The 54,387-nt window shown below is 71.3% G+C and carries 63 protein-coding genes (2 of these 63 running past the window's edge); 22 read left to right on the top strand and 41 right to left on the bottom strand.

From position 1 onward, the window contains the following. Both A6F73_RS38230 and A6F73_RS38235 read right to left on the bottom strand, forming a co-directional pair. Window positions 1-834, bottom strand: partial view of a hypothetical protein gene (locus tag A6F73_RS38230; RefSeq protein WP_159398763.1) — the 5' portion only. The gene continues 426 nt to the left of window position 1, outside the view; only the first 834 of its 1,260 coding nucleotides appear in the window; its start codon is at window positions 832-834; its stop codon lies off the left edge, out of view. Between the two features lie 259 nt (window positions 835-1,093). Next, window positions 1,094-1,963: a hypothetical protein gene (locus tag A6F73_RS38235; RefSeq protein WP_063353069.1), complete on the bottom strand. Its 870-nt coding sequence runs from the start codon at window positions 1,961-1,963 to the stop codon at window positions 1,094-1,096. Between the two features lie 420 nt (window positions 1,964-2,383). Here A6F73_RS38235 and A6F73_RS38240 point away from each other — a divergent pair, with 420 nt between their 5' ends. From A6F73_RS38240 to A6F73_RS43825, 4 genes are all read left to right on the top strand, one after another. After that, window positions 2,384-3,940, top strand: coding sequence for a hypothetical protein (locus A6F73_RS38240; RefSeq protein ID WP_063353070.1), 1,557 nt, complete (start codon window positions 2,384-2,386; stop codon window positions 3,938-3,940). Between the two features lie 248 nt (window positions 3,941-4,188). Then, window positions 4,189-4,986, top strand: coding sequence for a hypothetical protein (locus A6F73_RS43820; RefSeq protein ID WP_063353071.1), 798 nt, complete (start codon window positions 4,189-4,191; stop codon window positions 4,984-4,986). Window positions 4,987-6,330: 1,344 nt separating this feature from the next. Next, complete coding sequence (locus A6F73_RS38250; RefSeq protein WP_063353072.1) at window positions 6,331-6,816, top strand: DNA-binding protein; 486 nt, start codon at window positions 6,331-6,333, stop codon at window positions 6,814-6,816. 101 nt (window positions 6,817-6,917) lie between these two features. Further along, on the top strand, window positions 6,918-7,457 hold the full coding sequence (locus A6F73_RS43825) for a hypothetical protein (RefSeq protein ID WP_244293884.1): 540 nt from the start codon (window positions 6,918-6,920) through the stop codon (window positions 7,455-7,457). An 8-nt stretch (window positions 7,458-7,465) separates the two neighbouring features. On the opposite strand, the gene A6F73_RS38260 is transcribed toward A6F73_RS43825, so the two are convergent. Continuing rightward, a complete protein-coding gene (locus A6F73_RS38260; RefSeq protein ID WP_063353073.1) occupies window positions 7,466-7,924 on the bottom strand; it encodes a hypothetical protein in 459 nt (152 codons plus the stop codon). 391 nt (window positions 7,925-8,315) lie between these two features. Here A6F73_RS38260 and A6F73_RS38265 point away from each other — a divergent pair, with 391 nt between their 5' ends. The 4 genes from A6F73_RS38265 to A6F73_RS38280 all read left to right on the top strand — a co-directional run bounded on the left by A6F73_RS38265 (window position 8,316) and on the right by A6F73_RS38280 (window position 12,439). Beyond that, entirely contained in the window at window positions 8,316-9,161 is an 846-nt protein-coding gene (locus A6F73_RS38265) for a PIN domain-containing protein (RefSeq protein WP_063353074.1), read from the top strand. A gap of 39 nt (window positions 9,162-9,200) precedes the next feature. Then, window positions 9,201-9,971, top strand: a complete 771-nt coding sequence (locus A6F73_RS38270) for a hypothetical protein (protein ID WP_063353075.1) — start codon at window positions 9,201-9,203, stop codon at window positions 9,969-9,971. Window positions 9,972-10,208: 237 nt separating this feature from the next. Further along, complete coding sequence (locus A6F73_RS38275; RefSeq protein ID WP_063353076.1) at window positions 10,209-10,946, top strand: hypothetical protein; 738 nt, start codon at window positions 10,209-10,211, stop codon at window positions 10,944-10,946. A gap of 323 nt (window positions 10,947-11,269) precedes the next feature. Next, window positions 11,270-12,439 carry a UDP-N-acetylglucosamine--N-acetylmuramyl-(pentapeptide) pyrophosphoryl-undecaprenol N-acetylglucosamine transferase gene (locus A6F73_RS38280; RefSeq protein ID WP_063353077.1) on the top strand — a complete coding sequence of 390 codons (1,170 nt, stop codon included), beginning with the start codon at window positions 11,270-11,272 and terminating at the stop codon, window positions 12,437-12,439. A gap of 17 nt (window positions 12,440-12,456) precedes the next feature. Here the strand turns inward: A6F73_RS38280 and A6F73_RS38285 are convergent, their stop codons facing one another. Genes A6F73_RS38285 through A6F73_RS38300 form a run of 3 tightly spaced genes read right to left on the bottom strand, consistent with a single transcriptional unit; the run spans window position 12,457 to window position 15,831 of the window. Then, on the bottom strand, window positions 12,457-13,590 hold the full coding sequence (locus A6F73_RS38285; protein WP_063353078.1) for a DegT/DnrJ/EryC1/StrS aminotransferase family protein: 1,134 nt from the start codon (window positions 13,588-13,590) through the stop codon (window positions 12,457-12,459). Continuing rightward, window positions 13,587-14,816, bottom strand: a complete 1,230-nt coding sequence (locus A6F73_RS40160; protein WP_244293885.1) for an ATP-grasp domain-containing protein — start codon at window positions 14,814-14,816, stop codon at window positions 13,587-13,589. The genes A6F73_RS38285 and A6F73_RS40160 overlap by 4 nt, the downstream gene beginning before the upstream one ends. After that, on the bottom strand, window positions 14,806-15,831 hold the full coding sequence (locus tag A6F73_RS38300) for a dTDP-glucose 4,6-dehydratase (RefSeq protein ID WP_063353079.1): 1,026 nt from the start codon (window positions 15,829-15,831) through the stop codon (window positions 14,806-14,808). Before A6F73_RS38300 ends, A6F73_RS40160 begins: the two co-directional genes overlap by 11 nt. Before the next feature lie 193 nt (window positions 15,832-16,024). Here A6F73_RS38300 and A6F73_RS38305 point away from each other — a divergent pair, with 193 nt between their 5' ends. Further along, entirely contained in the window at window positions 16,025-17,407 is a 1,383-nt protein-coding gene (locus A6F73_RS38305; protein ID WP_063353080.1) for a hypothetical protein, read from the top strand. A 76-nt stretch (window positions 17,408-17,483) separates the two neighbouring features. On the opposite strand, the gene A6F73_RS38310 is transcribed toward A6F73_RS38305, so the two are convergent. From A6F73_RS38310 to A6F73_RS38355, 11 genes are all read right to left on the bottom strand, one after another. Beyond that, window positions 17,484-17,951: a LuxR C-terminal-related transcriptional regulator gene (locus A6F73_RS38310; RefSeq protein WP_063353081.1), complete on the bottom strand. Its 468-nt coding sequence runs from the start codon at window positions 17,949-17,951 to the stop codon at window positions 17,484-17,486. 62 nt (window positions 17,952-18,013) lie between these two features. Further along, window positions 18,014-18,646, bottom strand: coding sequence for a response regulator transcription factor (locus A6F73_RS38315; RefSeq protein ID WP_063353082.1), 633 nt, complete (start codon window positions 18,644-18,646; stop codon window positions 18,014-18,016). After that, on the bottom strand, window positions 18,643-19,140 hold the full coding sequence (locus A6F73_RS38320) for a hypothetical protein (protein ID WP_063353083.1): 498 nt from the start codon (window positions 19,138-19,140) through the stop codon (window positions 18,643-18,645). Before A6F73_RS38320 ends, A6F73_RS38315 begins: the two co-directional genes overlap by 4 nt. Beyond that, entirely contained in the window at window positions 19,137-20,093 is a 957-nt protein-coding gene (locus tag A6F73_RS38325) for a phosphotransferase (RefSeq protein ID WP_159398764.1), read from the bottom strand. Before A6F73_RS38325 ends, A6F73_RS38320 begins: the two co-directional genes overlap by 4 nt. A gap of 851 nt (window positions 20,094-20,944) precedes the next feature. Next, a complete protein-coding gene (locus tag A6F73_RS38330; RefSeq protein ID WP_159398765.1) occupies window positions 20,945-21,496 on the bottom strand; it encodes a hypothetical protein in 552 nt (183 codons plus the stop codon). 107 nt (window positions 21,497-21,603) lie between these two features. Beyond that, window positions 21,604-22,488, bottom strand: a complete 885-nt coding sequence (locus A6F73_RS38335) for a hypothetical protein (protein ID WP_063353086.1) — start codon at window positions 22,486-22,488, stop codon at window positions 21,604-21,606. After that, window positions 22,446-23,426, bottom strand: coding sequence for an aminoglycoside phosphotransferase family protein (locus A6F73_RS38340; protein WP_063353087.1), 981 nt, complete (start codon window positions 23,424-23,426; stop codon window positions 22,446-22,448). Before A6F73_RS38340 ends, A6F73_RS38335 begins: the two co-directional genes overlap by 43 nt. Continuing rightward, window positions 23,423-23,788, bottom strand: a complete 366-nt coding sequence (locus tag A6F73_RS42055) for a hypothetical protein (RefSeq protein WP_159398766.1) — start codon at window positions 23,786-23,788, stop codon at window positions 23,423-23,425. The genes A6F73_RS38340 and A6F73_RS42055 overlap by 4 nt, the downstream gene beginning before the upstream one ends. Continuing rightward, window positions 23,785-24,198 (bottom strand): hypothetical protein, encoded by a 414-nt coding sequence (locus tag A6F73_RS38350; RefSeq protein ID WP_063353089.1) that lies wholly within the window; start codon window positions 24,196-24,198, stop codon window positions 23,785-23,787. The genes A6F73_RS42055 and A6F73_RS38350 overlap by 4 nt, the downstream gene beginning before the upstream one ends. A gap of 56 nt (window positions 24,199-24,254) precedes the next feature. After that, window positions 24,255-24,392, bottom strand: coding sequence for a hypothetical protein (locus A6F73_RS42060; RefSeq protein ID WP_159398767.1), 138 nt, complete (start codon window positions 24,390-24,392; stop codon window positions 24,255-24,257). A gap of 188 nt (window positions 24,393-24,580) precedes the next feature. Next, complete coding sequence (locus tag A6F73_RS38355) at window positions 24,581-25,171, bottom strand: ATP-binding protein (RefSeq protein ID WP_063353090.1); 591 nt, start codon at window positions 25,169-25,171, stop codon at window positions 24,581-24,583. Between the two features lie 185 nt (window positions 25,172-25,356). Between A6F73_RS38355 and A6F73_RS38360 the strand changes: the two genes are divergently transcribed. Together A6F73_RS38360 and A6F73_RS38365 are read left to right on the top strand one after the other, a co-directional pair. After that, window positions 25,357-26,631: a hypothetical protein gene (locus tag A6F73_RS38360; protein WP_063353091.1), complete on the top strand. Its 1,275-nt coding sequence runs from the start codon at window positions 25,357-25,359 to the stop codon at window positions 26,629-26,631. Continuing rightward, a complete protein-coding gene (locus A6F73_RS38365) occupies window positions 26,628-27,146 on the top strand; it encodes a GNAT family N-acetyltransferase (protein ID WP_244293886.1) in 519 nt (172 codons plus the stop codon). The genes A6F73_RS38360 and A6F73_RS38365 overlap by 4 nt, the downstream gene beginning before the upstream one ends. A 129-nt stretch (window positions 27,147-27,275) precedes the next feature. Here the strand turns inward: A6F73_RS38365 and A6F73_RS38370 are convergent, their stop codons facing one another. After that, window positions 27,276-29,069, bottom strand: a complete 1,794-nt coding sequence (locus A6F73_RS38370; RefSeq protein WP_063353093.1) for a hypothetical protein — start codon at window positions 29,067-29,069, stop codon at window positions 27,276-27,278. Between the two features lie 218 nt (window positions 29,070-29,287). Between A6F73_RS38370 and A6F73_RS38375 the strand changes: the two genes are divergently transcribed. After that, on the top strand, window positions 29,288-29,569 hold the full coding sequence (locus tag A6F73_RS38375) for a DUF3307 domain-containing protein (RefSeq protein ID WP_079136674.1): 282 nt from the start codon (window positions 29,288-29,290) through the stop codon (window positions 29,567-29,569). 241 nt (window positions 29,570-29,810) lie between these two features. Here the strand turns inward: A6F73_RS38375 and A6F73_RS38380 are convergent, their stop codons facing one another. The 14 genes from A6F73_RS38380 to A6F73_RS38445 all read right to left on the bottom strand — a co-directional run bounded on the left by A6F73_RS38380 (window position 29,811) and on the right by A6F73_RS38445 (window position 38,294). Next, on the bottom strand, window positions 29,811-30,881 hold the full coding sequence (locus tag A6F73_RS38380; RefSeq protein ID WP_063353094.1) for a hypothetical protein: 1,071 nt from the start codon (window positions 30,879-30,881) through the stop codon (window positions 29,811-29,813). A gap of 96 nt (window positions 30,882-30,977) precedes the next feature. Continuing rightward, window positions 30,978-31,610 carry a DUF1524 domain-containing protein gene (locus A6F73_RS38385; RefSeq protein WP_063353095.1) on the bottom strand — a complete coding sequence of 211 codons (633 nt, stop codon included), beginning with the start codon at window positions 31,608-31,610 and terminating at the stop codon, window positions 30,978-30,980. A gap of 184 nt (window positions 31,611-31,794) precedes the next feature. Further along, complete coding sequence (locus A6F73_RS38390) at window positions 31,795-32,214, bottom strand: HNH endonuclease (protein WP_159398768.1); 420 nt, start codon at window positions 32,212-32,214, stop codon at window positions 31,795-31,797. 47 nt (window positions 32,215-32,261) lie between these two features. After that, window positions 32,262-32,600, bottom strand: coding sequence for a hypothetical protein (locus A6F73_RS41170; RefSeq protein WP_159398769.1), 339 nt, complete (start codon window positions 32,598-32,600; stop codon window positions 32,262-32,264). Between the two features lie 175 nt (window positions 32,601-32,775). Further along, the gene (locus tag A6F73_RS38400) at window positions 32,776-33,273 is read right to left on the bottom strand and encodes a hypothetical protein (RefSeq protein ID WP_063353098.1); all 498 of its coding nucleotides are present in this window, start codon (window positions 33,271-33,273) and stop codon (window positions 32,776-32,778) included. Window positions 33,274-33,288: 15 nt separating this feature from the next. Further along, complete coding sequence (locus tag A6F73_RS38405; RefSeq protein WP_063353099.1) at window positions 33,289-34,512, bottom strand: hypothetical protein; 1,224 nt, start codon at window positions 34,510-34,512, stop codon at window positions 33,289-33,291. Next, window positions 34,509-34,757: a hypothetical protein gene (locus tag A6F73_RS38410; protein ID WP_063353100.1), complete on the bottom strand. Its 249-nt coding sequence runs from the start codon at window positions 34,755-34,757 to the stop codon at window positions 34,509-34,511. The genes A6F73_RS38405 and A6F73_RS38410 overlap by 4 nt, the downstream gene beginning before the upstream one ends. 176 nt (window positions 34,758-34,933) lie before the next feature. Beyond that, window positions 34,934-35,443: a hypothetical protein gene (locus A6F73_RS38415; protein WP_063353101.1), complete on the bottom strand. Its 510-nt coding sequence runs from the start codon at window positions 35,441-35,443 to the stop codon at window positions 34,934-34,936. A 68-nt stretch (window positions 35,444-35,511) separates the two neighbouring features. Further along, window positions 35,512-35,835 (bottom strand): hypothetical protein, encoded by a 324-nt coding sequence (locus A6F73_RS38420; protein ID WP_063353102.1) that lies wholly within the window; start codon window positions 35,833-35,835, stop codon window positions 35,512-35,514. 131 nt (window positions 35,836-35,966) lie between these two features. Beyond that, entirely contained in the window at window positions 35,967-36,797 is an 831-nt protein-coding gene (locus A6F73_RS38425) for a hypothetical protein (RefSeq protein ID WP_063353103.1), read from the bottom strand. 27 nt (window positions 36,798-36,824) lie between these two features. Continuing rightward, window positions 36,825-37,034, bottom strand: coding sequence for a hypothetical protein (locus A6F73_RS38430; RefSeq protein WP_063353104.1), 210 nt, complete (start codon window positions 37,032-37,034; stop codon window positions 36,825-36,827). 16 nt (window positions 37,035-37,050) lie between these two features. Next, window positions 37,051-37,323, bottom strand: coding sequence for a hypothetical protein (locus tag A6F73_RS38435; protein WP_063353105.1), 273 nt, complete (start codon window positions 37,321-37,323; stop codon window positions 37,051-37,053). Between the two features lie 188 nt (window positions 37,324-37,511). Then, a complete protein-coding gene (locus A6F73_RS38440; RefSeq protein WP_063353106.1) occupies window positions 37,512-37,811 on the bottom strand; it encodes a hypothetical protein in 300 nt (99 codons plus the stop codon). A 69-nt stretch (window positions 37,812-37,880) separates the two neighbouring features. Further along, a complete protein-coding gene (locus A6F73_RS38445) occupies window positions 37,881-38,294 on the bottom strand; it encodes a hypothetical protein (protein ID WP_063353107.1) in 414 nt (137 codons plus the stop codon). 209 nt (window positions 38,295-38,503) lie between these two features. Between A6F73_RS38445 and A6F73_RS38450 the strand changes: the two genes are divergently transcribed. The 9 genes from A6F73_RS38450 (at window position 38,504) to A6F73_RS38490 (ending at window position 46,567) form a co-directional block, all read left to right on the top strand. Further along, complete coding sequence (locus tag A6F73_RS38450; RefSeq protein WP_063353108.1) at window positions 38,504-39,031, top strand: hypothetical protein; 528 nt, start codon at window positions 38,504-38,506, stop codon at window positions 39,029-39,031. Window positions 39,032-39,120: 89 nt separating this feature from the next. After that, on the top strand, window positions 39,121-39,744 hold the full coding sequence (locus tag A6F73_RS38455; RefSeq protein WP_063353109.1) for a hypothetical protein: 624 nt from the start codon (window positions 39,121-39,123) through the stop codon (window positions 39,742-39,744). Between the two features lie 39 nt (window positions 39,745-39,783). After that, window positions 39,784-40,779, top strand: coding sequence for a hypothetical protein (locus A6F73_RS41175; RefSeq protein WP_159398770.1), 996 nt, complete (start codon window positions 39,784-39,786; stop codon window positions 40,777-40,779). Window positions 40,780-40,901: 122 nt separating this feature from the next. Continuing rightward, entirely contained in the window at window positions 40,902-42,350 is a 1,449-nt protein-coding gene (locus tag A6F73_RS38465) for a hypothetical protein (protein WP_063353111.1), read from the top strand. 74 nt (window positions 42,351-42,424) lie between these two features. Continuing rightward, window positions 42,425-43,036, top strand: coding sequence for a hypothetical protein (locus A6F73_RS38470; RefSeq protein WP_063353112.1), 612 nt, complete (start codon window positions 42,425-42,427; stop codon window positions 43,034-43,036). A 102-nt stretch (window positions 43,037-43,138) separates the two neighbouring features. Continuing rightward, window positions 43,139-44,116, top strand: a complete 978-nt coding sequence (locus A6F73_RS38475; RefSeq protein WP_244293887.1) for a phosphoadenosine phosphosulfate reductase family protein — start codon at window positions 43,139-43,141, stop codon at window positions 44,114-44,116. A gap of 77 nt (window positions 44,117-44,193) precedes the next feature. Then, window positions 44,194-44,793: a hypothetical protein gene (locus tag A6F73_RS38480; RefSeq protein WP_063353114.1), complete on the top strand. Its 600-nt coding sequence runs from the start codon at window positions 44,194-44,196 to the stop codon at window positions 44,791-44,793. Between the two features lie 137 nt (window positions 44,794-44,930). After that, the gene (locus A6F73_RS38485) at window positions 44,931-46,154 is read left to right on the top strand and encodes a recombinase family protein (protein WP_063353115.1); all 1,224 of its coding nucleotides are present in this window, start codon (window positions 44,931-44,933) and stop codon (window positions 46,152-46,154) included. Then, entirely contained in the window at window positions 46,151-46,567 is a 417-nt protein-coding gene (locus A6F73_RS38490; protein WP_063353116.1) for a hypothetical protein, read from the top strand. Before A6F73_RS38485 ends, A6F73_RS38490 begins: the two co-directional genes overlap by 4 nt. A gap of 136 nt (window positions 46,568-46,703) precedes the next feature. Here the strand turns inward: A6F73_RS38490 and A6F73_RS38495 are convergent, their stop codons facing one another. From A6F73_RS38495 to A6F73_RS38515, 5 genes are all read right to left on the bottom strand, one after another. Further along, complete coding sequence (locus A6F73_RS38495; protein ID WP_063353117.1) at window positions 46,704-47,309, bottom strand: hypothetical protein; 606 nt, start codon at window positions 47,307-47,309, stop codon at window positions 46,704-46,706. Next, window positions 47,306-48,382, bottom strand: coding sequence for a DUF6545 domain-containing protein (locus A6F73_RS38500; protein ID WP_063353118.1), 1,077 nt, complete (start codon window positions 48,380-48,382; stop codon window positions 47,306-47,308). The genes A6F73_RS38495 and A6F73_RS38500 overlap by 4 nt, the downstream gene beginning before the upstream one ends. Next, window positions 48,379-48,906, bottom strand: a complete 528-nt coding sequence (locus tag A6F73_RS38505) for a hypothetical protein (protein WP_159398771.1) — start codon at window positions 48,904-48,906, stop codon at window positions 48,379-48,381. The genes A6F73_RS38500 and A6F73_RS38505 overlap by 4 nt, the downstream gene beginning before the upstream one ends. A gap of 104 nt (window positions 48,907-49,010) precedes the next feature. Next, window positions 49,011-49,529, bottom strand: a complete 519-nt coding sequence (locus A6F73_RS38510; protein WP_063353120.1) for a hypothetical protein — start codon at window positions 49,527-49,529, stop codon at window positions 49,011-49,013. A 268-nt stretch (window positions 49,530-49,797) separates the two neighbouring features. Continuing rightward, window positions 49,798-50,043, bottom strand: coding sequence for a hypothetical protein (locus A6F73_RS38515; RefSeq protein WP_159398772.1), 246 nt, complete (start codon window positions 50,041-50,043; stop codon window positions 49,798-49,800). 168 nt (window positions 50,044-50,211) lie between these two features. Between A6F73_RS38515 and A6F73_RS38520 the strand changes: the two genes are divergently transcribed. After that, complete coding sequence (locus A6F73_RS38520) at window positions 50,212-50,928, top strand: RNA polymerase sigma factor (protein WP_244293890.1); 717 nt, start codon at window positions 50,212-50,214, stop codon at window positions 50,926-50,928. On the opposite strand, the gene A6F73_RS42065 is transcribed toward A6F73_RS38520, so the two are convergent. From A6F73_RS42065 to A6F73_RS38540, 4 genes are all read right to left on the bottom strand, one after another. Next, window positions 50,918-51,346, bottom strand: coding sequence for a hypothetical protein (locus tag A6F73_RS42065; protein WP_159398773.1), 429 nt, complete (start codon window positions 51,344-51,346; stop codon window positions 50,918-50,920). The two genes, A6F73_RS38520 and A6F73_RS42065, sit on opposite strands and share 11 nt — an antisense overlap. After that, window positions 51,343-51,525, bottom strand: coding sequence for a hypothetical protein (locus A6F73_RS38530; RefSeq protein WP_063353124.1), 183 nt, complete (start codon window positions 51,523-51,525; stop codon window positions 51,343-51,345). The genes A6F73_RS42065 and A6F73_RS38530 overlap by 4 nt, the downstream gene beginning before the upstream one ends. Before the next feature lie 1,329 nt (window positions 51,526-52,854). After that, window positions 52,855-53,313 (bottom strand): single-stranded DNA-binding protein, encoded by a 459-nt coding sequence (locus A6F73_RS38535; RefSeq protein WP_063353125.1) that lies wholly within the window; start codon window positions 53,311-53,313, stop codon window positions 52,855-52,857. Between the two features lie 17 nt (window positions 53,314-53,330). Continuing rightward, a protein-coding gene (locus A6F73_RS38540) for a peptidoglycan-binding protein (RefSeq protein ID WP_063353126.1) crosses the window boundary here: on the bottom strand, window positions 53,331-54,387 show its 3' portion. It continues 509 nt past the right edge of the window; 1,057 of the gene's 1,566 nt are visible here — the last part of the coding sequence; the start codon falls outside the window, past its right edge — the gene reads right to left on this strand; it ends in the stop codon at window positions 53,331-53,333.

Here is a 54,387-nt window from a genome sequence, read left to right on the forward strand (position 1 = left end):
GAACTGCCCGGAGGGCGTGCCGTGGTCCAGGGTGATGACGGTGGTGTCCAGACCGCTGTCGGAGTCCGAGGCCTTCCCGATCGTGGTCCCGCTGCCGGTCTTGTAGGTGCCGGAGGTCCCGCAGTGCGCGGCGGTCAGCAGAACCGCGACCTTGCCGCGCCAGCCTCCGAACCCGGAACTGCAGAACCCGTTCTTCGGGGTGGTGAGTTCGGCGGCGGCGTTCCAGGGGCTGGCGTCGTTGTGCCGGGTCACGGTGGCCTGCGGGGTGGCGGCGGCCGCGGCGGTCACGGGCAGCTCGGCGAGTTCGGCGGCCCGGGCCGCGACCCGGTCCCGCTCGGCCGTACCGGCCGACGTCCGTACGGCGGCCGCCCCCGCCGCGGGGGCGTAGGTGACGGACAGTCCGGTGCCGTCAGGCGCCGGAGCCACCGAGGTCCACTCCGTGCCCGGCTCACCCACGGCGGCCGCCGCGACGAGCCGGTCCCGCGCCGCCCGCAACCGGGCCAGCGTGTACGGCGCCGACCGGACCCGCGCGCTGATCCCGGCCGGAGGGTGCGCGACCAGGCGGGCGACGCGCTCGGGGACGGCGCCGTGCCAGTACACGGTCAGCCGCCCCCGCTCGGGGTCCACGACCAGGCCCGCGTAGCCGGGAATGCTCGCCCGCTGGTTTTCGGAGACCGGCGTGATCTGGTCGGCGAGCCGGTCGAGGATCTCCTGACGCTGCAGCAGCTCCCGGCCCACCAGAGGCGAGGGTTCGTCGGGGACGGCGCCGGCCGGCAGGGCGGCCGTGGTCAGCAGGGCAAGCGTCGCGGCGGCAAGGGCCGTCCTCCTGGGCACCGCTGTCTCCCCCTCGTCCCGGGCCATCCCGTTCTCGCGCGCGGCCGCGTGAGCAGCACCGGCCCAGTACGTCACACGGCCCGGCGCTCCCGCCAGCCGGTCGTCCGGATGTCACCCGGATGAGCGAGCATGCTCCGCAACCGGGGGGCGAGCGGGACGCGGACCGTCACGGCGCAAGGTCGTCAGCCGCAGGCTGACGCTGCGGTCGGGAGCGGGTGCGGGCTGAGTGCGCCGCGGGCATCCCCGGGCCGCCGGAGCGTCAGCCTGCGGCTGACGCTGCCCTGGTCGGGTCGGTGAGCACCTGGTACTTCTTCGCGGCGGACTGCTTGGTGATCCCGCCCAGCGCCCGGCCGACGTCGCTCCAGGAACCACCGGCGGCGCGGGTCCTGTCGATCAGCAGGGCGGTGGCCGCGTCCAGGGCGGCCTGCCGTTCGGCGACGAGCCGGAGCGCGGCGAGCGCCGTCTCCTTGTCGATCTCCTCGTCGGCCAGGGCCGCGTCGAAGGCCTGCGCCGCCGGCATGGCCGCGGCGCGCTCCCGCCACGCCGCACCCTGCTCGCCGAGGGCGTAGCGGGCGGTCAGCAACTCCACCGGGGACAGCTCCAGGGCGGCCGGCCCGGGGGCGTCAGCCTCCGGCTGACGCCCGTCCTGGGTGGGGGCAGGCGGGGTGAGGAGCCAGCCGATCCCCCGCCGCTCCTTCAGCAGCGCCAGCGCGTAGGAGGCGTCCCGGTCCCGGCCCCACCGGGTTTCCTGCGCCGACTCCTCCAGTACCCGTTCCACCATCGCGCTCTCCCGCGCGGTCGCGGTGCGCATCGGGTGTGCGACGTCTTCGAGCGAGCGGTGCGCGGCGTAGCGCAGGTCGTGCCACTGGTGGACTTCGCCGGTGATGTAGCAGCGGATCGCGCCGAGGACGATCGCCTCTTCGGAGAGGTCGCGGCACAGGGCGATGATCTCCTGGTGCTGGGGCAACTGGCGCGCGACGGCGGCGCGCACGGTGGCCTCGGTCGGCCCGTCGTGCCAGCGGATCTCCCACCGGCGGCGGTGGTCGTAGTAGTCCGTGTCCATGGCACAGTCGTAGGTCTTGGCCATCTGGTGGACGAAGGAGCGGATCGCGGTGCTGCGGCTGGCCACCGGCTCACGTCCTCGTCGGTGGTTGGGCCGCGGCCCGTTCGGTGCTGGTCCCCACGCTCGGCCCCTTTCCCGATCCTGCGGGCGTGCGCCCGCCGACCGTCATCCTACGGCTGACGCAGACCACGGCCGGACCGAAGCCGGGCGCCGGTCGGGGTTGTCGACGGAGTTGCGCACCGCGGCGAACTGCCGCTCGGACTCCGGGTCGAACCCGCCTGTAGGCCTCGACCGTTGGGGTAGCCTGGCCGTGGCTGGACACGCACTGCCGAGTCGCTGCCCGATCCCCGCCCACGCCAGGGACGCCGGGCGCCGACGACGAAGGGGTCATCAGGGGCCTTGGTTCCTGGACGCCCGTGTCTCCTGTGGTGTGCCCTGGTACCAGGCGGGGAGCGCGTGGGCAGGCCCGCCAGGATCGAGAGCACCATGTCCCCGAAGAAGAACCGCAGCTACGGCGCCCGCCGCGCCCGCGAGAAGCAGGCCGCCGGCGCCGTCCAGCGCTACACCGACCTCCTCCCGAACTCCACCGCCCCCACCCCGGCGGCCTGGGAGCCGGCGCCGGGCCGGTACGCGGGCCCCGAGTGGACGACCTACGGCAACCCGTTCATCCCGCCCGCCGGAGCCGTCGGCCCGGCCGACGACCCCTACGGCCGCCGGCACGAGGCCGTCACGGTGCCGTTCCTGCTGACCGCCGTCGTCCTTGCGGAACCCGAGGGCTGGCGCAACGGCCCGCGCGAGGCCGCCCAGGCGGTACAGGCCGCCTGCCGGCACCTGGTCCGCGACGGCCGCTGGTACCGCGCCACCGCGGACGTCTACGGGCCGTTGCCGGCGCACATCACGATGCCCCTGAGCCATGACGAGCCGGCCCCGCCCGGCCACGTCACCCTCACCTGGCTCGTCGCCCTCGGGGTGCGCCGCCCCTGGGACGACCCCGAGCTGATGATCACCGACGCCCACCGCTCGATCCGCGCCCAGCTCACCCGGCGCGCCCTCATCCCGCAGACCGGATGCTGGGTGCAGTGGGTCCCGACCCGGCCCGGCATGGCCCAGGGGCTGATGGAGCGCCTCCCCGTCCACGCGCGGGTGCGTAACGACGTCCACCCCTCCCTGCTCCCCGACCCGAACGGCTCCTTCACCACCTACGACGGAGGGTTCCCGCAGCGGCTGATCGACGCCCACGGCCAGGGCTGGCACCACCTCGGCGACGGCCGCTACGCGGTGGACCCCGACGCTGTGGAGGGCGGCTTCGAGGACCAGGAGTACGACGTCCTGGCCGGTGCCCGCGGCCCGCTCGACCCGGTGGTGGAACCCGATGTCGGGAGCGTCGAGCAGATCGTCGACGCGTTGGAGAGGGCCGGGCGCCGGGCGGTGGCCTCCCTGCTGGTGGCGCTGCACCGCCTCGACACCGAGCACCAGGACGAGGCGCGCAACCTGGGCGGGGCCACGCCGACCACCCTGTACGCCGCACCGCAGGACCTGCGGCAGACCCGCGAAATGCGATCCCTCATCCGAGGCCTGGGCCCCGACCTCGCGGACGACCCCACCCGGTGGGACCCCGCCAGCGTGGAAGAGCTGTACGAGGGGCTGTCCTGCTGGACCGAGTTGGCGGGCAGCTACACCCCCGTCGCCCACCACCTCGCGCAGGTCGTCACCTGCGCCGCCAGCACGGCCGGCGGCTGGCAGCACCTCGCGGACGACGAACTGTGCGCCGAGACGAGCACTGTCCCGGGCCTGGCCCGGCGGGTACAGGCCTGGCTCGCACCGACGGAACCCGCCACGACGGCGTTCCCCGACGTCGTCGTCCCGGTCACCCGCGGGGGCGAGGACAAGACCACCACCACCATCGACCTACGGGCCGGCCTCGCCCTGCACGACTCCCGCAGCCACCTGATCGACTTCGACTTCCCCACGGACCTGCCGGCCCCCTCCAGCTGGCAGGAACAGGAGGAGCCTCCGGCGACCCCTCCCAGGACCGATACCTGACCACCCGGCCCCGAAGTCCTAGCCCAGACACCGGGGAACAAGTAACCCGCCGGTAGGAAGTGGTCACTACGGGGTGGGCTTGAGGGGCGGAAGTTCGGGTGTTCGGCGGCGCCCGGAGCGGGTGTTCGGTAAACGGTCGATTGATGAACGCGGGGTGCACGTCCGGCATTGGAGTACCGGCCCTCCAAGGTCCGACGGTTTTCGCGCTTGTCAGGCTCAGCCTGACAAGCGGGCGTAGTGTAGGAGACATGACCGATGTGAAGCCCGAGAAGCCCCGGCTGTCACCCCGCGACGAGGCGGTGGTGGCCGTCGCCGAGTCCGCCCGCGTCGTCGCCGAGCTCGCACGCGGCTTGGTGCCCGCCGTGTACGAGGAGCGCCGCAGTGATCCGGCCTGTTACCTGCGCGACGTCATGACGATCCGCGACACGTTCCTCACCACCCTCCTCGCGCGCGCGGTGATCGCCAGCCGCGAGTGCGGCGCGACCTGGGACCAGATCGGCGGGGTCGCCGGGATGACGCGCCAGTCGGCACACGAGAAATGGGCCCCGGACGAGGCAGCGTGGGCGGCAGGCGGGCGGCGGGGGCACAGCCGGGGCGAACCCGTGGACGCGTTGTGGACCGCGGCCACGCTGGACGAGTGGTACGCCCGTGGTCGCAACGGCAGCGACGGCATCGTCACCGGCCCGCGCGGGGCGCGAGCGGTCACCGACGGCCTGGACGCCACGGACCGGCCAGAGCGGGAGTGGGAGGAAGACCGTCCCGCGCGGCCGGCAACCGTGGCCGCGATGCGTACCGCGCTCGCCCACTACAACGACCACCAGTGGAGCGACCGGCCACTGCGGTACCTGCTCGCCTTCCCGCCAGTGGACCTTCTGGCCGACGCGATGGAGTGGGGGTGGTCGGACCCACGCGTACGAGAACACCTCGTTGACGCCCTCGCCCGGCACCTGACGTACGGGCGGTACGGGTGGCCCGCCGACGGGGACGACATCTCCCGCGACCTGGTGCTCGCGGAGATGATCGCGGGCGACCGCAGGTACCCCTGACCGACCGCCTACGAGGCGGCCAGGCAGTACGGGGCGCGCGTCAGATCCCGCACGCCGCCCGCCGCGAACAGACCAGAGCGGGCTACGGCGTCGGGACGTCAGCGACCGAAGCGACCGTTCGGCCGAATTGGGTTCTTCAGGAGGGGATGGGCGGCGCCCCGTGCCGTCACCACCACCAACCCCTACCCCCGAGCGCGGCCCCTCAGCTTCTTCTCCCGCTTCCTGTCCGCTTTGGAACCACGGGTCGACGGCCCGGCCCCGTGGCCGCCGGTGGCCGCCGGTGGCCGCCGGTGACCACGGCTGATCAAAAACACCCTCGATCGCAGTCCGCCCAGTGTCAGGGTCTACGACCAGGCCCACGGTCGGGTGCAACGGTGCGACGCACGCGCGAAAATCTCCGGTCATGTTGCGGAACGCGGCATAGCCGCCTACGGAGTCCAGGAAAGCGATCGGCTGACCGGCCGGCCACTCGGGGGCCATCGCACGGTGGAAGCCACCCGCAGTCTCAGGGAAGAACCAGATCGCGACTCGCCACTGCTGCGCCCGCTCGCTGTCCGTTTCGAGGACGGCGTTCATCAGCTCCTGGCCGATTCCTCGCCGCCGCACCGCAGGCACCACCGCGATGTCACTCACCTCCACCACCCGCTCGCGCAACTGGCGGCCCATCAGCTCGGGCAACTGCGTGAAGGCGTAGTGGGCCCACTTACCGGGAGCGCCGGCGTTCGCCACCCCGACAACGGAACCGGTCGACAGCTCCTCCGCCACCTTACTGATCAGCCCGTTCGCCACCAGGTCGCCCGAGGCGTTCCTCTTCTTCAACATGGCGTGCACGGTGTCTGCATCAACGGAAATCCCGGCGGCGCTCCTGGCCATCTCCTCGGCCATGACCCGCAAGGCGTCGTCCGGCAGCCCGCTACCCGGCGGCGCGCAGGCGACCTCCAGCAGATGCCGGCTCGCCCGCAAGTCCTGCGTGGCATAGGCAGGATTGGCCATCCGCATCAGCTCCAGAGCAGCATCGATATCGGCTGCGCGCAACGGGCGGATGCGGTAGAGAGAAGCGTCCATGGACACGGAGCCTAGCCCCGGCCGGGCACACGACCTCGTAACCACAGAGGCCAACCCCTGAGGTGGGTGAGGGGCGACAACACCGTCGAACCGCTCACCACCACCCGCCCGGCCGACGCCGCCACGGCGTAGCCCCGCGCGCGGTCGGCGGCCGCCACCGGCACCGTAGAGGGACGGCCCGGGCCCGAACCCCCGAGCGGACCGGGCCGCCTGGTGTAACGCTTCTGGAACCCCCGCCGTACAAGGAGGTACAGCACCACAACGGCGAAGGACACGACCATGGCTCTCACCACCCTCTCCGCGAACAGCGTCACCGACGAGCACCTGGAGGTGCTGCGCCAGCTCCTCGACTCGAAGAACGAGGTGCTGCGCCGTCACGGCCTGGACGATGGCGCCGGTTCCGGCGCGCCGGTGCAACTGACGCACGAGCTGCCGCCGTCGCTGGCGGAGTGGCTGCTGAGTACGGCACTGGAGCGCGGGCTGTCGGTGAGCGACTTCCTGACCGAGTTGGTGGAGCGGGAGCGGGGCGCGGTTTCGGCGGCGGTGCCGGTACCGCAGCGAGTGGTGGCGGACGGGGCGGAGTGGTTCAGCATTCAGCAGCTGGCCGAGGCCACCGGAGTGCCGGCGAACACGGTCTACGGGCTGATCGGCAAGCCGGACGGCCCCTTCCCGGTGCGGCTGGGCCCCAAGGGCGGGCGGTACCTGGTGCACCGGGTGGAGGCGCAGCGCTTCGCGCAGGCTCGGGGGCGGGTGCTGGCAGCCTGAACCTGGGGTGCAGGTCTCGCGGCCTGGTCAGCGATCCGGATGTGATCACGATTTGGTCCCGCCGCCCGCGCGGGGCTCTGTGGGCTGGGATGCTCGCGGCCATGGATGAGATCACCACCACGCCGCCCGTACCCGCTGTCGAGCCGGCCCCTGCGGCTGCCGGGAAAGCGGCCGGGCCGAGCGTTCGGGTGCCGGTGTGGTTCGCTGCCGGCCTGGTGGGCTTCGTGGCCGGTGCCGGGGTGGTGGGCCTGACGTGGGGGCTGTCGTCCGGCGGTTCGACCGGCACGGCGTCGACGGCCGGCTCGCCGGGTACCGGGACGTTCGCTCTCACCGGTTCCATGACGCTCAAGAGCGGTGCCAGTTCGGGGACCACCTCATCCGGGTGCGCCGGCCTGCGCGGGTACGACGACATCGCCATGGGCACCTCGGTGACGGTGTACGACGAGAGCGGGAAGGTGTTGGCGACCGGCGCGTTGGGGAGCGGCAGCCCGAAGGGCCTGAACGGCTGCATGTTCCCGGTGGCGGTTCAGGACGTGCCGAAGGGCCCGAAGTTCTACCAGGTCGAGGTCAGCCACCGCGGGAAGACCACGCTGCAGAAGGAAGAGGCGGAGGCGGGCCTGCTCGCGGTCCAGCTCGGCTGAGTAGGGCGTCAGGTCGTGCTTCGTTCCTGGCGGTCGTAGTGGGCGGCGGTGATCATCAGCGGGCCGACGTAGCCGACCGTCATGTGCATCCCGCCCATCCAGAGGATGAGGGGCCAGGGGGCGTGGCCGGGGTTGTCCAGGGGGTAGGTCATTGCGCTGAGGGCGACGGCGTAGACGGCGACCAGGGCGACGACGAGCCCGTGGCGGATCCGCAGGCCGAGGCTGTGATGGCGCAGGCGGTGGGTGTAGTCGGCGAGCACCCAGGCCATCGAGGGGAAGGCGAGCGCGGCCGGCCAGCACATGACGGCGCCGTACTCGGGGTGCAGCGCGGCGGCGAAGTGGGGGACCGAGATGATCCACCAGCCGAGCGAGACGAGGGCGAGCGCGTTCACGGCGATTCGGTAGCCGGTGCTGGGCCTGTGGGCCGCGGCCGGTTCGGCGGGGGTGGCGTGCACAGCGGGCATCATGCCGTGTCCTGTGGTGGATGGGGTGGATCCGCGTTCGGGGGTGGTCAAGTGTCGTTGACCTGGCGGGGCGTTGGGCGTGTAACGCTTTGGGGGCCGCTGTCGTACTTCAGGGTGTGGGTGTTCGGCGGGTGTGCGGTGGGAGCCGCCCGTCGAACACCGTCCATTGAGGGCCCACGGCCTTCAAGACCACCCCGTGGCGACTTTCTATAACAGCCCAAGACCTCAGCCACCCACTCTGCCGGCGGGGCGTGGGCCCCTCGCGTACACGTGGAAACGGCGGTTCGGAAGGCTCGCCGGAGCAGTTGGTGACGGTAGGGCTGTTATAGAAAGTCGCTGTTGAGGGTGAGAGGGCAGATGCCTTGGCCCCGCCAGGACTGCCAGGATCCAGGTCATGCGCTTGAAGCCGACCTTCACCATCCAGCAGGCCGACCAGGGACTCGACTCCGCCCTCGAAATTCTTGAGAGTGCCCGCGACGTCGCCATCACCGACTCCAAAGACCCTCGCGCCGCTTACCTGTACGGCATCAACTTCGCGGTGGAGAAGCTCCTGCCCTTCGCCGTGCCCGACCTCTCCGCCGCCCTGCAGTCCACCACCTTCTGGAACATTCTCCAGGCCGCCAGGGACCAGCCAATGATGCTCCGATGGATCGTCCTGAATGAACTGAACGTCCAAATACCCGCCCTGGCCAAGGCCCGCGAAGACCTGGACGTACTCAAGGCCTACACCGCACGGCCCGGCTTGCCCCTGGTCTACGACACCAACATGCTCAACCACTTCAACCACCCCGACGCCATCGACTGGCGCAAGGCCGTACGACACGCGACCGGCAAGAAGGCGTCCGCCATCCGCCTGATCGTGCCCCAGGAAGTCATCGGCGAACTCGACCGACAGAAGTACGGTCAAGGCGACCTCGCGCGCCGTGCCAACGCCGCGATCAGATACCTCGACACCGCTCTGCTCACCGCACCACCCGGCGAGCCCGTCCAGATCCGCGAAGGCGTCACGATCGAGACCCGCCTCGCCCCGCCCGGCCCGGCCCACGTCATCGACGTCGACTGGGAGATCCTCATGTGCGCAGACGAACTCCACCACCTCAACCCCGCCGCACGCGTCCACGTCCTCACCAACGACCGGAACATGGGCCTGCGCGCCAGCCAACTCCACCTGCCGACCCTCACGCTCGACAACCACTACCGCAGGGACCACAACACCTGCACCAGCGCCTGCCCCCGGTAACCCAACCCGCACGATCCAGCCTGTGACACCCTGAAGCACATGACCGGCACCCTCGACCCGTACTCCGTTCTCGACGACTGGCTGAACACCAAGCCGCTCGGCGACAGCGCCGTCCAGAACTACGGGCGCGAGGTCACCCGCTGGATCGAACACATCGGCCCCAAGGTCTGGACCGCCCGCGGCCGCGACGTCAAGAACTGGACCGCCCGCACCGACAACGACCGCACCCGCGCCTTCCTCGTCTCCGCCCTACGCGGCTACTACCAGCACGCGCAGACGTCCGACCCCACCATCGTCAACCCCGCGCCCAAGACCCTGCGTCCCTCCGTCGAGGACCTCCCCGGCCGGCCCGCCCTTACCCGCACCGAGTCCACCCTCTACGTCAGCGCCCTGGACCGCTACGACGGCCTCATGCCCCACCGAGCCCGCGCGCTCGGCTACCTCGTCCTCGGCCGCGGCCTGCGCGCCCACCAGGTCGTCGCCCTGGACCTCACCGACATCGTGCGCGAGCAACACCGCACCACTGCCCGCGTCACTCTCAAAGGCGGCGGCACCGAGTTCCAGGAACTCCCGCCCCCGGTCGCCCTGGCTGTCGAGGACTACCTTCCCCACCGTCGCACCGCCGCCTCCTACAGCAGCGCCGAGGCCGGCCCCCTGCTCACCAGCGGCCGCGGCCGCCGACTCGACCCCGCCCCCAGCGTCCGCGACCTCCTACGCGCCGTCGCCTCCACCCACCCCCAACTCACCCACCTTGCTGACACCCTCACCGCTGACGGCCTCGCCGCCAGCCCCAACCCCTTCCTCGGGTAGGCCCCGGAGTCAGCACCGACATCCCGTACGCTGCACGTCATGACCACCGACGCCCCACGAGTTCTGTGGGGGTTAGCGGCCACGGCCGCCGAAGCCGCCGGCACGGACGCGACCAACCGCCCCGCCCGGGAACTGTGGGCGACCGCAGCCGACCACGAGCAGAGGGCCGCGACCGTAGGCACCGGGCGTGTCTAAGTTCGGGGCGCACCGAACCCGAACCGATGACAGGACCGGCCCGTGCGCTTCGCCCTCACCACCGTTGACCTTCAGCAACTCGCACGAACACCCGCCGACCAAGCCCCCGTCGCCTGTTTGCAGCTTGGCCGCTGGGGTTGGTCCCTCGGACGAATCGATCCTGACCGACCGTACAACGGCCTGATCGCCATCGGCGCCGAAGCCCTCCACGAGAGACTCGCCGCTGGCGACACCTTCACCGACCTCCTTGCCGCGAACGACCACTGGCGGTTGGCCGGCGCCACGTCCGGCCAGCACCCGCAGGTCATCACCGGTCCGCACCATATCTGGCAACAGGCCCGGGTCGTCGATGTCGCCGGTGCGCAACGCATCGTCGCAGCCGGCTTCAAGCTGCTCGTAACCCAGGACGGCCAGTACGTGCACATCGACAGCGCCGGGGAGCTGAGCAAGCTCAGCGAACTCGAAGCCGCCCAGCTCGTCTACCGGCTCCCGCAGGTGCACGAGGACGGCCTTCCTCCAGCGCTGCTCGCCGCCCGGCACGCTCGCCGGCTGGTCGCTGCTCTGGCTCTGCCGGGCACCGCCCGCACCGCACAGGCCTTGGCCGGGGCACGGGCGGCCGCGACCGTTACCGAGCTGCTGCGCCGGACCGTTGCTCGGGACGTACGCACGCAACGTGGCATCGCGGCTCAGCTGCTGGTCGATCTTCATGGTTCCCGGGCCGTTCGAACAGAGCTGGGCATCTCCAAGTCGACCTTGTCTGAGCTGCTGTCCGGGCGGTGACCGGTGTCCGGGCTGGCGAGGCGGTCTGCACAGGCCTGCGGTGTGGTGAACAGTTCGACGCGCAGTCCGGCAGCCCGGGCTCCGGCTACGAAGGTGACCTCGTTGTCGAAGTAGAAGAGGTCCTGGGGTGGATGCCCATGCGATTTGCGGCCGCCCGGTATACCAGGGGGGGTGGGCTTGGCCACGCCGGCCTCGGCGGCCCGGACCGGCAACCGCGCAAGCGCACCGGGGCGTCTCCCCCTCAGGTGTGACGGTCCAACTGTGCTCTCCAGGCAGGCGCTAGCGTGGACCGGACGACGTCCGCGAACAAGAGGGAGCGTCCCGTGACGCAGCACAGCAGCGAGCCGTTCCGGCTGATCGTGTCCGGAGGCGGCACCGGCGGTCACACGTACCCGGCTCTGACCGCGGTCCGGACCCTCCAGGCTCGGCTTGCCGCGGCGGGCCGAGCGCTGGAGGTGCTGTGGGTCGGCGTCGACGGTGGCCTGGAGAACCGCGTCGCCGCCAGCGAGGGTATTCCTTTTCGGGCGGTCGCGACGGGCAAGGTCCGGCGCTCGTCGAACCCCCTCAAGCTCGTGTCGCCCGCGAACGTGCGCGACATGAGCCGCGTCCCGCTCGGCGTAGCCCAGGCCCGCGCGATCGTCGCCGATTTCAGGCCGGACGTCGTCCTCGCCACCGGCGGGTACGTGGCGGTGCCGGTCGGTCTGGCGGCGAAGATGTGCCGCAGGCCGCTGGTCGTTCACGAGCAGACTGTGCGGCTCGGGCTGGCGAACCGGTCGCTCGCGCGCGCGGCCACCAGGTTCGCGGTCTCCTCAGAGGCCACCCTCGAACTCTTGCCGGAGTCGGTGCGCGGCACCACGGTGGTGACGGGCAACCCGGTCCGGCCCGAGGTGCTGGCCGGCCACGCCCGGAAGGCGGTCGACGCGCTCGGCCTGCACTCCTTCGCATCCGGGCTGCCGACCGTGTACGTGACCGGCGGCGCCCAGGGCTCGCAGCAGATCAACGAACTGGTGCGGGACACCCTTCCGTGGCTCCTCTCGCGGGCGAACATCGTCCATCAGTGCGGGCCCGCGAACGTCGACGCCCTCAGCGCGGCGGTGCACGCTCTGCGGCCGGACCTGGCCGCCCGCTACCACCTGACCGGCTACGTCGGCGCCGAGCTCCCCGACGTGCTGGCGCTGGCCGACGTCGTCCTGTCCCGCAGCGGCGCCGGCACGATCGCCGAGCTCACCGCCCTGGGCAAGGCCGCCGTGCTCGTGCCGCTCGCGACGTCGGCCGGCAACGAGCAGGCCCAGAACGCGATGCACCTGCAGCGGCAACGCGCAGCGGTGGCGCTGACCGGAGAGGTCAACGCCACCGTGCTGCAAGGCGCGATCGAGCCGCTTCTCGCCGACGCCGGGCTGCGGGGACAGATCGCCGACCAGGCCCGGCGGATGGGCCGCCCCGATGCTGCCGAGCGACTGGTCGACGTGCTGCTGTCCGCCGCCCGCGCCTGATCAGCAGGCCTTGGGCATCAGGGCTTTCCTGCCGATGTGAGGGCCTGTTCGAGGGAGTTCGCCACGCGGTTGATGTCGGTTTCGGTGAGGTGCTGGTGGAACGGCAGGCTCAGGATCTCCTCGCTGACCTTCTCGGTGACCGGCAGCGGCCGGTGCCAGGGCTTGAAGGCCGGCTGGAGGTGGTTGGGCGGGTAGTGGACGCCCACCGCGATGCCCTGGGCCTTCATCAGCCGGAACACGTCCTCGCGGTGCGGCACCCGGACCACGCACAGGTGCGGCACCGTGCGGGCCACGTCCACGTCCACCAGTTCCACCTCCGGGATGCCGCGCAGCGCGTCGCGGTAGGCGGTCCACAGCCGCTGCCGGGTCTTCTCCGTCTCGGTGAAGCGGGGCAGCTGCGCGAGGCCGATGGCGGCGTTGATGGAGGACATCTGGTAGCGCAGTCCGAAGGCCTCCACGCTGTAGCCGGTGGTGGCCTGGCGTTCGGCCTGGGACTGCACGACGCCGAGCATCCGCACGCTGCGCAGGAAGTCGGCCTCGGCGGGGGTGCGCGGGATGACCATGCCGCCCTGGCCGCAGGTGAGGTTCTTGATGGGTCCGAAGGAGAAGCAGGTCAGGGCTCCGGTCGCGCCGACGCGCCGGTGGTTGAGGTGGGAGCCGAAGGCGTGTGCGGCGTCCTCGATCACGGCGATGCCGCGCTCGTGGAGGGTGTCGTGGGCCGCGCCGAGGTCCACGGCCCGGCCGCCGTACAGCACCGGCAGCACCGCGCGGGTGCGGTCGGTGACGGCGGCCATGACCGTAGCGGCCTCCACGCACAGGGTGTCGGGGTTGACCTCGACGAAGCGGGGGATCGCGTCGACGACGCGGATGGCCTGGATGGTGGCGCAGAACGTCATGGACGGCACGATCACCTCGTCGCCCGCGCCGATGCCGGCGGCCAGCAGGGCGCAGTGCAGGGCGGCGGTGCCGGAGGCGGTGGCCACGGCGTCCGGGACGCCGAGGAACTGGGCGACGTCCTGCTCGAACTGTTCGGTGACGGCGGTGTGCCCGTACTGGCCGTCGGCCAGGACGCGCCCCACGGCCTCCAGTTCCGTTCCGTACAGGTACGGGCTGGCGTTGTGTGCGGCGTTGGGCCGCGGCGGGGTGGTCATGATGCCTCCCGGGTCGGGTGGATGATCGGTCGGAGCAGTGAGGTGGCCTTGTCCAGGGCCGCGGACACCTCTGCGGGCGACGGTCCGGTGGCGGTGATCATGCCGATCTTGTGGCCGGACTGGTCGTGCGGGTGGACGGGGTCTCCGGGCTGGGCGTACAGCTCGATGCCGGTGACACCGGGGACGGCGTGGGCTTCGGCGACCCCCTCCCAGGTGGCGAGTTCGCCTTCCGTGTCGAGGGGGGAGCCGAGCAGTTCCACCCCGGCGTGGGCGTTGCGCGTCGGCCTCAGGTAGGCGTCGAACGGCTCGCCGAGCGCGAGTGCGATGAGTGCGCCGACGACGTTGACGCCGTAGGCGGCCTGGTGCAGGCGCGGGATGCTGTCCCCGCTCAGGCGGGGGTTGGCTTCGATGATGCGGCCCTGGCCGTCCTCGCCGAGGACGAGGTCGAAGTTCGCGGGCCCGTTGACGATGCCCAGCGCGGCGCACAGCCGGACGGCGATGTCCTCAAGGTGGCGGTGCTCCTGCGGGGAGAGTTGCGCGGTGCTGATGCGCCGCACGACGCTCCTGCCGGCCACGAGGTGTTGGTCCTTGATGCAGGTCATGACCGGCGTGCCGTCGCGAAGGAAGAGGTCGATGGTCAGCTGGCGGCCGTGGACGTACTCCTCGGCGAGGACGGTCCGGGAGGCGGAGTAGGCGCGCGCGCGGGCGATGGCGGCGGGGAGGCCGTCCGGGTGGGTGAGGCGCGTGATGCCCTTGCTGCCCGATCCGTCCACCGGCTTGACCATGAGCGGGAACCGCAGCTGGGCCGCCTTCGCGGCGATCTTGGCCAGGTCGTCGGACGCGGCCCACCCGTACCCGGCGACATCGCAGGACGCGACGACCCTGTGGAAGGCGGCCTTGTCGAGACCCGCCAGGGCCGCCTGCGGGTACACGTAGGGCATGCCGTAGCGCAGGCCCAGGACACGCCAGGTGAGCAGCGCGGCGTCGCTCGCCCCGGCCACGATCCCGGCGGGCCGCGTGTCGCCCAGCGCTTCGGCGATGGCATCCGCGTCCCGGGTGGAGATCTTCACGGCCGCGTCGGCGAAGGGGAACGCGGGGGCGTCGGGGCGCATGTCGACGGCGATGGTCGGGATTCCTCGGCGTGCCGCCTCCTGGTAGAGAGGGATGTGCTCCTCCGATGCGCCGAGCACGAGCAGCGCGTTCTGTGGCAACTGGTCACCGGACACGGTCATGCTCCGGGCTCGGGGCCGTGATGTGGACGACGGGTACCGGGGGCTGCGGGGTGCGGGCCTGCGGGATCCAGCGGTCCGGGTGGTGCTGGTACCAGGCGACGGTCTCGGCGAGGCCGTCGTCGAGAGAGCGGTACGGCCGGTAGCCGAGCTGCTTGGCCTTGGCGCAGTCCATCGCGTACCGCAGGTCGTTCGCGGTCCGTTCCGGGATGTACACCACGCGGCTCCAGTCCGCGTCGCAGGCGCGCAGCAGCAGCGCCGTCAGCTCCCGGTTCGTCAGGTCCGTCCCGAGGCCGAGGTTGTAGGCCTCGCCGGGCATGCCGTCGCGCAGCACGAGCTCGATGCCGGCGCAGTTGTCCTCGACGTGCACCCAGTTCCGCACGTGCTGACCCTGCCCGTGAAGGGTGACCTTGTCGCCCCGCATCAGGGCGGAGATGAACCGGGGGATGACCTTCTCCGGGTGCTGGCCGGGCCCGTAGTTGTTCGAGGAGCGGGTGACGCACACCGGCAGCCCGAACGTGACCGCGTACGAGAGGGCGACCAGGTCCGACGCGGCCTTGCTCGCGGCGTAGGGGACCGTCGGGCGCAGCGGCGCGTCCTCGGTCGCGGCACCGTCCAAGAGCGGCCCGTAGACCTCGTCGGTGGACACGTGGACGAACTTGGACACCTCGGCGTTGGCCGCGGCCTCCAGGAGCCGCTGGGTGCCCAGGACGTTCGTCGCGGCGAACGCCCCGGCGTCGGCGAGGCTGTGGTCGACGTGGGACTCGGCGGCGAAGTGCACGACCGCGGTGTGCCGGGCCATCAGGTCGGTGACGAGCGTGGTGTCGAGGATGTTGCCGTGGACGAACGTGAGCTTCGGCGAGTCGAGCGCCGGACCCAGGTTGTCCAGGTTGCCCGCGTAGGTGAGGGCGTCGAGGACGGTGATCCGCTCGACGTCGTCGGCGGCGAGCATCCGCTTGACGAAGTGGGATCCGATGAAACCGGCGCCGCCGGTGACGAGCAGCTGGCGCATGCGCGCCTCCATTCCGGGGGGCGGCCGCCCTGCCCTGTCGCGAGGAGCGGTCCGACCGGCTTCCAGAACACTCCCGGAAGGGTGGTGCCCGGCAGGCACACAGAGGGGGCCCACAAATCACAGGAGCGGTACCGGTGTTGCTGCCTGTGGGCCTACCCTCGAAGCCCGGCCACCGGCAGACAGGAGACCTCTCATGGCGCCGGCACCACGCAAGACCCGCGAACCGAACCACCGTCTCGGCACGCTCCTGGCCGCAAGCGGCCGCAGCCGCAAGGGCCTCGCGCAGCGGGTGAACGAGCTCTCCGCGCAGCGCGGTCAGCCGCGCTCATACACCCATACGAGTGTCGGCAACTGGGTGGACAAGGGCATGATCCCCGACGCCCCGGCCCCCGAGCTCATCGCCATTGCGCTGGGAGAACGCCTCGGACGGCCTGTCACCCTCACGGAGATGGGCATGGCCAGCCTCCCCGCTGACCCGGCCGCGATGGGGTTGGATTTCCCCAGAAACCCGGGCGACGCCGTGCGCAACGCCGCGAACTTCTGGAGCACCGTGCACCGACGCGACTTCATCGGCGGCGCGTTCGCCGTCGCCGCCTACACCACCCCGGTCACCCGCTGGCTGGTCCAGCCCTCCGCGCCGCTGCCTGGGCACCGCGGCAGCCTCCAGGTCGGCCGCGCGGACCTGGAGGAGCTGTGGCAGGCCGCAAGCGAGGCCCGCTCCTGGGACTCGAAGTACGGCGGCGGCAGCTGGCGCTCCAGCAGCGTCGCGGACTGCCTCCGGCACCGCGCGAGCCCGCTGCTGGTCGGCACCTACCCGGAGAAGATCGGCGCCGAGCTGTACTGCGTGACCGCCGAGCTCGCCCGGGTCGTCGGCTGGGCCGCACTGGACATGGGCCAGCACGACGCCGCACAACGGCACTTCATCCAGGCCCTCGCACTCGCCCGCGCGGCTGGCGACACCGAGGTCGGCAGCCACGTGATGTCCACGATGGCGCTGCAGGCCATGCTGCGCGGCTACCCGAGCGAGGCCATCGACATGGTCCAGGGCGGCTACGAGCGCGCGAAAGGGTCAGCGAGCCCGCGGGTGCTGGCGTTCGCGAAAATGGTCGAGGCCCGGGCACACGGCCGGTCACGGGACCCGCGGGCGGCATCGCGCGCCCTGTCGGAGGCGGAGACGCTCCTCGACCGCACACGCCCCGGCGACGATCCGGAGTGGATCAGCTATATGAGCCACACCCGGCTCGCATCGGACGCGGTCGAAGTATGGCGGGACCTCGGCAACCCGAAGGCGGCGTTCACGTGGAACCGGCACGCCGACACGATGCCCAAGGACTCGTTCGCCCGCTCGGTCGGGCTGCGCCTCACGGTGCTCGGGACGGTGCACCTGCAGGGCGGCAACCTCGCGGAAGGCGTCGCGATGGGGCACCGGGCGATCGACATCCTCGCGCGGGTGCAGTCGACGCGGGCACGGGACTACGTGCGGGACTACACGACGGAGTTGCGGCGCTGGCCGAAGGAGCCGGCGGTTCGGGACCTGCTGCAGCGGGCACGCACGGAGCTGGCCATGGCCAGCTGAGCGGTGACCCGCACCAAACCGAGACCGAGCCGACGTCGGGTAAGCGGTGGGCCGGGTGGCGTTGCCGGGTGACGGTTCATCGATCCCCGTTGCAGAGGCAGGGGTGGTGCGCCGGGAGGATGCCGATGGCGTGGAGCGAGAAGACGGCGTGGTCCCCGGTCGTGACGCCGAGCATGTCGTACAGGCGGTCGAACCGCGTTTTCACGGCACCGATGCTGATGTCGAGGTGCGCGGCGATCTCCTTCCGGGTCATGCCGATCGCCAGCAGTTCGGCGACCCGCAGGAGGTCCTCCGGGATCCCGTCCGACGGCGGCCGGAGCCCGGTGGGCGGGACGATGAGCGCACTCCGGCAGGCGGTGTCGACCGCTTGGACACGCCCCTTCGCCTTCAGCAGGCGCAGGACCGTACGGATCGCCGCCGCTCCCCGCTCCTGGTCCTCGGGCCTGGGGACACTGCCGTCACTCACCAGCCGGCCGATCTGGGCGGTCGGCACGCCCCAGGCCAGCTGGTACAGGACCTGCTGCTGGAACAGGGTGACGCTCACGCTGACGCCGCACTCCGGACAGGCAAGGCCCCGGATGCTGTCGGGACGGAATCCTGAATCGGTCATGATGTGGTTCCGGGTTCACTCAGACAGGGGCAGGGGTGGGTGTCGTCCAGGAGCCGGGCGGCGTGAAACAGGCGCACCGCCTGCGGGCGGGTCTTCAGCTGGTGACGTTGCAGGAAGTGCTGCGCGCAGGCGGCGACCGCGCGGGCGGTGCGCCCGATCGCTCTGCCGATCTGACTGTCGGTCAGCCCGTCGGCCATGCCCTGGAAGACGGCCAGCTGCCGCCCGGTGATCCAGTAGCGGATCACCGGGCGGCGCGCGGGCCCGGGCAGCAGCCCGGCCCGAACGGCGATGTCGACGGCCTGTACCGCGTTGGCGGCCGCGAGCTGGACGGTCAGAGCCTGGAGGTCGTCCGCGACCGCGGCCGCGCCGGTGTTCAGGCGACGGCCGATCGCGTGGGCGCTGAAGCCGTGTGCGGTGAGGCAGAGCAGTTCGACGGCGGCCGGGGTGGCCATGAACTGACCGTCACAGATCGGGCAGTGGGCACCGGCGATCAGCAGCGGCATCGGGCGCCCGGATCGGATGCGGAGCGTCGCCCTCGGGGGCCGCTGCGGTGCGCCGGCCAGGAACATCGACGGGAACGCGGGGGCCTGCACGCCCGCGCGCACCGCGGCGCCGTAGACAGTGATCACCGGCTGACCTGCCGAAGGCGACGCGCGGACTCGGGGCAGGACGGACGGCCCGGGCGGCCGCGGGGGAGGGAGTCCGCGCCAATCAGCCGAAGCGCCGGGAGCCGGCCCCGGTCGTACTGATCGAGGGTGATGTGCAGCAGCGTCCAGCCCTGCCAGACACCGGCCCGGGCGACCAGCCCGTCGTGTCGGGCCTCGACGCCCAGGGTCATCCCGCCGGGCGTCGCCAGCAGCGCGAACCGGACCGGCGCGGCGCCGGGCAGTGCCTGGTGAACCAGTTGCTCCGGGTCGGGACCGCCGGGGGCGTGGACCTCGCCGCGCATGCCGTCGCCGTAGAGAGCGGTGGTCGCGGTGTAGCGGCGCGGGTCCGCGGTGCCGACGCTCGCGGCCAGCGTCGGTACTCCCGTCTCGCCCGCCAGCAGCAGCACCGGGATGCCGGTACGGGCGACCAGCAGGGCGGCCCGGTCGCCGGGCACCGGTTCGGTCAGGGCGCTCACGGCGTCACCTCAAGGGGCTTCTTCCCGGCCCGATCGGCCAGGGCCCAGTGCCAGGGGAACGGCGGCAGCGGATCGGCGAGGACGGTGACCAGCCGCAGGTCGGCCTGGCGCTGCCAGAAGGGGTCCTGCCGGGCGTAGCCGACGGCGGCAAGCCAGGCGCTGATCGCCCAGACCGGGGTGAGTACCTGGTGGTAGGTGCGGCCGTGGTCGTGGGCGGTGATGTCGACGCCGTAGGCGGCGGCGAACTCGGCGTACTCGTCGGGGTCGGCGCCCAGGGCGTCGCGGCGCCAGGCCATCGCGGCCAGATCCCACCAGCCGGGCCCGATCGCCATGCGTTCGAGGTCGATCAGGGTGGGGGTGCCGTGGGGGGTGGTGATGCAGTTGGCCAGGCCGACGTCGCCGTGCTGCACGCACATCCGCTCGGGCCACTCGGTGGTCTGCCAGGCGGCACGGGCGGCCTCCAGGCGCTCACGCAAACGCTCGCGCCGGCCGCGGTTCAGGATCCCGACCGGGAGGGTGCTGATGCGCATGGCCAGGGAGGGAATCGGGTCGAAGACCGGCAGGCCCAGCCGGGAGGGAACGGGCAGGCCGTGCAACTTCCTTAACAGCAAGGCGAGTTGCTCGGGCTCGGGCGGCGTGGTGTTGTTGCCGAGGTCTTCGGCGAAGGTGATGTGGAGTACCTTGCGGCCGGTGCCGTGCCGGACGGGATAGCGCTCGGGGCCGATCGGCCTGGCGGCCGGGACGCCATTATCCAGCAGCCACAACGCAGCCAGGTTCTGGCGGTACGTCGACACGAACGTGGCGGGCGGCCCGTGGACCTTGCCGACGGCTCCCGCCTCGGGCAGGCGCCAGGTGTGGTTGTGGCCGGGCTGCAGAAGGGTCGCACCGTACGGGTCGAAGCCCTGGTACCGGGCGGCCGCGCGGACCACTTTGAGGCTTTCCTCTGGAGTCAACGTTGTTCCTGTGAAAGGTAGTTGGATGGGTATTCCTGGGCCGGGCCGGTCAGGTGATGACCCGGCCCAGGGGCCTGCTCCGGTGCCTCCGCCGAGTGCGGGACCACGGGCACCCTCGGGAGCAGGCAGAGCCGGACGCAGGACCCGGACCTCCCCAGGTTCTCGGCCGTCCCGCGTCGGCTGTCGTCCGCCGCCCGTCGCACGGTCGCTGCGGCGGCGGAAGCCGTGAATGTCAATGTCAGTGAGGCGACCCCGGTCGCCCCGCCTGTTCGTGCATCAGCGATTCCCCGCAGCCAGGACGGTGTGCAGGCGGTCCTGGTCGAGGTGGAGCCAGGTCCGGATCCTGGTCACGCAGCCAGACCGCGGCCCTCGACAGGTCGGCGCCCTCCAGGTCCCACGCCACCACCACCAACGGCCGCGGCCGCTCCACTCCCCCCGGCGACTCGGGGACCGGCTGCGCCCCCGTCTGCGGGCTGCCGGCGGCGCCGCCGCGAGTCTCGCACGGCCGTCGGCGAACGCCGCCCTCCCCGATCCCATCTCCTGGTCCTCGTCTCTCGTGGTCGAAGGGGTGGCGGTGGGCCCCTGATAGCCCGCCAGGTCTCCACGGGCCCACCGCCTGGCCGCTATCGGAGCGGCCGTCCATGGGGTGGTGCCGCGCCGGGCAAGGGCGCGGCACCAGGGTTGCCTGGTTCCGCCCCCGGAGCAGAGCGGGGGCGGAACCAGGGGTTACGGCGGGGACGGGCGCACCCACGGGGGTGGGGCACGCACGCTCCCGCCGCCGGCCCGTCCCACCACAAGGCGGGCCGCACCTGACAGCCGCCCAAGTCGGGGCGCTGCCAGGAGATCGCGACTCAGACCGGTCTGCGCGCCGCGCGCAGGAACGCACCCGCGGCCAGCGGCCGGGCCGAACCCACCGCCCCGGCGCACTCCCGCTCCCCGTCCCGGGCGACGACGCGCTCGTAGTCCTCGCTCAGTGCTCCCAGCACCTCGTCCAGGGCCAGGAGCCGGCCGCTGCCGTCCGGCTCCACCACCCACTTCGCCGCCCTGCGCACCGGCAGGCCCCCCGGCGTCGACGGCGCGGCCGCGCCCGGCGCCGGACACGGCAGAACGCCCCGGTCCAACACCCGGCCGATGCCGCGCCACCCCGATCGAAGCGGCGCCGTCGGGGGCGCCACCAGGAACTCCACCGTCGCGCCCACGACGCTGTGCAGGACCGGCCCGCACTGCGGCAGCACCTGCACCGCGCGCAACCCCAACGTCGCCGAGGTCTGCACGACCCAGAACGCACCCATCGGGATCGCCGCCAGCCCGCCCCCGTCCCACGCGGCCAGGCACTCCCCCGGATCGGGGCTCCAGTACGCGAGCCAGCTGCGCCCGGCGTCCACGGTGCTCGTGGCGGGCATGGTGGGCATGGTGGGTGAGACGGCGTACACGATGGTCCTCTCAGGATCGGGTCGGGCGTAGACGTGCGGTCGTTGTCACGGGCCGGGGCGAGCAGGACCGCTCGGGCTCAGGAGGAGGAGGAGCGCGCGCCCCGCCAGGCCAGGACGACGGCGAAGTCCCTCACCTCCGCAGGGTGCGTCCACGCGGTGCGGCTCTCGTAGCCGAGCGCGGCCAGGTCGTCCTGGAGCCTGCTGGTGCCCTCGCACCAGTGCTCGAAGGCGGCGGCCGACAGCGATCCGTCAGCAGCGCGCACGTGCTCCTTGTCCGGGTGCCAATGCACGCAGGCACACGCGTGCGCGCCGGGCGGCCACAGAACGCCGTCGTGATCGGCGACCGACACCCGGCCGGTCTTCGTCCGGCCTTCGGCCTCCCGCTGCCTGGCAAGATCTCGCAAGGCCCAGCTGACCTCGTCGCCGGGGCCGCGGTCCTTCCATCCGGGCCAGCCGTCAACGAAGTTCGGGCGGGTCGGCGGTACGCCTTCCCACGCGCCGGGCGGCGGCCACTCGGCTGGGGTATCCGGTCCCGGCTCCCAGACCAGCAAGGCTGCGAAGCTGTGCCTGTCCGGGGTCCGGGGCGGCCCGGTCCTCGCCGCCCCGAGGCCGAGCCCGTGCAGGACGGCGAGCAGTGCCTCGGTACTCGTCTGCCAGTGCTCGGCGGCGCCGGCCGGGATGGTCTTCTTGCGGTAGTCCCTCTGGTACACCGGGTCGGGGTACCAGAAGACGCGCAGGCATCCGAGCGCACCGGGAGGCCACGACTCCGTCCCGGCGCCGGCCGGCTGACACCATCCGATGCCCTCGGTGACCCGGGTGTAGCGCACCCCGTCCTCTTTGACGTCCCAGGCGCGGAACCCCGCGCCCCCGAGTTCCCTGCCCAGCCAGCGGACGGCGTCATGCATGGACAGTTCGGCGATCACGACGCGCTCCCCGGGGCCGGTGCGGGGGCTGCCGCGCACGCCGCGGGCTCCGGCTGTTTGGCCGCGGCGCTGTTGGGAGCCCAGCCCCAGGGGAAGGGCGGGAGGACCGGGTCGGTGGTGATGGTGGCCAGCCGCCGGTCGGCCTCGGGCTGCAGCTCCGGCTCGGCCTGGGCGTATTCGGCCCAGTTGAGCCAGGCGTTGACGGCGAACTCCGGGGTCAGCACCTCGCGGTAAATACGGCCGCCGTCGAGGGCCGTCACGTCGGCGCCGTACGCCTCGGCGAACTCCTCGTACTCGTCGGGGCCGGCGCCGAAGACGTCACGCCGCCACGCGGCGGACGCCTGGTCGCGCCACCGGTGTCCGACCGAGGTGCGCTCGAAGTCGATCAGCGCCACCCCCTCGGGGGTGGTGATGCAGTTCCCGCGGCCGGGGTCGCCGTGCATCACGCACCGCTCGGGCCAGTCGGTGGCCCTCCACGCCTCACGGGCGCCGGCCAGCAGTGCCCGAACGCGCGACCGCTGCTGGGGGGACAGGACGTCCGGCGGAAGGCTCTTGATGCGCCGTGCCAGCACCGGGAACGGGCTGAACGTCGGCAGACCGAGCTGAGCCGGGACCTCCAGGCCATGCAACTCCCGTAGTACCGCGCCGAGTTGAGCGGGTGTGGGACGTTCGTCGCCGAGGTCAACGGCGACGGTGACCTGGAGCAGGTAACGGCCCTCGTACTGCACCGGGCAGGCCGACCGGCCGACCGGCCGCGCGGCCGCGATGCCGTTGCGCAGCAGCCACAGGGCGATCCGGTTTGCCCGCAAGGCCTCCTCGAAGCTGGTGCCGGGGCGCCAGACCCGGGCGATCGCACCAGACTTGGGCAGGCGCCAGGTGTGGTGGGGGCCGCCCTGGAGCAGGGTGGCGCCGCGCGGGTCCAGGCCCTGGCGCCGCGCGGTCGCGTAGACGGCGTCGCGGCTCTCATCAGGTGTCACAGGACGGTGCCCATCAGGGAGGTGAGGACCCGCTGCTCCATGTCGTGGATCAGGTCGGGCAGCCACCGGACGAGGAGGTCCTCGGGGGTCTGCCCGGCCTGCTGCGGCTGCGCGTCGGCGGCCCGGGGCCGGCGCGGCGGGCGCGCGGGCGCGTGGTGGAGCAGCCGGAACCGGTTGAATCGGTTGCGGTCGGGAATCCCGTACCACTCAAGAAGTTCGGTGACCGTCGCGCCCAGGTAGTAGGAGCGGAGGATGTCCGGCGCCCGGCCCGTCCAGCCGGTGTCCTCCTGCGCGGTGGCGGCCTCGGTGGCGTGGCCGGTCCGGGGGCCGGTTCGGGCCGTGGCGGTCTGCGTCTGTGTCATGGGGCGCATGGTGGTGTCCTTGTTGGCAGTGCGCGGGGTGCGCAGGGGCTCGGCGCGGTAGCGTCTTCGGCCGGCACCGGGTTGTCCAGGTAGGGGAGGGAGGCGACCATCGCGGCGACCCTGCGCACCGTGTCCAGGGTGCCGGCGTCGTCTGCGCGCAGGTCGGCATCGAACAGTTCCAGCGAGCACTCGATCAGCGCGTCGGCGACGGCGTCCGTGCTCTTCAGGGCCCGCTGGCGGTGGCGGGCCGCCCGCTCGCAGCGCTCCTCCACCAGCCACAGGCTCGGATTGACCAGTACGGGGCCGCCCCAGTGCTCGTGGAGCTGGTCCCCGATGAAGGCCAGAAGCACGCCGATGTCGTCCGTCACCGGGACGAGCTTCAGCGCCGCCTCCAGCAGGCCCCCGGGCACGCCGGCTCCGGGGCCCGCGGCTCCGTCGGACGGGAGCTGAGGACCGGGCAGAGCCGTCATCGCGGCCCCCGGATCCACGGAGCCGGCTGGACGGCCTGCCGGCGGACGTGGTCGCCGGTACCCATGCAGGCCTGCGCCACGGCCGAACAGGCGTTGACGTCCAGTTTGCGGGTGGTGTGCGGTCCGACGCTCACGGCGCAGTCCTCGGGTACGGAGTAGGTGGAAGTGGAAAGAAGGCCTGGGCGCGGTGAGCACGCGCGCCCACGGACTGGGGCGCGACTCTTCCGCCACCCGCCCCGTGTCGCTCCCGGGGCGGGTGTCTGGAGTCCGGTGGCGGCTGCGCAGGGGGGAGGGCAGCCGCCACCGGGGTTCTAGGCGGTGTTCACGCCGCCGGTATCTGGCGGCGCAGGACGGGGCGCGCGGGCAGCGTTCCCACCACCGGCTGGGGCCGCATGGCCCGCACCGTGGTGTTCGCGCGCAGAGCCGCGACCACCACGGCGACACCCGGGCCGCCGCAGGCCGCCGCTGTGTCTGTACGCCCGGCGGCCTGCGGCGCGGCTCCGAGGTCGACCTCGGCCCAAACGCACTTGCCATCCGGCCCAAGGTCGTCGACACCGAACCGGTCGGCGTAGGTGATGACGAGAATGAGGCCCCGTCCGCTGGTGGCGTCCCCGTCCACGTCCCGAGGCTCGGGCCGCACTGTGCTCGGGTCCGTGACCTCCACCCGCAGCCCGCCGCTGGGCAACAGCGACAGGCCGGCAGTCAGCATCACGTCTGGACGGTCGCCCCCGCAGCCGTGCACGATGGCGTTGCCACCGAGTTCGGACAGCACCAGCGGCACCTCGGCCAACTGCTCCTCGTCCGGGTCCAGGCCAAGTCCAGTCAGTGCCTTCCGCGCCCAGCGGCGAACGTCGCGTACACGCTCCCGCTCTGCGGGGAACGTGAACTTGGTGGTGCGTGGTCTCGGCTCCATTGGGGGGTGCCTTCACTCGCTCGGGGTGCCGCTGATCGTGGCGGCTGACACCCAGTGAACGACCTTCTGTACCGGGCAGAACAGGAAAAAGTCCGGGGCTTCCACTCGCGAGGGACCGGAAAATCTGCTTCGGTGTTTCGCTAGAGCGGCAGCGCCACAGGTGACGACAGCGCTACGGTGAGTGCATGGGGGAGAACCTTCTACTGCGGCAGCGGATGGCCGAGCAAGGACTGCTGCAGGTCGACCTGGTCAGGCTGATGAACGACCACGTCGCTGCACACAGCGGCGCGTTGGGCACGTTCAGCGAACGCATGGTCCACAACCTGCTGACCGGAAAAACGCGCTCGCCCCAGACGAAGACCCGCGCCGCGTTAGAGGCAGTATTCGGGTGTACGAGCGAAGAGCTCGGCTTCACACCCCGCCCGGGCGCTAAGCGCCCCGACCCGCCGGAGGCCCGCGTGCTCCGCCGACAATTCCTCTCCATCGCACCAGCTGCCGCTGCCGCGGCTGGCATCCCCGGGCTGTCCTCACGGCCCAGCGGCGTCAGCACCTCCGACGTCGACCGGCTCAGGGCCGGCCTTCGGGCGCTCGCCGAACTGGACAACGAACGCGGCGGCCACCAAGAGCTGGAACGCGCCGCGCTGGCCGGCGCCGAAGCCGCGACCCGGCTCCAGGAACGCCCGGCCAGCCAGCGAGTGCGCAGCGCGCTGTACGCGGTTACCGCGGACTACACCGCCACCGCCGCGTGGTCGTGCGTGGACGCCCGCAGGTTCGATCAGGCTCAGCCGTACCTGGACCGGGCGCTGGCTCTGGCAGGACTGGCCGGCGACAGCACCGGCCAGTTTCGACTGTGGAACGCGACCGCGTTGATGGCCTACCAGCAGCGCCGATACCCGCTTGCCCTGGCCGCCGCTCAGGCCGCGCAGTCGTGTGGCGTCGTCAGGCGCGACCCGTTCTTCGCCGCTCTCGCCCACGTGCGGGTCGCGGTCGGCCACGCCGCCCTCCACGACCGGCAGGCGGCCCTACGCTCCCTCGGGCACGCGAACGACGCCCTCGCCCGTGTTGGTGACGAGGCGCCCCGCCCGTCCTGGACTGCGTTCTTCGGTGCCCCGGAACTACACGGCTTGACCGGGATCATCCACGAGCACCTCGGCGAGTATGCCCAGGCCGAGAGCGCGTGCCATCGCTCGCTGGCCGGCACACCGGCCCGCTTCCGGCGGAACATCGCGATGGTGATGGCCAGAATGGCGCTTGCCCAGCTCCATCAGGAGGAGATCGAAGCGGCTTGTGCGACGGCGGTTCAGGCCCATGGCCTGATGGGCAGCGATCCGTTGCCGGGCCGCCTGCGCTCCCTGCTCGGCGACTTCCATCGTGGCCTGATCAAGGTGGCGCCCGACTCCCGCGAGACGCTGGAATGGCGAGAGACTATCCGCAACATCGAGGAGAGCCGCCGACCGTGATAAAGATCCTCCGCTTCGACCAGGGCAACCTGCCCGAGGGCCTGCGCCAGCTGCTGCTGGACGTCCACGACGAGGCGTACCACGACCGACGCCACGAAGAGTTCGTGCAACGCTTCCCCTGGTTCGTCGACCACTGGAGCTCCAAGTCAGGGTTCACCTGCGTCGTGGCCTACGACGACGACGAGCCGATCGGCTTCTCCTACGGCGCCCCGCTCACCGAAGGGAAGGAGTGGTGGCGCGACCACATGCCCGCGCCCGAACGAACCGAGACCTTCGGCGTGTCCGAGCTGATGCTGCGCCCCGCCTGGCGGAAGCAGGGCATCTCCCCGCGACTCCACCAGGCGCTGCTGGCCGACCGGACCGAGGAGATGGCCGTGCTGACCGTCGACACCGTCCGTCCCAGGCTCCAGGCGCTGTACGAGTCCTGGGGCTACCGCAAGGTTGGTGAGAACCGCCCCTTCATCGACTCCCCGCTCTACGCCGTCATGGTCTGCGACCTCCCGACCGCGAGCTGAGCCAAGATCACGACCCTGGGGGTGACCCACAAGCCGGGCACCCCCAGGCGGCTGATGGAGCAGACGCGGAGCTTAGACAAGCACTCGGGGCCTACCTTGCCCTGATCTCCGAGTAGCGGACCGTCGCACCTAGGCGATGAGGCCCATGCGGCGGTGGCTGAACAGGTCCTCGGGTTCGTAGACCGCCATGAGCGCGCCGTCGGCGCGGTCCGGGCTGGAGACCCCTCGGGCCTTCATGCTCTTCTTCGACTCGATGACGACGGCGCCGTTGCTGTTGGTGGACATGTTCGGCGAGGAGAGTTGGACGGCGCAGGCGTGGTCGACGCGCAGGCGCAGCCGGCCCTGGCCGGTAGCCGGGTCGGGCTGCAGCAGCGCGCGGCCAGCGAGCCACATCTCGTCCCGCTTGCGGTAGGGACGCATCAGCTGGGCCGGGTCGTCGCGCTCGGGGTCGATGTTCTCGGACACCATCACGCCGACAATCTCCGCCTGGTGCCGGCCGTCCTCGCCCCAGCGTTCGAGCATGCTGGTGACGCCGTGGCCCAGGCCGTTGCGGTCGACCTTGACCCGGACCGGGGCCCGGGTGCCGAGCGCGGCCGCCAGGCGCTGCGCCCGGAGGATCTCCGCTTCGACCCGCTCGGCGACGTCGACCTGGTTCAGGTTGATCTGGCCGCTGGAGGCGTGTCGCTGCTCCAGGGCGTCGCCGACGACCCGATAGATCGTCACCTCGTCGCCGCCGTCCGCTGCGACGTCAACGCCGAGCCGGACCCAGGAACCGCGGCGCACCGTGTGGGTGGCAGTCTCTCCGACGAGACCCAGGTCCGCGGGGCGGACCCAGTCAGGTCCTTCGGGGTCGTCGGTGTCCTGGGCGGCTTCGATCCAGGCCAACGGAATGGCCTTGGAGCTGCCGCCCCTGGGGAAGCGGGCGTAGACCTTGGCCTGGACGTAGGGGTGGTCCTCGCCGTACTCGCGCACGGTGCGCGACACCCAGTCCATGTTCGGCAGGTGTTCGGCGAGGGAGTGCTTGGCGCCGCCGGGTGGGCAGTCCCGGCAGTACGGGACGCGTTCCAGGGTGATGGCCGGCGAGTCGAGGACCCGGATCGGGATCGTCGTGGTGGTCGGCTCCTCGGGGTCGTCGCCTTCGCCGCAGAGCAGCTCGAACCAGCTCCGCGGGTCGTCGGCCGGGGGGTTGCCGATGGCCAGCATCCGGGCGTCGCCCGTCAACAGGTTGTTGGTGCCGTTGCCGATGGTGCGGGCGATACCGCCGGCTTCGTCCACCACGATGAGCAACTTCGGCGTCCCGTGGATGCCCTGCATCGCGGCCTCGTCGTTTTCCGGCGCCGTGAATCCGTAGGCGACCACCACCGCGTTGCCGTAGAGGTCCGGAATCTTCCACTGGACGGTGTCGCACCAACCCGGGAGTTTGCCCCGCGCGATCGTCTTCCTGATGTGCGGCCACAACTGGTTGCGGACCTGCCGAAAGCGCGTCGCCGTGGTCACGATCACGGCCGTGCCGGGCGGGTTGACGCAGCCCATCCACGCGACCAGGCGGCCGGCCAACCACGTCTTGCCGACGCCGAACCCGGCCGGGACGGCCACCCGCTTGTGGTTGACCACCGCGTCCAGGACGTCCCGCTGCTTCGACCAGATCGTCTCTCCGAGGACGTCCTCGGTGAACCCTGACGGGGTGTCGGCCCACAGGCCGTAGAGGGTGCCCTGCTCGCGGCGAACTTCCCGGACGACGTAGCCGAGCTCCCTGGCCCCGAGGGTCTTCACCGTGGCCCGGCGGGCTGCCACGGGTGCGCGCAGCAACAGGTCGGCGACGTTGGCGGCGTCCTTCGACCTCACGCCCTGGCCGCTGCTGCGCCCTGCTTCCGCCAGGACGTCAGCGGTGGTGGTGCGCGGCGGCGCGGCGGTGGTCGGCATGGCGGGCACTGTGACCGTCGGACGCGCCTTGTGTCCCGCTGTCCGAGCACGTGCGCGCAGTTCAACGCCTGGTTGTGCGATCCAGCATCACCGGGTCCCGTGAATACCTGTCCGGCAGGGCCGTCCCATCCGGGGCGGTCCTTCGCCATGTCCGAGCGGCCGCCGACTGCCCGGGCCGTCGACGGCCGACCGACCTCCCCACGCACAAGGAGCGACGTATGTTCCCGAGCATCTTCATCGTCCTGCTGACCTGCCATTGGGCAGCGGACTTTCCCGGCCAGACCGATCATCAGGCCTCGCACAAAGCGGACCGGACTCTTCAAGGGTGGGTCGCGAACCTGACACACGCCTTCACCCACGTGGCGATCACCGCGGTGGTGCTCTGGCTGGTCGGACTCGCCGAACCTGACCTTCACCCCACGCTGACGGCGGAGGCCTTCGGACTCGCCTGGGTAGGGATCAGCCACAGCGCGATCGACCGCCGCCGCATGGTGAAGTGATGGATGGAGCACACCGGTCAACGCGGCTACTACCAGCGGGACGGGGCCCTACATGTCGATCAGGCTGCGCACGTGCTGCTCGGACTTCTGCCGGCCGCGCTGCTGATCTCCCGGCTGTAGCAGGTGGTGCCGAATATGCTGCTGCTCCCAGGCCGGGATGCGGTGGCCTGGGAGCAGCAGGGGTGTGAGGGCTGTGGAGGAGCGCCTCACAATCAGGTGTACGACGGTTGGCCCGGAAGCGTTACACCTGGCCGGCCGCCTGGTCGTGGGCGCGCTGTGCCTCGTCGTGGCGGGCGCGGGCCGTCACGATGAGCAGCTCGTACTTCTTGAGGTCGGCGAGCGCGTCTTCGACGGGCAACTCGGTGACGCCGTGCTCGTGTGCGAGGCGGGCCCTGGCGGCGCCGGCTCGGGGCGGCTCCGGGTCCTGGGCGGCGTCGGCCGGATGCCCCAGGGCGGCGGTCCACACCTTGTCCCACTCCTCGCGGGTGCAGCCCAGGGCCCTGGGCATGGAGCGGATGCGGCTGCCGCCGTAGGCCCACAGCGACAGCGCGGCGCGGTGGCGCAGCTGGGTGTACTCGTCGACGTTTGCGGCGGCCGCGCGGGCGATCTCTGCGGCACGGCGGGCCCGGTCTGCGGGGGCGAGGCCGTCGAGTTCGGCGGCGACCAGGCGGACGGCTGCTTGGCGGGCCGTCTCCAGGTCGGTTGCCCTGTTCTCGTCGGTTACCCGCTTGGTGGCGGTCATGGAGGTGGCGGTGGCGGCCATGCCGATCTGGGCGGCGATGGCCTCGTGGCTCAGTTGGTAGGGCGGCTGGCGTAGCGCGAGGATCGCGGCATCGCGGAATTTCATGGCCTCGGCGTTGCGGGCCCGGTCCTGCTCGGTGAACATGCCGAACGTGGCGACCTGGTCGAGTGCCTTGTCGACGGGCAGTTCGGCGATGCCGGCTGCACGTGCGGCTGCGATGCGGTCGGGGCCTGCTGGGGGGGTGGGCGGCGGCGGGGTGTTTCCGGTGATCTTCCAGCCGAAGGCGCCGGCCTGGATGCGGGTCCACTGCATCCGGGTGCACCCCATGCTCTGTTCCAGGCCTCGGGTGCGGTGGCCCTCGTATGCCCACAAGGACAGGGCAGCGTGGTCGCGTCGGGTCTGGTGTTCGGCGCGGTCCGTCTCGGCTTGTTCCATGATCTCGACGGCGCGTCGGGCCCGCGCCATGGGGTGGGCGATCGCGCCGAGTTCGGTGGCGACTTCCTTGGCGGCGTCCTCACGGATCGTCGCGAAGTCTGGGCGCTCGGGGTAGAGGAACGTGCTCTTGGACATGGTGGTGGGGACTCCTGCACAGTCACGGTGGAGTGTGCGGCTGGGGCATCCCCATCACCGACTCCGGCAACTGTAACACCCGCAATGAGACGCGGGTTAGCAGCCGGTTAGCGCTGTCATCAGCGCCGCGCGCTGTGCGTCGGTCACCCCCATCTCCCACCGGGCCTTCGTCCGGGCGTAACCGGCCGCGAACTCGCACTCGGCCTTCTTGCCGCCCGAGGGCTTCCACTGGTCGGGGCCGCGGCCGCCCTTTGCTCGGTTCACCGACGGCAGGGTGGGAACCAGGTTGTCGTCGTCGTTGGCGAACTCGCGGCGCCACTCCGGAGTCCAGGTGTTCGCACCGGACGCCCAGGCGTCCTGGAGCGCGACGCGGTGGTCGACGTCGATGTGCTCGACGTCGGTGACCACGCTGGTGCCGGTGTAGGGGTCGGTGAGGCGGCCGGACAAGACGATCGTGCATTCGGCGGGTCGCTGCGGGGCGGTGACCTGCTCGGTGAGGGCGCGCAGCAGCGCGGCCTGGCGGGCGTTGCAGCCGTCACCGTCCAGATCTTCCCATCCGCCGAACAGTGCGCGGTCGTAGCCGGGTGTGGGGGCGGTTGCGGCGGCGGGGAGGGAGACGACGAGCCTCTGGTCGTCGGTGAGTGGCTGCGCCGGTGGGGAGGTGATGGCGAAGGTCGCGGTGACGGTGAGCGCGGCGGCGGCGCGGGCGGCGAGGCGGGCAGCGGGCAACGGGTTCTCCAAGCGGGGTGGCGGTCCGTCTACCGGGCCGGGTGGTCGCCGGCCTGCGGGGCCGGGCGGTCGGGGCACGTGCAGTCGTTGTGCGCTTCCCCGCACACCGGGCAGAGCTGGTGCCGGGGGCATTCCCCGTCCGGGTGGGCTTCGCGGATACACGGCAGGCCAGACAGGGAGGTGGTCATCGGCGTGCCAGGGTGGTGATGACGACCGGCACGCCGAGCGTTCGGCTGGTGCCGTCGGGCTCCAGGGTGCGCAGCTCGCCGGTGGGGTAGCGGACGGGTACGTGGGCGGGGTCGGTGGGACGGCGGACCTTCCACCCGGCGGCGTAGGAGGCGGCGGGGTTCGCCTCCATCCACATGTTGCACGCCTGGCAGGCCGTGACGAGGTTCGTCGGGTGGTTGATCGCGGGGTCGCTGCTGCCGCCCATGGCCCGGTTGGTGCGGTGCTGGATCGTCAGGGTGCTGCCGGTGCCGCACCGTACGCACTGGTGGCCGTCCCGGGCGTAGACCAGGGTGCGGACAGCCGTGGTGGGTCCGGTGTTGCGGGGGCGGGTGCGCAGCGCGGTCACGAGGGTGGTGGCTCCGTTCCCCTCGGGCACGAGCGGCCCGAGGTGACGAGGAGAGTGCAGGCCAGCGGGGTCTTGTGTCACCCGCTGGTCGGCCAGTCGCGTACGTCGACGTCGACGACCTCGGGGTTCTCGGTGGTCTGGGTGTGCTTGGCGGGGTCGAGGTGGTCGTGCCACAGCTCGGGGTAGTCGTTGAGCCAGCCGGCGAGGGTGTGCTGTTCGTCGGAGAGGTCGTGCTGTTCGTCGTCGCAGAACTCGATCAGCTCGATCGGGACCTCGTCCAGGGGCACGTCCAGGGCGTAGACGGTCGTCTCGATCACGGTCAGGCCGAGGGTGAGCGGCGCGGTGTCGGGGGCCTGGGCGGGCTTCGGCTCGGCGGCGGTCACCGTCACGGCGGTGGTGGGGGTGGTGGTGGTCACGGTCAAAGGGGGGCTCCCTGCTGGTCGGTGTCCGTGCAAGGGGAGCAGTCCGGGGCCGCTTGCGTCCCGGTCGGCGGGCCGCCGGGCCCGGTCGCCGGGAGCGGACGCACTGCTGCGCCCCGGCGGGTGACCGGGGCGCAGCAGGGGTGGTGGTCGGGTTGTTGTCCCGATCGGGCTATGTCCGGTCTTCGGTGGTGAACTTGCCGCAGGCGACGGTGAGTTCTTCGTAGTCGTGCTGGAGAACCCCGGTGTCGATGTGCTCGGCCCGGTACTGGGAGCAGCGGGTGCAGATCACCCGGTCGGGGCTGGTGAGTGGGCGGAAGTCCGATGTGCAGCTCGTGCGGTAGTCGGGGGTGCTCTCGTCGTCGGAGGGGTGGGTGTGCTCGCTCTTCCAGTGCAGGCACTCGGCGCACAGCGGCTTGTCGGTGTCGGTGGGGGTGGCGGTGTGTTCCTGGGCGTCGGGGCCGGGGCCGGTGGTGTAGCGGACGGCGCAGTTGTGCAGCAGGACCGCTTGGCCGCCGTCGTCGAGGCTGTCGGCCAGGAGTCGGCGCAGCCGCATCGCGGAGACCTCCGCCGCGACGGTGGCGTTGGGGATGCCGGGGGTGATCGTGTAGGCGGGGCACCCGGTGTGCTGGGCGATGGTGTCGTAGGTGATCTCGTCGAGCAGGTTCACGGTGGTGTCCAGGGGTTAGAACGAGGCGACGGTGATGGTGGTGGCCAGACGGGCGCCCCGGTGGGCGCGGGCGGCCGTGTGAGAGAGGACGGAGGACGCGGATGCGTTCGCCCAGCCGCACGCGCAGGTGACGGTGATGTGGCCGGTGGTGCCGTCGACCGTGCTGGTGGTGTCGTGCTCGTGTAGGGCCAGGAGGAGGTGCCCGAGGAACGTCACCTCGACGGGCGCGTCCATCGTGCCGGGGGTGGCGATGAGGCCCCGTTCCAGGAGCACGGCCGTCTGCTTCGGCCCAATGATGGTGGCCTCCAGAGCGATGCGCGGGCGGCCGGATCGGTCGACTCGGCAGGCCGTCTCGCTGCTGTCGCGGATCTGCCGCAGGTCGTCGGTGGCGCTGGCGGAGCGGCGGAGCCGCGCGGCCGGTTCGATCACGGCGGTCAGCGAGGGCGCACCCTTCCGATCGACGCAGCGCAGGGTGAGCCGGCCGTTGCGGTACAGCTCGATGCCGAGTTGGTTGTGGGCGACGTGGTCGACCAGTTCACGGGTGGCGGGGTCGGTCAGCGGCCTGGTCTGCGGGCGCTGGGCGGGGCCGTGGCGAGTGATGGTCTCGTGGAAGGCGGGGGCTGGCTGCGGCTGCTCGATGGTGGTGCACTGGCAGGCGCAGGGGCAGCGGCCGCAGGTGGGGCAGGCCGGGGCGTTGTCGTCGCACCAGCAGATGCACAGGCCGGTGCGGTCGCATACGCAGGCGGTGGGTGGTTCCGCCTCCGGCCGGTCGAGGCAGGCGAGCAGCGCGGCGGCCCCGCTGATGCTGCGATCGGCGAGGCTTAGGTCGTGGCGGCCGTCCGGGTGGACGGTCAGGTCACAGTCGGGCTGGTCGTCGAACTGGCACAGGTCGTAGGTTCCGGGGGTGAGGTAGCGGACGCTGCTGGGGTCCGGGTTGTCGCCGTAACCGTGGTCGTGGTGTGCGTGCGCGGTGTCCTCGAAGAAGACGGCGCAGAGCCGGGCGGCGGTGGCCGCGTCGACGCCGATGAAGTCGACCGTGGCGTCCAGGCCGGCGTGCACGATGATCGTGCCGCTGTGCTCGCCGGTGTCCCATGTCGCCACAGTGCGGGTCGGGGTGGAGCGGGCGGGGTCTGCGGTGAGGCCGGGGCGGTAGGTCGTGAGCAGCGCGAGGGCTTCGGCGCTGGTGGCACGTAGTGCGGCGTTCAGGCGGGCGTCGGGCGCGGCCGGGGTGGTGGTCATCGGGTGCTCTCCGGGGCGTGGTGGATGGCGACGAGGTGTACGGCTTCGGCGGTGAAGTCGCGGGGGTTGGAGATCATCACCGGGAGGTCGGCGAGGGTGGAGTAGCCGGGGATGATCCGGCAGCGCTGCACGCGGAGCTTGGGGTCGTCGCCGACCCGGTAGATGGCCCGGACCTTGTAGGGCTCGTCCTGGGCGTGGGTGTCGGCGAGCGCGGTGGTCGCGGCGTTGATGACGTGGGTGTTCATGCTGGTGGTCTCTCTGCTGTGCGGGCCGGGCGCCCGGTCCGGGGCGGGATCGCCTCATCGGCGGGGCCGGGGCGCTCGGCATGGGTGTACGGGGGCGCCGGGGGTTGCGTCGCGCCCCGGAGGCGGGCCTGGTGCTGCGCCCTGCCGGGTCGGGCGGGGCGCAGCACCGGCGGGGGTCAGAGGGCGGCGGTTTCCTCTTCGGTGAGGTACCAGCCGTTGTTCATGTAGTGGCGCTGGGAGGCCGGGCTGCGGAAGTCGATCGGGTTGAGCGGGAGCCCGCAGACCAGTCGTTCGAGGTTGGCGACGGTGAGCGCCTGTCCGGGGTACGGGAGGATCAGGACCGGTTCGTCGGCGGGCCACGGGCCGCAGGAGTGCCAGGGGTCGGCGCTGGTGAGGACGACGGTGCCCTCGGGGCCCTGCACTTCGTCGAGGCCGCACACGCCGCAGCCGCAGTTCGGGTCGTACGGCGCGGGGAGGGCGACGTAGGCGCCGCCGTGGAAGTAGTCGGCGATCGGCATGCGGCGGCCGCCGGCGGGCTGGAATGCGGAGACGATCAGGTCGCCGGTCTTGACCTGGTCGGCGCGGACGACGCGCAGCAGTTCGCAGGTGAGCGCGGGCCTGGCGAGCGTGTACTCGGTGGTCTTGGTGACGATGACCTGGTGGAAGTCGACGGGGTGGATGCTCACGGTGGATGGGTCCTCAGCGGTTGGGGGGTGCCCCGCCTTTGGGGCGGGGCACCCGGGGCGGGGCTGGCTCAGTTGGTCGTCGCGAGCGGGCCGTAGAGGGCCGGGTGCTCGGGGAGGTCCCATCCGTGCGGCTGGTGGTTGCGCAGGATCGGGTTGAGCCAGTCGGGCCGGTTGTCGGGCTGGCGGCTGAGGAGGTCGAGGTAGACGCGTTCGCCGGCGGCGTCGAGGGCGACGAGGTTGGCGGTGAGCTTGTAGGTCCCGTGGTGCTGCCCGTCGTAGGTGAGGCTGAGCGTGAGCGGGGAGGCGGGGCCGTCCGTGGTGGTGACGGGGCCGAACTCGCTGACGTCGAGCAGCAGCTTGTAGGTCTGGACCTTGATCTTGGGCGTGGGCATGCGGGTGTCCTTTTCGGTGGTGTGGGGTGCTCTCCCCAACGAGCACAACTGTAACATCGACAATAATTAACCGTCTAGGTTCCGGCCCCGGCTGGCGCCCCACCCCTCGGGGCGCCAGCCGGCGGCCGCGCTCACCTGAGGTCGAAGGTCAGATCGGGGTCCACGTCATCGTCGTCCTCGATCGGCGCGACGCCGACCAGCGCCCCCAGAGCGTCCCGCAGGGGCTGGAAGTCGCGGAGGTCGATGGTCATCCAGGCGGACCCGCCGCACCGGAACCGGACCTTCGAACGATCGTAGGCAAGCCAGCCTGCCGGGCCACCCACCCGTTCTGCCGGTATGTCGACCTCGCTCACCGGCACCCCGGCGACCTCGACGCCCTTCAACGCGTCGCGCATGGCCGCCTTCACGTCGTCGAGGTAGTGCGCTTCCAGCTTCTCCGAGATGAGGCAGCGAAGCTGGAGCAGCGTCAGAGCGGGAAGGTTGTCCAGCCCGGAGGTGCTGATGCCCGAGCCAGCCGGGCCGGGGTCGCCGGTCAGGCCGAGGAGGCATCCGTCCCCCCGCTCGGGCTGGTGGTACTCCAGCACACGGGCGGCGATGTACGAGCGCACGCCGTCGGGTGCGTGGCGCGCGGCCGCCATGGCCTGCTGCGCCCACGCGTGGGGCTGGAGTTCGTCGAACGGACCGGAGTCGAGGACGTGGAAGCGGACGAGCGGTTCGGTGTCGCTGTGCGTGTGGTGGCGCCAGTGGATCGGGTTGCCGTCGACGAACACCCGGATGTTCGTCTCGCCCGCATCGTCGTCCTGGTCGAAGACGACATCGATGCGCGGGACCGCCGAGGGGTCCGGGCCGGGGTTGGCGATGTGGGCGCCGACCGGGGCCAGGCATTCGACCAGGACGGCGAGTTCAGACGGCAGCAGGCACGCGGCCAGGCTGGCGAGATCGGACGGCAGGGCAGTGGACATGGCGATACTCCTCGGCGTGGTGGGTGGTCAGAACAGCGGGTTGTCGGGCGCCGGGACCGACCGGGGCTTGGGCGGGGCGGCCGCCGGCCGGGGCGGGACGGACGTGCCGAACAGGGCCTCGGTGCCGAAGTCGTCGGCGACGGCGGGCACCGGGCGGGCGACGGCCGTCGCGGTGAACAGCGGCGGCGCAACGTCGGCGTCGAAGTCGGCGGGCTGCATGCGCGTCCAGTCCGGCACGGTGAGCTCCTTCGGTTCAGCGGGTGTGGGCGGTACAGGGGCATCGGCCGGGAGCAGCGCGTTGCTCGTGCACGGCAATGCGGGTGCGGGGCGTGGTCACACGCTCGACCGGGCCTCCGACGCGCCACGGGCCGGGGCCGGCGGCGGGGAGGGTGAGGACGGCACCGTGGAGGAAGTGGCGGCGGCCGATCCACCGGCTGTTCGCGGTCTCGCTGGTGGCGACCAGCATCAGACCGCCGTCGCGGTATTCAACGACCGCACCGGGCCTGACTTCGTTGGCCGGGGTCATGGCGGGCGTCCTTTCACTGGGGCGTTCGGTGCTCTCCGAACGGGGCGGCGCAGGGTGGAGGGTGCTGCGCCGTGGGGCGTTGTGTCGCGTCGACGGGGGCCCGGAGCTGTCGGGCCGGGCCCCCGAGCGGGTCAGAGGTCGATCGCCAGCGAGCTGCCCAGGGTTCCTTCGGCGGCGAGTGGCCGGGGTCAGCAGTTCGCGGCGGGCGGGTAGTCGTCGGGGTCGGGGGCCTGATCGGTGGCGTAGAGGTGGTGAACGATCGCGGCAGCCTTGGCGGGGGTGGGGGCGTTGACGCCGTAGGACTCGAAGCCCTGGTTGAGGAGGGCGATGGTCAGGGCGTCGCTGGCGGTGGCGCAGGCGGGTTCCGGCAGGACACGGGCGACGGTCATGGTGCCGGTGGGGCCGATGTGGATGGCGACGCGCATGGGCTGGTCGGTGAGCGGGGCCGGGGCGATGAGGACGGCGACGGCGAGCAGGCGCAGCAGCACGAGGGGTTTCTCCCTGGTTGGGGCGGGGCCGGGCGGTGATCGGTTCCGGGGTGGCGTTCGGCGGGCGGGTCAGGCGGTGAGGGCGTGCGCGGGGCGCAGCGGGCCGCCGGCGATCCGGTCGAACGCGTCGATCGCGTCGCGGTTCTGGCGGTTCTTCGCGGGCCGGTAGATGGCCAGAAGGTCGTCAACCTGCTGGTGGGTGTAGAGGGTGACGTCCTGGGGGCGGGGGCCCTTGGGGGTGGGGATGATCCGGGTGAGGACTCCGGCGGAGAGCAGGCCGAGTTTGTTGGCCTTGCGGGTGGCGGCGCCGTTGTAGCGGTGGGCGTGGTCGGGGTGCATGCCGCGTGCGATCAGGTGGGTGGAGAGGGATCGCACCCCGTTGGTGGCGACGGCCTTGATGGCGCGTCGGGCTTCGCGTAGGTGGCGCAGTCGGCGGCGAAGGCGGGCCTTGCGGGTGGGTTCGGGCGTGGTGGTGCTGCGCATCGGAGGTGTCCTTTCGGTGGTGGCGGGGGCTCTCCCGCCGGGGCCGGTGGTGACCGGCCGGTGTGGTTCCCACCGTAGGGCCCCAACGCCATAACTGCAACATCGGAAATGAATCTCATCAAACTTGGCCGATGGTCTTGCGCTGACCATTTTCGTTGTTACAGTTGCGGCAGTGGCGGGGCAGCTCCCGCCGAACCGAAAGGACACCCATGCCCACGACGCAGCAGACCGCCGACCGCAACCTCGAACACGCCGTCAGCGAGGCCCGCGCCCACCTCGACTACGCAGTCACTCAGCTGGTCCTCGACCGCTTCCCCGGCGGCATCGTCAACCCATACGAGGGCCCGATCGCCGGCCGCGTCTGCCTCCAGTGGGAAGGCCCCGGCCGCTCCCTGGAGACCGTCATCACCAACGGCCACGACGTGTGGATCAGCACCGTCCTGCCCGAAGAGGACGCCGACACCCTGGTGAACGCAGCACTCGACCCCGACCCCCGGCGCTACGAGAGCCCCAGCAGCCCGAGCGGCCGCACCGGCAGCATCACCGACGCCCACCCCGGCCACATCCACTTCATCAGCCACGAGGACGGCACCCCCGCCGCCCACCACGTCCTCCGGCTCAACAACGGCACCGCACGCGTCAGCCTCGAACGCGTTCCGCTGGACCGCACGCTGCTCGCGCTCACCACCCTGCACACCTGGCTCACCTCGACCAGGCTGCCCGCCACCGCCAGCTGACCAACCCCGCTGCGCCCTGGGGCGGCATCGGCCCCGGGGCGCAGCCCCACCGCTGGGACAGCACCCGGCACCACCGGAAGGACACCCGAATGCGTGACCAGCTCCACCCCGCGACCGCTCAGATCCTGGCCGCCCAGCACGCCGCCGGCCTTCCGGCCGTCGTGGCACCGGCGGACGGCGGCGGCGACCAGGTCTTCGTCCAGGGCCCGGGCATCACCTACGCGCTCATCGACTGCGACGAGGTTTTCCCCGAGAAGGGCGAGAAGCTGGAAGCCCTGCACTGCCAGCTGTACGCCCCCGATGAAGACGACGACGTGATCGTCGTCTTCCACCGCTGCACCGACCCCGCGTGCGGGCAGCCCGAGTGCGGCGAAGGCGCGTCGTTGGACCCTGCGCCGCTGGCGGCCGCGCTCGCCGACGCCCTCAACTCCCGGCGGCCGGCCTACATCCCGAACAGCGCCCGCTTCTTCAATGACGAGGGCCTGCGGTACAGCGCCTACTTCAACCCGGTCGAGCACGAGGTCACGATCAGGCGGGACAAGCGCTCCGGCATCTCCGATCCGTTCGACACGGACCCGGCCACCACGCTCGCCGAAGCCGAAGACGTGGTGCGTGGACTCGGGTATGCGCGGGCCACGGAGTGGGCGGGTCCGGACGTCCACAGCGGCCTGTACTGCTACCTGCACTGCCACCTGCTGCGCCCGCTCGCGTAGGCCGCTGCCGGATTCGCCATCCCCCGAACTGCCTCGCGCGTGCGCGTGCGCGCGTTGAGGCGGTCGCAAAAGTCGCAAAAAGCACAGCTACTTCACAACTTGGAGGTCTTCATGTTCGATCCGGATGCAGTGGTGGTCGCCGGTCCGGTGGTCCGGCCGGGGGTTCGCCTGGCGACGAAGCTTCTGGCGGAGAAGGGCCAGTTCCCCGTGTGGCGGGAGGGCGGCCGGCCGGGGTTCTCGGTGGCCTCGGTGAGGCCGGGTAGCGAGGTGGAGGGCGCGACGGTGCGGGTGTGGTGGCACCGGCTGCCGTCGCCGTCCGAGGATCAGGCGGTGGTGGTCGCGGAACGGTTGGCGATGACGGAACAGCTGCGGCGGTTCCTGGTGGCGAACCGGTACGCGGTGCGCTACTCCCCCGACCGGTCGACGCTGCTGCTGCTCAGCACGGTGGAACAGCGGGTCGAAGACGGGAAAGCCCGGCACCGGGAGACAGGGGTGATCACCAAGGCGGACCGCAGCGTCCTGCCGGTTCCGATGCCGGTCCTGGACGGCCGTTGGGACTTCGGCGTGTGGAACATGAGCGAGGCCAGCTTGGGGGGGTACGTGCTGGCGCAGCACGTTGCGGAGGCCGTGGGGTCGGCCAGCCGGCGGCGTGTCCCGGTGGTGGTCGGCGGCGACGGCTCGCTGTGGCTCGGGGAGAGGCAGCTGTACCGGCGTCAGGCCGGCGAACCGGAGGCGGAGCAGTGGACGCCGTACGCGGTGCCGAATGAGTTCCTGGACCTGCGGCGAGAGCACGCGGACGTGGCCCGGCAGTGCGCGCGGGCGCTGATGTCGAACCGTGGAACGCGGTGGCGGGCGGTGGTCACCCTGCCCGGCGGGGGCGTGGAGGCCGACCAGGTGCTGGACCGGAAGTGGGCGGCCTTGGAGGTGGAGGTCCTGCTGTCGTTCGACTTCGCCCGAGTGGAGGCGAACGGAGTCGGTGCGATCCGGTCGTGGCGTCTCGGGGGCGGCCTGATCACGTGGACGCCGGAGGAGTAACCCTCCTCGCGGCGAAGGGCGTTGTGATGCACGCCACCCTGTTCGGATAATCATTTTCGATGTTACAGTTATGGGGCGTCGGGGAGAGCACTCCGGCGCCCCACCGAAAGGACACCCGCACCATGACCGTGAGCCTGACCAAGCCGAACGCCCCGCTCTACCAGGTCGAAGCACCCTTCGGCCTGATCGACCTCGCCCGCGCCGCATCGGCCACCCTCGGGCCCGCGTGGGCCGCCGGCGAGCAGCACGGCGCCGCGTTCCTCGCCCACCCCTCCGGCATCCGGATGCACATCGAGGGCAACCCCGAGGAGGAGCGCGACTCCGGCATGGTGAGCATCGACGTCGCCGCCGGCGGCGAGCCGACCGGAGAGTGGCTGCTCCGGCGCTTCGAGCCGAACGAGGACGAGGACGAGAGCCCGGTGGTCCTGTGGACGCCGTTGGAGGCGGCCGGCCGGGAGCTCGCGGAGATCGCCCGCACCGCGCTGGCGAGCGCCACCCGGGCCGTGAGCCTGCCCGGCGCGTTCGCCGAGTGGCTGAGCGGCACCGGTGCGATCCTCGGCGACGACGACGTGGACCCGATGTGCAAGGCGCTGCGCCTGGCATACGAGAACAGCGAGGAGGTCACCCGGGGCCGGGCACGGTCGGTGGTCGTCACCGGGAGCCCGAACGTGATGCGCATGATCGCCGAGTACGCGACCAACTTCCTCAACATCGCCGGGGGCGGGGAGGCGTCTCGGGCCGAAGTCGACGGGGCGGGCAAGACCCTCGACCGGGTCAGGGCCGCGCTGGACAGCCTCGCCAGCAAGCCCGACCACGACCCGACCCGGACGACGCCCGGCGAGCCGGACCGGGCCCTTCCCGGGGTCGTGGGCCGGATCGGGCAGCCTGAGCCCGCCTTCCAGCCGCTGGCCGTTGCGGACCCGATCCCCGCCGGGAGCACCGTCTACGACGCCATGCCGGGGCGTCAGCTCAGCCCGAACGCGCTGTGGCCCGTCCCCGCTGAACTGCCCTTCGGCGACTTCCTCATCGAGGTGCGCAACGGCCTGCGCTGGGAGCAGCCGGCCGCCGACGAGCCGCAGATGATTCCCCGGGGCCGGGTGCTGGGCATCGTGCGCGAGCAGATGAGGCAGCAGCCGTTCACCAGGGCGGCGGTGACCGAGACCGGGGCTGTCTACATCTCCACCGGCGCGCTGGCCGCGCGCTACCTGCCGCTGCACCCGTACCGGCCCGGCGACGGCCGTCCGGCCGGGCCGGAGGACGCCACCGCCGTGGCCTACCTGGTGGACCACCCGCACCCCCGGGAGGACAGTCGGGTGTTGCGGTCCGGCGCCTGGTTCTCCGCCGAGCTGGGCCGCGTGATCCGCGAGTACGGCGCCGCGGCCGCGTTGGAGCCGGACGGCTCGATCCGCTTGACGTTCCCGTACGGCGTCGCCGTCGAACCGCGCCCGGTGCTGCTGGCGACGCCGGCCGATGCAGAAGGCCACGCGCCGTGCGAGCACTGCGGCCTGTGGGCCCGCGAGCACCACCGCTGCGGCTCCCACCACTGCGGCGCCTTCCTCCCCGCCAGCTGACCGGCCGTCGACCACCCGGGGTGCCCCGCCCGTTCGGGGCACCCCGAATCACCTGATCTTGAAAGGACCCACTGATGTACCGCACCGAGAGCTACGTGCCGGCCCGCTACGTCCTGACCTGCCAGATGGGCGTGATCGTCACCGACCACCCGAAGGAGTGCGACCGGCTGGGCGGACAGGTCATCGTCGTCCCCGACGTCACCGTGACCCATGTCGGGGCGGGGTGGCAGTGCTGGTCCGATGGCGTCACCACCTCGGGCCTGTGGGCCGGTGTCCGCCCGCCGTCCCGGCTCGCGCCGCCCGCCGTCGCCGGCCGGGTGCACAGCAGCGAGTTCCTCGCCGAGGCGTACCTGACGAAGGGGTGGACGCACACGCCGACGCCAGAGGACGCCCCGCCCGTCGACGGCCTGCGGGCCGCTCTGCTGCACAACGGCGCGCACCGTGAGCTCGTACGCGCCGTCCGGGTCCACGACGAGGACGTTGCGGACAACGCGGAACACTGCGACCGGTACTGGTCGAGCGTCGACAAGTACGTGTACGGCGACTGCACCGTGTACGTGGCCACCGCCGGCACCCGCCGCGTCGACCAGGACGACCCCCGGCTGGAAACCAGCAGCCTCGTGTTCCCCAGCACCGCTGAGGCCGTCGAGTGGGCGCGGGAGGAAGCCCGCTACCTCGTCGGCTGAACCTCCCGTCGACACGAACCCGCCGCGGGGAGAGCACTCCGCCCGCCGAAAGGACACCCACTGATGAACTGCCCCTTTTTGCTTCGAAGTTCGGGCTCCACCGTGCTTCACCTGCCTTCGCCCGGCCGTGGCCCCACGGTGTCGCTGTGCGGGCGCACCACGCTCGGCCCGGCCGGGGCGCTCGGCGCCCGGGACTCGGTGTGCCGCCGCTGTCCGAAGTCCCGCACCGCCCACGCGGTGCTGCTCGCGCTCGCCGACCGCACCCTGATCCAGACGTCCGGCGGCAAGGACAGCCTGGCGGCCGCGATCGTCGTCATGGACGCGGCGCAGCAGAGCGGCACCGTCGACCGGGTGATGATGGTCCACGCCGACCTCGGGGAAGCCGAATGGCCGGGCACCCGTGAACTGGTCGAGCGGCACGCCGCGTTCTTCGGCGTCCCGCTGACCGTCCGCGCCCGGGCCGGCGGCTTCATCGGCATGGTCGAGGCCCGCGGCATGTTTCCCGACGCCAAGCGGCGCCTGTGCACCTCCTCGCTCAAGCGCGACGTCCTGGCTGTGGTGTTCACCGAGGTGACCGTCGACCTCGGGGACCTTGGCCGTCCCGCGCTGCTGCTGACGGTGATGGGCTTCCGGGCGGAGGAGTCGCCGGCCCGTGCGAAGCGGGAGCTGCTGTCGATCGACCGGCGCGCGAGCAGCGGCAAGCGGATCGTCCTGCAGTGGAATCCGGTGCACGCGTACAGCACGGCGAAGGTGTGGCGCAGCATCGCGGCGGCCGGCGCCGAGTACCACCCCGCCTACGACATGGGCATGCCGCGCCTGAGCTGCACGTTCTGCATCCTCGCCGGGTTCGAGGACCTGGTGCGCGCCGCCCGGCTGCGCCTGGCCCTGGCCGCCCGGTACGTCGCCCTGGAGGCCGCTGTGCGGCACCGGATCAAGCCGGACGTGTCGATGGCGGAGGTGTACGAGGAAGCGGTCCGCCGCGGCCCTCTCACCGACTGGCAGATCGGCGATGTCCTCGCCCAGTACGTCAGCCAGTTGGCCGCCGACACCTACCGCGGCCGCTACACCCTGGCCGCCTGACCCTGACCCTGACCCTGACCCTCCCGGCCGGTCGGCAGTCACACTGCCAGCCGGCCTGGCTCCGAGAGGAACCCATCGTGATCTCCGCTCTCAACGCCAGCCGCAGGATCGCCAAGTATCTTGGCGACGCCTGGTGGGCCGAATCCATATTGGACCCGCGCGGTGCCCTGTTGTACGGCCCGAATGATCTGACCATCTTCGTCGAGACCTCCGAATCCGGCTCCGTCAACCTGCGGCCCCAGCTGAACAGCGACCGGGTGTGGCCTGGCGTAGAGGGGCACTTCGGCCGCTTTGAAGGCACGCTCGACGACTTGCCCGCGCTCGCCGAGAAGGTAGGAGGCACCCTGGCACCCGCCTGGGTAGACCGCGACGCCCGCCTGGCCGCCCGAACCGAGCAAGCGAAGTCCGAGCTCGCCGACCTTCTCGCCCAGATCGGGGCCATAGTCGGCGACCACCGGGTGGCTGTTGGCTCCCGGCCGGGCGCTGGGTGGGTGAAGTGGCCGACCGGGGTTGCCTACGTCCGCGCGAACGGAGACGGCACCGCCGCGGTGAACGTCACCGCGGAGGAGCTTGACGGCCCGACGGCCCTGCGGATGCTTGCCGCGATGTCCCTGCCGGCCGACAACGAGCCCGAGCCGACCGCGAAGCGCTACCCCCTGCGCTCTTCGCTCGACTGAGTACGTCGGTCTTTCTCTGCAGCGCCGGGGACGTCTACCGCCGCCGCAACTACCTGGTCTGACATCCCGTCTGCGGCCGACCGCGCCCCGGTCGGCCGCCCTTCACCGTCGAGTTCCCAAAGTACCCAGGAAGGGCCATGAGCTCTCAATTCGGACCGCCCATCGACCTCAGCGACTTGCAGGCCTTCGTACGAACGGACCTGCGCCCCCGCTGCTCGGTGTTCGTCGGCCGCGTCTCCACCAAGGACGGAACCCAGAACCCCGCGTCGTCCATACCCCGGCAGGTCAGACTCGCCTCCGAACGCCTGGAGGCCGGCGAGGAGTTCGTCGCGTACTTCTGGGACGTTGAAAGCGGAATGTTGGCTCCGGAGCTCCGGGGCCTCGGGCCGCAGGCGATGTACGACGCACTCAACGTACCGACCCCCAGGGACGGAGGACTCCAGGACCTGGTGGACCGGGCCGGTGACCTGGGCATCACCCACGCCCTGGCCGAGCGCTCCGACCGTGTGGCACGCGCCATGCTGACGAGCCTCAGCGTGGAACACGAGCTGCAGAAGGCCGGGGTAGAGGTGGTGTACGCCAACGAACCGGTCGGCGGCACCGAATCCGGACGGCTGCGCACCCGCCGCTACGGCCAGGTCGACGCGGAGCTCTACCGGACGGCGATGATGGAGATGTCGATGGGCGGCCAGGTCCAGCACGCCATCGCCGGGTGGAACCATGGCGCGCCGCCCTACCCGTACGTCGCGGTGGTCGACCTGGACGCCCCGGTACCGGAGAAGGGGCGGTTGGGCGTAGCGCGGGAGAAGAAGAAGTTGGCCCCCCATCCGGACCTGCGTCGGTTCGATGCGGCCCGCGAGCTGTGCCGGCTGCGCCGGGAGGAGCACCTGAAGGCGGCGGACATCATCGCGATCCTGGAGGCGGAACCCGACCGGTACCCGATGATCGACCGCCGGTGGACGCACTCCTTGGTCGAGGGCCTGATAGCCAACCCCAAGTTGAGCGGCTACCAGGTCTACAACAGGAAGGCGTCCCGTACCGGCAAGGCCGGCTTCTCCCGGTGGAACGCGATCTCGGAGTGGGTGTGGTCGCCGGAGATCGTGCACGAGCCGGTGGTCAGCCTGCTGGAGTGGAAGCAGGCCCAGCAGGTCACCGCGGGCCTGCGTGCGGGTGCGGGGGCGGGCGGTCCGCTGCTGCGTATCCGTGCCGCGGCCCGCCGGTTGGGGCTCACCGTCACCATGGTCAGCAGCAGCGGAACACACACGCTGTACCAGATCGGCAGCCGGAAAGTGGTCTTGCCCACCCCCATCCCGGATGCGCTCGTACAGCAGGTCATCGACGGCATGGGGAGCACGACGTGACCGAGACCATCGAGTGCCGGGCCACCCGGCGCGGCCGGGAGTGGACGGTGCACGTCCCCGAGCACGGCGTGTATAGCCACGGCAAGACGCTGACGAAGGTGGGCGAGAACACCCAGGCAGGACTTGCCCTCGTGGGCGTGACCGCCGAGGTAATGATCACCCCGGTGACGCCGGAGCTGGAGAAGGTCCGGGCTACCAAGGCCGCCCACGCGGCGGCAGTGAGTGAGGCCGTCGTAGCCCTGGCCTTGCGGCGGGCAACGACGCGTGACATCGCCCTGGCGGTGGGAGTGCCGGCCGCCCAGGTGAAGCGGCTCCTTGCGGAGCGTTCTTCGGCGTCGAGGTTCGTGCCGGCTGGTGAGCCGGACGCGCCGGAGGAGACTGGGCCTGTGGGGATCGAGGCCGCGCCGGTATGACTTTCCGGGGTTCGCCTCGGTCGGGACGACTTCCGCCATGAAGTGCAAGGAGCCCTGGGCGTCTCGCCCAGGGCTCCTTGCATGTGGCCGGTGGTGCGCGGTGGCCTGTCGGTCGGCGGCTCTGGCGCGTGTGGGTTCAGGCGATGAGCATGTAGACGCCGCCGGCGACGATGGTACCGAGAACGGCGCCCGTGATGGTCTGGGAGACGGTGTGCTCGCGGACGGTGACACGGGCCCAGCCGAGCAGCGCGACGAAGACGAATCCGAGGAGCCACCACGGGTTGTAGGCCTGGGCGAGCATCGCGAAGGAGCCGGCGGTGACGGCGGCGTGGACGGAGATCTTGTACTTGGCCAGGACGGTGATGGGCCACACGGCGGTGATGGTGGCCCACATGGCGGCGGTCATCGCGATGAGCGGGCGCGGGGCGCTGGTGGCGGCCTGGAGTGCCAGGCCGGCGGCGACGGAGCCGCTGATGACTGGCAGGACGGTGATGCGGCGTACGCGGTCGGTCAGGTGGCGGTCGGCCCAGGTGCCGTTGCCCTCGATGTACACGATGTAGATCATCGGGATGACCGCGGCGAAGGCGATCGCGATGGCTGCCCAGCCAAGGCCGGGCCAGCCGTAGAGGCCGCAGCCGATCGCCAGGCTGACCGCGACGATGGTGTTCTTCGGGTCTGCCCAGTCGCTGAGTCGGCGGCCGAGGAGTGCCAGGGGGCGCGGGGTGTCGGTGGTGGTGGTCATCTGCTCGTTTTGTTGTAGGCGCGGGCGACGTTCTTCGCCCATCGGATGTCGCTGGAGGGTGCTCGGAGTGCCTGGCTGATGGGACTGCGGCCGGAGATCTGAACGTCGACCGTGTGCCGGCGCAGGGCGGCCCGGGCCATGATCGCATCGGTGGTGGCGTCCTGGCTCGCGGCGCCGATACCGAGGTTCAGGAAGGCGTCACGAATCGCGAAGGCATTGTGGGCGACGTCGATGGTCCGGTCACCCCAGACGAAGAGCTCACGCAGTCGGGACCGGCGCTCACCGAGGTTGAGGTTCGGGAACTCGGTGACGACCGCCGACCAGAGGGGATGAAGGACCCACATGGTGTGCTGGTCTCGGACATAGCGGACCAGGCCGCGCACGGGCGGCAGGATCAGGCCGATGATGATCAGCAAGATCGACGTTGCGACGGTGCCGTCGAACAGGGCGTCCAACATCGGGTTGTGGGCGAGCCCGGTGCCGAGGACGGTGTAGGGGAGCCGTTCGGCGACGTAGAGGGCGCCGAGGGCGCAGCCGACGGTGAGGAAGGTGACGCCGGCCCTGACGATTCCTCGGGGGATGGCGCGACGGGCGCTGGCGAAGGTCTTGGCGCCGAGCGCCATGGCGGTACCGAGGTAGGCATAGAAGATCGCCTGGTAGATCACGACGGGTGGTTCGCCCTGGTGGATATCCAGAAGGAAGTTCGGGTCCGGGACGGGATCGCGGGGAAGTGCGAAGAAGAACAGCAGCGTCATGGTCGCGGCGGCGACGGCGGCCAGGGGAAGGTTGGGGCGGGCGCGTCCGCGGGGCCCTCGGCCGTGGACTGCGTAGAGGTAGTCCAGGAGGAAGGCGATGCTGGCGATTCCGAGCAGGTGCTTCGCCAGCACCGACGAACCGGTTACCGCGTGGTGCAGCTGCATCTTGATGGCGCCGGTGCCCAGGGCCAGTCCGAGGGTGCCGATGGTGATGCACAGGGACCGGGCGGCGCGCCCAGAACGGATGGCGGCTGGCAGGCGCCACAGGGCGATGACGACCAGGGCGGCGGGGATGAAGTGGTAGAGGACTCCGCTCATGCCGCCTTCCTCCAGCCGAGAACCTTGCGCACGGGGAAGGTGAGGGTGCGAAAGACGTTGCGGGCCTGGCGGGTGGTGCCTTCGTCGGAGCCGATGGCTTCTGCGAGCAGCAGTGCCATCATCTCGGCCTCGGCCTCCTGAATGCTGTCGTAGCCGTTGCGGGTGAGCAGGACGGACGCGACGAGTTCGGGGCTGAGGTCGGGGAAGATCGACAGGAGGATGTCCTCCTGGACGAGGCACTGGTGTTCCCAGACAATGTGGCCGATCTCGTGAAGGATGATCAGCGTCTGGTGGGCCAGGCTGGTGTTCTGCTTGTAGAAGATGACGTCGACGTGGGGCAGCTTCACCCACAGGCCGGTCGGGGTCTCCGGGCTGGCGTCTTCCGGGAGCGGCTCCAGAGCGATGGGGCGTCCCCGGTGAGCTTCGAGCGCCTTGACGAAGTCTTCGATGTTGAAGGGGTCGGGGATGGGCAGATCAGGGAGCAGTGCTTCGCACCGTCTGCGGATCCCTCGTGGAACAGGCATCTCGAACCTTTGCGTTCGCGCGGCGGTGCCGGCTGGCTGCTGGTGCGCGCTTCATGGACAGGTTCGAAATTTAAACACATCTTGACTGAGGCATTCCGAAAATATTACTCTCCGTGACCTTTGGGGGCCCTGGCGGCGGCCTCTTCCTCTAGCTCCACCATCCTGCGGGCCATGCCGACCAGGATGTCGAAGTTGGCCGGCTTGAGCCCCATGGCCCGCTGGAGGATGCCGAGGCCAGAGTCTCCGCCTTCCACCGCGCCGGAGGTGCCGCGGAGCCTGGCGAGGGAGTTGAGCCCGTCGAGCTGCCGGTCGATGGCGGAGGTGTCGTCGGAGGTGAAATAGGAGGCACCGTTGGCCAGGCCGAAGAGCCGGCCGAGGGCATCCAGGGTGACCACGGTCGGGTTGGTGGGGGTGTTGTTGGCACCGTAGCCGCGCTTGAGGTAGCGCAGCTGGGTCTCGGACAGGACGCCGTCAGATCGCTCCGCGAGTTCGGGGATGCCGACCGGGGCCTGCGGCGGGGTCTTGCTGGCGCGCCGGACGTTCTCCACCTCGATGAGGTGGTTCAGCCTTTGGGCGATCTTTTGCGCCCGCAGACCGGTGGAGGTGGGTGCCGATTCGCTCACAGAGAGTACCGCTTTCTGCTATTCACAACGGCTCCAACTATACCGTCAGTCATTAAAGTGAGCTCACTTGATTATGCACACTCAACTATTTTATTGGCGCTGAGCTGGGCGGATGTGGTTGGGTCCAAGCCTGCCGCACTATAGTGAGGCAGTCAGGGGGGTTACGCCGGGTGTACGAATCGACCGGGGGTACCGACATGCCCACGCGTTCGCTCCGGAGGGGGAGATTGCATTGCCGCAGTACAGCCACACCACCGGCCGGCCCGGTTCACTGCTTGCGCAGGAACATGCCGTCGCCGCGCGTGACCACTCGCCCCGAGCGACGCCCATGGCGGACCGCGGATGCCAGCGACACCCCGTCAACCCGGTAGGAGTCACCACAGCGGGTGACCGTCGCCCCCTGGTCGCCAACCGCCTGGGCCGCGTCCGCCGGCGTCAGCCATCGGTCAACCGGCAGGCGCACGAGCAAACCCTGAGCCGGGGACGGGGCGCGACCCGCCATCGGTTCAACCACGCCGCCACTCCTCCTTCGCAGTGAGGCCGAAGAAGCTCTCGGCCGACCGGCCACCACAGCCGGCCGGTCGACCATAACTGTAACTTCGAGAATAGACAACGCTCGAACGTGTGGTCGAATCTCTGTGTTTGATCCCTTGCCACTCAAGACCAAGGGCGGTCCTTGATCGTGCTCCTGTCCACCCCCCAGCCCGCTGAACAAGGCTCCGACGACCTCGACGAGATCGAGCGGTGCGCCCGGGCCGCAGCCGAGGCCACCAGCGCGGAGGGCCGGAAGGCCGCTTTGAGCACCCTGTACGCGGCGTTGCGTGACCCGGTGATCCGCGACATCCGGGCCCGCGTGGACAGCATGGCCACCGCCGAGGACCTCGCCCAGGAGACCTGGGTCCGGGTGGCCCGCTCCATCGGCCAGTACGCCAGTCGCCCTGGCCGCTCCAGCGGCTTCGTCCCGTGGCTGTTCACGATCTCGCGGAACCTGGTGGTCGACCACTACCGCGCGGCCGGCCGCCGTACCCAGGAGATCTTGAGCGCGACCCCGGTGGCGGCAGACGTGCCCTCGGAGGACGAGAGCCCCGAGCGCCTGGCCGAACGCCGCGAAGTCGCCTCCGCGCTGAAGCAGTACTTGGCGAAGCTGCCCGAGCGCCAGCGCGAAGCCGTGTACCTTCGGGTGTGCGTCGGTCTGAACACCGCCCAGACCGCGCAGGTGCTGAGCACCCGACTGCGCCCGACATCTGAGGGCGCTGTGCGTGTACTGCTCAACCGCGGCCTGCGTAAACTCTCCAAGATCCTGCCGGCGGACGAGGTGGCTCACAAGCTGGCCGAACCTCCTCTTGCACCTGCTCTTCTCGCCGAGGAGAGTGCTGCGGGTGACGTGATCAGGGTGTAGCAAGACGAGATTGGACTGCGGGATGCGACGCGCACATGTCGACCGGCTCTGCCGGGCCCTCGGTGGGGACGGCGCCGGCGTTCATGACCGGCCAACTCGGCGCGCCGTTACGGCCGCTCACGCGCTCCACCCAGCCGAGCCGCTGAGCGAAGCGGCCTACCAGGACGGTTTGGACGCCATGTTCGCCGCCGTCGACGAGACCTTCCAGGCTGATGCTCCGTTGGAGGTCGAAGCGGGCCAGGGCTTCGGTATTGCCGAGGAACTGTGCACGGTGCCCGCAGAGGTGGGTGTCACCCAGGTCGATGGCATGCGTGTCGTGGCCGCCCGGTCCGTCGAGCCCCTGAGCGATGACGACCTGGCCAAGATCGCTGCGCAAGCCGCCGCTTTCATGGCTGAGCGCCGCAACGTCGCTGCTCACGATAGGTAGACATGCAACTGCGTCACCCGATGGTCGTCGAGTCGTCGAGGATCGACGCTGACGCCACGCTGATCATCGACGGTGACCAGCCTCTCGTCGTCATCCGGCCTGCCCAGACGTTCGACTCGGCGGTTCTCGCCGTCCAGGGCGCGCTGCAGGCCGACTTCCCCCATCTTCACCCGGACCAGATCCGGGCGATGGTCCGCAAGGCGCTACCGAACCTGCCGACCATGAACCGGCTCATCGGCGTCGACGAGTCGCCGCCACCAGTCGACCGGGTTGCATCTTCACGTCCGGACCGTCAGATCGTGGAGCACCGGTCGCTACGCCGGAGGCGTGCGGCGGTGGGCAAGATGCTGCTCGTCGCCAGCGTCGCCGCCGCCGGGGTCGGGGTCGGGTATGCGGCCGCGCCGCATACCGCCAGTCCGACCGGGGCGCAGGCGACAGAGCCCAGTACGACGATGGTCTACGCGAACGACCCTGCCTTCCGGCAGTTCGCGGCAGCCGGCCAGATGCGTTGTACAAGCCTGGGCCCTTTGCAGGCCAGGTGCACTGACGTCGACCGGCTGGTGATGTACAGCGAGGCAGCCATCTCGCCGAACTCGATTGCGTACACGTTCAGTTACGGAACCGAGCGGATCTACCTCATGGCGTTCCGCAGCACCGCCGACGCGCAGGAGTGGGCGAAGGAGAGCGGTACGCAGAAGGCGCTGGACAACGTGAGTACGGTGTCGCGATTCGTGCTGTGGGGCACTGACGCGCCCCGGTTGCGGGAGTATCACGACCTGATCGTTCAGTCCGTCCAACAGAGCCAGGCACCTGCGGTGTCGGCTGGGCTGACTGTGGAAATGCCAGAGCGCCTGGCCGCGCTCGCGTTCGGCACGCTGGGGGTTTCACCAGCCCGGGTTGAACGGATCGGGTCCGTGTCGAACAGCACGATGTCGAGCCTGGCCGCGGCGGTTCGTCTGATACTGGGCGGAGAGCCGAACGCAGGCCCAACGCCGCGTACCAACGCGCTGGCCGACGGGTCGCTGGTCACGTCCATGCTCGGTGGGGGCCCCGGGGGCGGAGGCGCACCGACGTCGCCCACGGCGGAACCGCAGGCGTCGGCTTCGGACGGACCGACAACGCAGCCGAAGACGCCGCTCCCGCCGTCATCGACAAAGCCTGGTCCGGCCGACAGCAAGCAGGCCGTGCCGCTGGTTCCGAGCGGGAAGTCCCCGGCCCCTACACCGCAGGCGGTGGAGCCAGAGACGCCCCGGACGGTCGGCACGGAACAGCCACCGACATCGCTGCCGGCCCAACCTCCGGTGACGAACCCTGGTGCCGCGACGGACCCGACTTCATCCGGAAGCCCGTCGCCAACGGACACTCCCACCAACAACCCGTCCCTGGCGCCGGCCGAGCGCCAACCCCCATCCCCTACAGGCGGTCCGCCGCCGACGGGCCGCCCGGACGGTCGGCCGATCACCGACCCGGCCCGAGATGTCGACGCCGAAAGCCGGCTCCTAGAAGGGCGCCCGGGCGCTGTCCTGGGACCAGGCGGAGGAGTTGTCGACCGTGGCCGTCCAGGGGTCGTTGTCCGACGCGGCCGGGCCCGTACGGCTGGCACGGGTGACCTTCGCGGTGGCCGACCTCAGGCTCGGTCCCACTTCGTCGACCTCCATCTCGAAAACCGTCCGCTTCTCCCCGGCACTGGTCTCGTATGAACGCTGGCGAAGCCGGCCGTGGACGATGACGCGCATGCCGCGCTGAAGCGACTCGGCGGCGTGCTCGGCCTGCTGACGCCAGACGTTGCAGGTCAGAAACAGAGCGTCCCCGTCCTTCCACTCGTTGGCCTGCCGGTCGAAGGTGCGCGGTGTAGAAGCGATACGGAACTTGGTGACCGCCGCTCCGGAGGGCGTGAAGCGCAGGTCGGGGTCGTCGACGAGGTTGCCGACGAGGGTGATGGCGGTCTCTCCTGCCACGAGTGTTCTCCTCCGTCTCAGCGGGCCGCGAGGGCGGCGATCTTGGCGCGGGTACGGGGGCCGGCGACGCCGTCCGCGCGGCCGAGGCCGGGGTGCTTGCGGATCACATCGTTCACCGCCGCCGTCGTCTGCGGTCCGTAGAAGCCGGTCACCGGCAGGCGGTGGCCGATCCGGTTGAGCTGCGTCTGGAGGGTCTTCACCTCGGCGCTGCGGGCACCCGGCTTGAGGCTGGCTGTCTGGTTGGCCGGGGGGACGGAGGCGGCGTTGGCGATGCGGGCGCGGGTCTTCGGGCCGGCAATGCCGTCCGCCGGGCGGAGACTGGGGTTGAGGCGGACGAAGTCGTTGACGGCGTTCGTGGTGAGCGGTCCGAAGTAGCCGGTGGCGGGCAGCTGGTAGCCGATCCGGTTGAGCTGGCGCTGCAGCTCCTGGACCTCGGGGCCGCACGCGCCCGGCGCGAGCGAGCCTGCCGCCGTGGGGCTGCCGGTCCCGGTGGTCGTCCCGGCGGCGAGGGCGGCGATCTTGGCGCGGGTGCGGGGGCCGGCGACGCCGTCCACCTGGCCGAGGCCGGGGTGCTTGCGGATCACGTCGTTCACCGCCGCCGTCGTCTGCGGTCCGAAGTAACCGGTCACCGGCAGGCGGTGGCCGATCCGGTTGAGCTGGCGCTGCAGCTCCTGGACCTCGGGGCCGCGCGCGCCCGGCGCGAGCACTCCCAAGGGACGGGTGGGCTGCGGGTCCGGCTGCGGGTCGGGGCTGGGCTCGCTGGTGGTTCCGCCGGGCGGGGTGACGGGCTTGGCGTCGTCGGGCAGGGTGATGCTCTGTCCCGGCTTGATCTGGTTGGGGTCGGTGATCTGCGGGTTCGCGTCGAGCAGGTGCCCGAGGGTGATGCCGGCGAGCGCGGCGACGGCGGAGAGGGTGGCGCCGGCCCAGATGACGACGCGTCGGGCGGTGCTCGGCGGTGTGGGGCCGCCGGAGCCCGCGCCGGCGAGGGAGAGCAGGGTCGCGAAGTCGAGGTTGCCGGGGTCGCCGTGGTCGTTCTCCGGGACGTGCTGGTGCCCGCACCAGCCGCGGAAGGAG

It is taken from the genome of Streptomyces sp. MJM8645, assembly GCF_001625365.1.
Taxonomy (GTDB): domain Bacteria; phylum Actinomycetota; class Actinomycetes; order Streptomycetales; family Streptomycetaceae; genus Kitasatospora.

Excerpts from the sequence above, each read along its gene's own strand:
- A6F73_RS38240 (WP_063353070.1), top strand. The coding sequence starts at position 2,384 with ATGTCCCCGAAGAAGAACCGCAGCTACGGCGCCCGCCGCGCCCGCGAG.
- A6F73_RS43820 (WP_063353071.1), top strand. The coding sequence starts at position 4,189 with ATGACCGATGTGAAGCCCGAGAAGCCCCGGCTGTCACCCCGCGACGAG.
- A6F73_RS38250 (WP_063353072.1), top strand. The coding sequence starts at position 6,331 with ATGGCTCTCACCACCCTCTCCGCGAACAGCGTCACCGACGAGCACCTG.
- A6F73_RS43825 (WP_244293884.1), top strand. The coding sequence starts at position 6,918 with ATGGATGAGATCACCACCACGCCGCCCGTACCCGCTGTCGAGCCGGCC.
- A6F73_RS38260 (WP_063353073.1), bottom strand. The coding sequence starts at position 7,924 with ATGATGCCCGCTGTGCACGCCACCCCCGCCGAACCGGCCGCGGCCCAC.
- A6F73_RS38265 (WP_063353074.1), top strand. The coding sequence starts at position 8,316 with ATGCGCTTGAAGCCGACCTTCACCATCCAGCAGGCCGACCAGGGACTC.
- A6F73_RS38270 (WP_063353075.1), top strand. The coding sequence starts at position 9,201 with ATGACCGGCACCCTCGACCCGTACTCCGTTCTCGACGACTGGCTGAAC.
- A6F73_RS38285 (WP_063353078.1), bottom strand. The coding sequence starts at position 13,590 with ATGACCACCCCGCCGCGGCCCAACGCCGCACACAACGCCAGCCCGTAC.
- A6F73_RS38300 (WP_063353079.1), bottom strand. The coding sequence starts at position 15,831 with ATGCGCCAGCTGCTCGTCACCGGCGGCGCCGGTTTCATCGGATCCCAC.
- A6F73_RS38305 (WP_063353080.1), top strand. The coding sequence starts at position 16,025 with ATGGCGCCGGCACCACGCAAGACCCGCGAACCGAACCACCGTCTCGGC.
- A6F73_RS38330 (WP_159398765.1), bottom strand. The coding sequence starts at position 21,496 with ATGCCCGCCACGAGCACCGTGGACGCCGGGCGCAGCTGGCTCGCGTAC.
- A6F73_RS42055 (WP_159398766.1), bottom strand. The coding sequence starts at position 23,788 with ATGACACAGACGCAGACCGCCACGGCCCGAACCGGCCCCCGGACCGGC.
- A6F73_RS38355 (WP_063353090.1), bottom strand. The coding sequence starts at position 25,171 with ATGGAGCCGAGACCACGCACCACCAAGTTCACGTTCCCCGCAGAGCGG.
- A6F73_RS38360 (WP_063353091.1), top strand. The coding sequence starts at position 25,357 with ATGGGGGAGAACCTTCTACTGCGGCAGCGGATGGCCGAGCAAGGACTG.
- A6F73_RS38370 (WP_063353093.1), bottom strand. The coding sequence starts at position 29,069 with ATGCCGACCACCGCCGCGCCGCCGCGCACCACCACCGCTGACGTCCTG.
- A6F73_RS38375 (WP_079136674.1), top strand. The coding sequence starts at position 29,288 with ATGTTCCCGAGCATCTTCATCGTCCTGCTGACCTGCCATTGGGCAGCG.
- A6F73_RS38380 (WP_063353094.1), bottom strand. The coding sequence starts at position 30,881 with ATGTCCAAGAGCACGTTCCTCTACCCCGAGCGCCCAGACTTCGCGACG.
- A6F73_RS38405 (WP_063353099.1), bottom strand. The coding sequence starts at position 34,512 with ATGACCACCACCCCGGCCGCGCCCGACGCCCGCCTGAACGCCGCACTA.
- A6F73_RS38410 (WP_063353100.1), bottom strand. The coding sequence starts at position 34,757 with ATGAACACCCACGTCATCAACGCCGCGACCACCGCGCTCGCCGACACC.
- A6F73_RS38420 (WP_063353102.1), bottom strand. The coding sequence starts at position 35,835 with ATGCCCACGCCCAAGATCAAGGTCCAGACCTACAAGCTGCTGCTCGAC.
- A6F73_RS38425 (WP_063353103.1), bottom strand. The coding sequence starts at position 36,797 with ATGTCCACTGCCCTGCCGTCCGATCTCGCCAGCCTGGCCGCGTGCCTG.
- A6F73_RS38435 (WP_063353105.1), bottom strand. The coding sequence starts at position 37,323 with ATGACCCCGGCCAACGAAGTCAGGCCCGGTGCGGTCGTTGAATACCGC.
- A6F73_RS38445 (WP_063353107.1), bottom strand. The coding sequence starts at position 38,294 with ATGCGCAGCACCACCACGCCCGAACCCACCCGCAAGGCCCGCCTTCGC.
- A6F73_RS38450 (WP_063353108.1), top strand. The coding sequence starts at position 38,504 with ATGCCCACGACGCAGCAGACCGCCGACCGCAACCTCGAACACGCCGTC.
- A6F73_RS38455 (WP_063353109.1), top strand. The coding sequence starts at position 39,121 with ATGCGTGACCAGCTCCACCCCGCGACCGCTCAGATCCTGGCCGCCCAG.
- A6F73_RS38465 (WP_063353111.1), top strand. The coding sequence starts at position 40,902 with ATGACCGTGAGCCTGACCAAGCCGAACGCCCCGCTCTACCAGGTCGAA.
- A6F73_RS38470 (WP_063353112.1), top strand. The coding sequence starts at position 42,425 with ATGTACCGCACCGAGAGCTACGTGCCGGCCCGCTACGTCCTGACCTGC.
- A6F73_RS38485 (WP_063353115.1), top strand. The coding sequence starts at position 44,931 with ATGAGCTCTCAATTCGGACCGCCCATCGACCTCAGCGACTTGCAGGCC.
- A6F73_RS38495 (WP_063353117.1), bottom strand. The coding sequence starts at position 47,309 with ATGACCACCACCACCGACACCCCGCGCCCCCTGGCACTCCTCGGCCGC.
- A6F73_RS38500 (WP_063353118.1), bottom strand. The coding sequence starts at position 48,382 with ATGAGCGGAGTCCTCTACCACTTCATCCCCGCCGCCCTGGTCGTCATC.
- A6F73_RS38505 (WP_159398771.1), bottom strand. The coding sequence starts at position 48,906 with ATGCCTGTTCCACGAGGGATCCGCAGACGGTGCGAAGCACTGCTCCCT.